The 56,797-nt window shown below is 57.3% G+C and carries 54 protein-coding genes and 1 pseudogene (1 of these 55 only partly in view); 20 read left to right on the top strand and 35 right to left on the bottom strand.

The genetic code is table 11. The features are described 5' to 3' along the window. Positions 1 to 418 precede the first annotated feature (418 nt). Complete coding sequence (locus tag CDH48_RS04425) at positions 419 to 691, top strand: hypothetical protein (RefSeq protein WP_100687512.1); 273 nt, start codon at positions 419 to 421, stop codon at positions 689 to 691. A 64-nt stretch (positions 692 to 755) separates the two neighbouring features. Here the strand turns inward: CDH48_RS04425 and CDH48_RS04430 are convergent, their stop codons facing one another. The 3 genes from CDH48_RS04430 to CDH48_RS04440 are packed head-to-tail and all read right to left on the bottom strand — an operon-like array spanning position 756 to position 5,308. Continuing rightward, a complete protein-coding gene (locus tag CDH48_RS04430; RefSeq protein ID WP_100687513.1) occupies positions 756 to 1,169 on the bottom strand; it encodes a response regulator in 414 nt (137 codons plus the stop codon). Between the two features lie 58 nt (positions 1,170 to 1,227). Further along, complete coding sequence (locus CDH48_RS04435) at positions 1,228 to 1,779, bottom strand: hypothetical protein (RefSeq protein ID WP_100687514.1); 552 nt, start codon at positions 1,777 to 1,779, stop codon at positions 1,228 to 1,230. Beyond that, on the bottom strand, positions 1,772 to 5,308 hold the full coding sequence (locus tag CDH48_RS04440) for a response regulator (protein ID WP_227520939.1): 3,537 nt from the start codon (positions 5,306 to 5,308) through the stop codon (positions 1,772 to 1,774). Before CDH48_RS04440 ends, CDH48_RS04435 begins: the two co-directional genes overlap by 8 nt. Before the next feature lie 128 nt (positions 5,309 to 5,436). Between CDH48_RS04440 and CDH48_RS04445 the strand changes: the two genes are divergently transcribed. Continuing rightward, complete coding sequence (locus tag CDH48_RS04445) at positions 5,437 to 6,465, top strand: hypothetical protein (RefSeq protein ID WP_100687516.1); 1,029 nt, start codon at positions 5,437 to 5,439, stop codon at positions 6,463 to 6,465. Positions 6,466 to 6,484: 19 nt separating this feature from the next. Here CDH48_RS04445 and CDH48_RS04450 read toward each other — a convergent pair whose 3' ends face one another. After that, on the bottom strand, positions 6,485 to 6,739 hold the full coding sequence (locus CDH48_RS04450; protein ID WP_100687517.1) for a hypothetical protein: 255 nt from the start codon (positions 6,737 to 6,739) through the stop codon (positions 6,485 to 6,487). A gap of 209 nt (positions 6,740 to 6,948) precedes the next feature. Between CDH48_RS04450 and CDH48_RS04455 the strand changes: the two genes are divergently transcribed. Further along, positions 6,949 to 7,293, top strand: coding sequence for a hypothetical protein (locus CDH48_RS04455; RefSeq protein ID WP_100687518.1), 345 nt, complete (start codon positions 6,949 to 6,951; stop codon positions 7,291 to 7,293). Between the two features lie 9 nt (positions 7,294 to 7,302). Here CDH48_RS04455 and CDH48_RS04460 read toward each other — a convergent pair whose 3' ends face one another. Beyond that, on the bottom strand, positions 7,303 to 8,589 hold the full coding sequence (locus tag CDH48_RS04460) for a serine hydrolase domain-containing protein (protein ID WP_100687519.1): 1,287 nt from the start codon (positions 8,587 to 8,589) through the stop codon (positions 7,303 to 7,305). Between the two features lie 201 nt (positions 8,590 to 8,790). Here CDH48_RS04460 and ybaK point away from each other — a divergent pair, with 201 nt between their 5' ends. Both ybaK and CDH48_RS04470 read left to right on the top strand, forming a co-directional pair. Next, positions 8,791 to 9,261 carry a Cys-tRNA(Pro) deacylase gene (gene ybaK / locus CDH48_RS04465; protein ID WP_100687520.1) on the top strand — a complete coding sequence of 157 codons (471 nt, stop codon included), beginning with the start codon at positions 8,791 to 8,793 and terminating at the stop codon, positions 9,259 to 9,261. A gap of 3 nt (positions 9,262 to 9,264) precedes the next feature. Further along, complete coding sequence (locus CDH48_RS04470; protein WP_100687521.1) at positions 9,265 to 10,470, top strand: cation:proton antiporter; 1,206 nt, start codon at positions 9,265 to 9,267, stop codon at positions 10,468 to 10,470. Between the two features lie 80 nt (positions 10,471 to 10,550). Here the strand turns inward: CDH48_RS04470 and CDH48_RS04475 are convergent, their stop codons facing one another. The 9 genes from CDH48_RS04475 to CDH48_RS04515 form a co-directional block, all read right to left on the bottom strand. Continuing rightward, complete coding sequence (locus CDH48_RS04475) at positions 10,551 to 12,794, bottom strand: NADP-dependent isocitrate dehydrogenase (protein WP_100687522.1); 2,244 nt, start codon at positions 12,792 to 12,794, stop codon at positions 10,551 to 10,553. A 440-nt stretch (positions 12,795 to 13,234) separates the two neighbouring features. Further along, entirely contained in the window at positions 13,235 to 15,226 is a 1,992-nt protein-coding gene (locus CDH48_RS04480) for an acetoacetate--CoA ligase (RefSeq protein WP_100687523.1), read from the bottom strand. A 16-nt stretch (positions 15,227 to 15,242) separates the two neighbouring features. Continuing rightward, entirely contained in the window at positions 15,243 to 16,022 is a 780-nt protein-coding gene (locus CDH48_RS04485) for a 3-hydroxybutyrate dehydrogenase (RefSeq protein WP_100687524.1), read from the bottom strand. 87 nt (positions 16,023 to 16,109) lie between these two features. Continuing rightward, complete coding sequence (locus CDH48_RS04490; protein WP_100687525.1) at positions 16,110 to 17,480, bottom strand: TRAP transporter large permease; 1,371 nt, start codon at positions 17,478 to 17,480, stop codon at positions 16,110 to 16,112. A 17-nt stretch (positions 17,481 to 17,497) separates the two neighbouring features. Continuing rightward, positions 17,498 to 18,115, bottom strand: coding sequence for a TRAP transporter small permease subunit (locus CDH48_RS04495; RefSeq protein WP_100687526.1), 618 nt, complete (start codon positions 18,113 to 18,115; stop codon positions 17,498 to 17,500). A gap of 80 nt (positions 18,116 to 18,195) precedes the next feature. Beyond that, a complete protein-coding gene (locus CDH48_RS04500) occupies positions 18,196 to 19,281 on the bottom strand; it encodes a TRAP transporter substrate-binding protein (RefSeq protein WP_100687527.1) in 1,086 nt (361 codons plus the stop codon). Positions 19,282 to 19,606: 325 nt separating this feature from the next. Next, positions 19,607 to 21,019 (bottom strand): sigma-54 interaction domain-containing protein, encoded by a 1,413-nt coding sequence (locus CDH48_RS04505; protein WP_100687667.1) that lies wholly within the window; start codon positions 21,017 to 21,019, stop codon positions 19,607 to 19,609. A gap of 136 nt (positions 21,020 to 21,155) precedes the next feature. After that, complete coding sequence (locus CDH48_RS04510) at positions 21,156 to 23,261, bottom strand: 3-hydroxybutyrate oligomer hydrolase family protein (RefSeq protein ID WP_100687528.1); 2,106 nt, start codon at positions 23,259 to 23,261, stop codon at positions 21,156 to 21,158. Positions 23,262 to 23,598: 337 nt separating this feature from the next. After that, positions 23,599 to 23,958, bottom strand: coding sequence for a DUF6164 family protein (locus CDH48_RS04515; protein ID WP_100687529.1), 360 nt, complete (start codon positions 23,956 to 23,958; stop codon positions 23,599 to 23,601). Positions 23,959 to 24,045: 87 nt separating this feature from the next. Here CDH48_RS04515 and CDH48_RS04520 point away from each other — a divergent pair, with 87 nt between their 5' ends. From CDH48_RS04520 to CDH48_RS04535, 4 genes are read left to right on the top strand one after another with little or no spacing between them, the layout of a single operon-like run. Continuing rightward, positions 24,046 to 25,458, top strand: a complete 1,413-nt coding sequence (locus CDH48_RS04520; RefSeq protein ID WP_100687530.1) for a DUF2868 domain-containing protein — start codon at positions 24,046 to 24,048, stop codon at positions 25,456 to 25,458. Then, positions 25,455 to 26,885, top strand: a complete 1,431-nt coding sequence (locus CDH48_RS04525) for a GTPase/DUF3482 domain-containing protein (protein ID WP_100687531.1) — start codon at positions 25,455 to 25,457, stop codon at positions 26,883 to 26,885. Before CDH48_RS04520 ends, CDH48_RS04525 begins: the two co-directional genes overlap by 4 nt. A 51-nt stretch (positions 26,886 to 26,936) precedes the next feature. Next, positions 26,937 to 27,332: an ectoine synthase gene (locus CDH48_RS04530; RefSeq protein ID WP_100687532.1), complete on the top strand. Its 396-nt coding sequence runs from the start codon at positions 26,937 to 26,939 to the stop codon at positions 27,330 to 27,332. Positions 27,333 to 27,359: 27 nt separating this feature from the next. Beyond that, the gene (locus CDH48_RS04535) at positions 27,360 to 28,541 is read left to right on the top strand and encodes an MFS transporter (protein WP_188437663.1); all 1,182 of its coding nucleotides are present in this window, start codon (positions 27,360 to 27,362) and stop codon (positions 28,539 to 28,541) included. A gap of 143 nt (positions 28,542 to 28,684) precedes the next feature. Here CDH48_RS04535 and CDH48_RS04540 read toward each other — a convergent pair whose 3' ends face one another. After that, positions 28,685 to 29,860 (bottom strand): type III PLP-dependent enzyme, encoded by a 1,176-nt coding sequence (locus tag CDH48_RS04540; protein ID WP_100687534.1) that lies wholly within the window; start codon positions 29,858 to 29,860, stop codon positions 28,685 to 28,687. A 177-nt stretch (positions 29,861 to 30,037) separates the two neighbouring features. On the opposite strand from CDH48_RS04540, the pseudogene CDH48_RS19695 reads away from it, so the two are divergent. Then, a pseudogene (locus tag CDH48_RS19695) lies at positions 30,038 to 30,118 on the top strand (fatty acid cis/trans isomerase); the annotation flags it as partial. A 20-nt stretch (positions 30,119 to 30,138) separates the two neighbouring features. Next, positions 30,139 to 30,213: a hypothetical protein gene (locus CDH48_RS19355; RefSeq protein WP_406564986.1), complete on the top strand. Its 75-nt coding sequence runs from the start codon at positions 30,139 to 30,141 to the stop codon at positions 30,211 to 30,213. Positions 30,214 to 30,229: 16 nt separating this feature from the next. Here CDH48_RS19355 and CDH48_RS04545 read toward each other — a convergent pair whose 3' ends face one another. After that, on the bottom strand, positions 30,230 to 31,048 hold the full coding sequence (locus tag CDH48_RS04545) for an ATP-grasp domain-containing protein (protein ID WP_100687535.1): 819 nt from the start codon (positions 31,046 to 31,048) through the stop codon (positions 30,230 to 30,232). Positions 31,049 to 31,207: 159 nt separating this feature from the next. Between CDH48_RS04545 and CDH48_RS04550 the strand changes: the two genes are divergently transcribed. Both CDH48_RS04550 and CDH48_RS04555 read left to right on the top strand, forming a co-directional pair. Further along, positions 31,208 to 31,576: a DUF6746 family protein gene (locus tag CDH48_RS04550; RefSeq protein ID WP_188437661.1), complete on the top strand. Its 369-nt coding sequence runs from the start codon at positions 31,208 to 31,210 to the stop codon at positions 31,574 to 31,576. An 80-nt stretch (positions 31,577 to 31,656) separates the two neighbouring features. Beyond that, on the top strand, positions 31,657 to 32,520 hold the full coding sequence (locus tag CDH48_RS04555; RefSeq protein ID WP_100687536.1) for a translation initiation factor eIF-2B: 864 nt from the start codon (positions 31,657 to 31,659) through the stop codon (positions 32,518 to 32,520). On the opposite strand, the gene hrpB is transcribed toward CDH48_RS04555, so the two are convergent. The 6 genes from hrpB to CDH48_RS04590 all read right to left on the bottom strand — a co-directional run bounded on the left by hrpB (position 32,474) and on the right by CDH48_RS04590 (position 39,373). Next, positions 32,474 to 34,972 carry an ATP-dependent helicase HrpB gene (gene hrpB, locus CDH48_RS04560; protein ID WP_100687537.1) on the bottom strand — a complete coding sequence of 833 codons (2,499 nt, stop codon included), beginning with the start codon at positions 34,970 to 34,972 and terminating at the stop codon, positions 32,474 to 32,476. The genes CDH48_RS04555 and hrpB overlap by 47 nt on opposite strands. A 153-nt stretch (positions 34,973 to 35,125) precedes the next feature. Beyond that, positions 35,126 to 35,797: an SCO family protein gene (locus CDH48_RS04570; RefSeq protein ID WP_100687538.1), complete on the bottom strand. Its 672-nt coding sequence runs from the start codon at positions 35,795 to 35,797 to the stop codon at positions 35,126 to 35,128. Between the two features lie 144 nt (positions 35,798 to 35,941). Continuing rightward, positions 35,942 to 36,862, bottom strand: a complete 921-nt coding sequence (gene cyoE / locus CDH48_RS04575) for a heme o synthase (RefSeq protein ID WP_100687539.1) — start codon at positions 36,860 to 36,862, stop codon at positions 35,942 to 35,944. Further along, the gene (locus CDH48_RS04580; RefSeq protein WP_100687669.1) at positions 36,859 to 37,941 is read right to left on the bottom strand and encodes a COX15/CtaA family protein; all 1,083 of its coding nucleotides are present in this window, start codon (positions 37,939 to 37,941) and stop codon (positions 36,859 to 36,861) included. Before CDH48_RS04580 ends, cyoE begins: the two co-directional genes overlap by 4 nt. A 63-nt stretch (positions 37,942 to 38,004) precedes the next feature. After that, a complete protein-coding gene (locus CDH48_RS04585; RefSeq protein ID WP_227520941.1) occupies positions 38,005 to 38,655 on the bottom strand; it encodes a hypothetical protein in 651 nt (216 codons plus the stop codon). Then, positions 38,636 to 39,373, bottom strand: a complete 738-nt coding sequence (locus tag CDH48_RS04590; protein ID WP_100687540.1) for an SURF1 family protein — start codon at positions 39,371 to 39,373, stop codon at positions 38,636 to 38,638. Before CDH48_RS04590 ends, CDH48_RS04585 begins: the two co-directional genes overlap by 20 nt. A gap of 53 nt (positions 39,374 to 39,426) precedes the next feature. Here CDH48_RS04590 and CDH48_RS04595 point away from each other — a divergent pair, with 53 nt between their 5' ends. After that, entirely contained in the window at positions 39,427 to 39,630 is a 204-nt protein-coding gene (locus tag CDH48_RS04595) for a twin transmembrane helix small protein (protein WP_100687541.1), read from the top strand. An 18-nt stretch (positions 39,631 to 39,648) separates the two neighbouring features. On the opposite strand, the gene CDH48_RS04600 is transcribed toward CDH48_RS04595, so the two are convergent. Genes CDH48_RS04600 through coxB form a run of 4 tightly spaced genes read right to left on the bottom strand, consistent with a single transcriptional unit; the run spans position 39,649 to position 43,921 of the window. Beyond that, positions 39,649 to 40,536 (bottom strand): cytochrome c oxidase subunit 3, encoded by an 888-nt coding sequence (locus CDH48_RS04600; protein WP_100687542.1) that lies wholly within the window; start codon positions 40,534 to 40,536, stop codon positions 39,649 to 39,651. A gap of 16 nt (positions 40,537 to 40,552) precedes the next feature. Next, complete coding sequence (locus CDH48_RS04605; protein WP_100687543.1) at positions 40,553 to 41,143, bottom strand: cytochrome c oxidase assembly protein; 591 nt, start codon at positions 41,141 to 41,143, stop codon at positions 40,553 to 40,555. A gap of 12 nt (positions 41,144 to 41,155) precedes the next feature. After that, complete coding sequence (gene ctaD, locus CDH48_RS04610) at positions 41,156 to 42,739, bottom strand: cytochrome c oxidase subunit I (RefSeq protein ID WP_100687544.1); 1,584 nt, start codon at positions 42,737 to 42,739, stop codon at positions 41,156 to 41,158. Positions 42,740 to 42,796: 57 nt separating this feature from the next. Beyond that, on the bottom strand, positions 42,797 to 43,921 hold the full coding sequence (gene coxB / locus CDH48_RS04615) for a cytochrome c oxidase subunit II (protein WP_100687545.1): 1,125 nt from the start codon (positions 43,919 to 43,921) through the stop codon (positions 42,797 to 42,799). A 205-nt stretch (positions 43,922 to 44,126) separates the two neighbouring features. Here coxB and CDH48_RS04620 point away from each other — a divergent pair, with 205 nt between their 5' ends. From CDH48_RS04620 to CDH48_RS04635, 4 genes are all read left to right on the top strand, one after another. After that, entirely contained in the window at positions 44,127 to 45,455 is a 1,329-nt protein-coding gene (locus CDH48_RS04620; RefSeq protein ID WP_100687671.1) for an MATE family efflux transporter, read from the top strand. Between the two features lie 198 nt (positions 45,456 to 45,653). Then, on the top strand, positions 45,654 to 46,304 hold the full coding sequence (locus tag CDH48_RS04625; protein WP_100687546.1) for a hypothetical protein: 651 nt from the start codon (positions 45,654 to 45,656) through the stop codon (positions 46,302 to 46,304). Between the two features lie 49 nt (positions 46,305 to 46,353). After that, positions 46,354 to 46,584, top strand: coding sequence for a DUF1653 domain-containing protein (locus CDH48_RS04630; protein WP_100687547.1), 231 nt, complete (start codon positions 46,354 to 46,356; stop codon positions 46,582 to 46,584). Positions 46,585 to 46,702: 118 nt separating this feature from the next. After that, positions 46,703 to 48,025 carry a Na+/H+ antiporter family protein gene (locus CDH48_RS04635; protein WP_100687548.1) on the top strand — a complete coding sequence of 441 codons (1,323 nt, stop codon included), beginning with the start codon at positions 46,703 to 46,705 and terminating at the stop codon, positions 48,023 to 48,025. Positions 48,026 to 48,220: 195 nt separating this feature from the next. Here CDH48_RS04635 and CDH48_RS04640 read toward each other — a convergent pair whose 3' ends face one another. Beyond that, positions 48,221 to 48,472 (bottom strand): YheV family putative zinc ribbon protein, encoded by a 252-nt coding sequence (locus CDH48_RS04640; protein WP_100687549.1) that lies wholly within the window; start codon positions 48,470 to 48,472, stop codon positions 48,221 to 48,223. 57 nt (positions 48,473 to 48,529) lie between these two features. Then, positions 48,530 to 50,575, bottom strand: coding sequence for an oligopeptidase A (prlC, locus tag CDH48_RS04645; RefSeq protein WP_100687550.1), 2,046 nt, complete (start codon positions 50,573 to 50,575; stop codon positions 48,530 to 48,532). Between the two features lie 211 nt (positions 50,576 to 50,786). Here prlC and CDH48_RS04650 point away from each other — a divergent pair, with 211 nt between their 5' ends. After that, positions 50,787 to 51,329 (top strand): gamma carbonic anhydrase family protein, encoded by a 543-nt coding sequence (locus tag CDH48_RS04650; RefSeq protein WP_100687551.1) that lies wholly within the window; start codon positions 50,787 to 50,789, stop codon positions 51,327 to 51,329. A gap of 176 nt (positions 51,330 to 51,505) precedes the next feature. Then, a complete protein-coding gene (locus CDH48_RS04655) occupies positions 51,506 to 51,955 on the top strand; it encodes an Hsp20/alpha crystallin family protein (RefSeq protein WP_100687552.1) in 450 nt (149 codons plus the stop codon). Positions 51,956 to 51,994: 39 nt separating this feature from the next. Here the strand turns inward: CDH48_RS04655 and CDH48_RS04660 are convergent, their stop codons facing one another. The 7 genes from CDH48_RS04660 to dprA form a co-directional block, all read right to left on the bottom strand. Beyond that, complete coding sequence (locus CDH48_RS04660) at positions 51,995 to 52,306, bottom strand: PA4642 family protein (RefSeq protein ID WP_100687553.1); 312 nt, start codon at positions 52,304 to 52,306, stop codon at positions 51,995 to 51,997. A gap of 32 nt (positions 52,307 to 52,338) precedes the next feature. Next, the gene (locus tag CDH48_RS04665; protein ID WP_100687554.1) at positions 52,339 to 53,172 is read right to left on the bottom strand and encodes a flagellar motor protein MotB; all 834 of its coding nucleotides are present in this window, start codon (positions 53,170 to 53,172) and stop codon (positions 52,339 to 52,341) included. Between the two features lie 4 nt (positions 53,173 to 53,176). Further along, positions 53,177 to 53,950, bottom strand: coding sequence for a MotA/TolQ/ExbB proton channel family protein (locus CDH48_RS04670; RefSeq protein WP_100687555.1), 774 nt, complete (start codon positions 53,948 to 53,950; stop codon positions 53,177 to 53,179). Positions 53,951 to 54,014: 64 nt separating this feature from the next. Further along, entirely contained in the window at positions 54,015 to 54,842 is an 828-nt protein-coding gene (aroE, locus tag CDH48_RS04675; RefSeq protein WP_100687556.1) for a shikimate dehydrogenase, read from the bottom strand. 12 nt (positions 54,843 to 54,854) lie between these two features. Next, positions 54,855 to 55,781 carry an oxygen-dependent coproporphyrinogen oxidase gene (hemF, locus tag CDH48_RS04680; protein WP_100687557.1) on the bottom strand — a complete coding sequence of 309 codons (927 nt, stop codon included), beginning with the start codon at positions 55,779 to 55,781 and terminating at the stop codon, positions 54,855 to 54,857. 8 nt (positions 55,782 to 55,789) lie between these two features. Further along, entirely contained in the window at positions 55,790 to 56,362 is a 573-nt protein-coding gene (locus CDH48_RS04685) for an L-threonylcarbamoyladenylate synthase (RefSeq protein ID WP_100687558.1), read from the bottom strand. A gap of 44 nt (positions 56,363 to 56,406) precedes the next feature. Beyond that, on the bottom strand, positions 56,407 to 56,797 hold the 3' end of the coding sequence (dprA, locus tag CDH48_RS04690; protein WP_188437659.1) for a DNA-processing protein DprA. It continues 656 nt past the right edge of the window; 391 of the gene's 1,047 nt are visible here — the last part of the coding sequence; the start codon falls outside the window, past its right edge; its stop codon occupies positions 56,407 to 56,409.

A 56,797-nucleotide genomic window follows, 5' to 3' on the forward strand; every position in this document is an offset into this window, starting at 1 on the left:
AGCCATAAAGGCTGCGTTGAAAGGAGAGATCCACAGGGCGGCTGGCTGACAGCTACCCTGGATTGCACAACGTAAAAACACGTGACACTGCAAATTATGATATTTCTCACCGCCGCGGTCTGTACGCGTTTGCCGAAGCCACCGGGCTATTGCAAACACCTGCCTAACAGATACACTGACAGTTCAAATTCACGTTAATTAGCCGAACAGGATCCTGATGATTCCACAGCTTATGATGAACGCCGCAGCAGACTGCCGTATCGGGCACTGCGTGCGTGCTTTGGTAAAGGCTATCTAACGGCTTTCGGTCAATTCCCGGGAGCCTTTGCAGCGACCGGGTCAGCGTTTCCGACAAACCCCGGTTGCTCCTGGCTCCGGGGTTTTGTTTTTGCTGTCGCAAAACAACAAGGAGATCACTATGAGAAAACAACATGCAACCCGTGCCGCCAACCAGCCTGTGAATAGCCGGCCAGGAGCCATCCGTCGCCCGGAAAAACTGCCGCTGCTGGATGCCATCTGCAAAAAACTGAACCAGCGGGTCAACCTGGATGACGAACAGAGGGTGCTTGGCCTTTACGAGCGGGGCTGGATCTTCAACGGTGTGCTGGCCAACCTGGGCAGCGCCGAAGCCCGCTATGTCCGGGCTCTGGCCACCCGCCATAATTCCTGGATCGCTCGCCAGGTGGCGTGACCCGCGAAACGGAGGCCGCTATTCGAATGGGCTGAAGTCAGCATGTGAAAGACGTCTGAACCGGTCAGTGGCGCCGGTTCAGACCGTTTGCCGGACTGGCCTCGTCATTGTGCACCACCATGTAGTTACTGACCACATCCTGAATCTTTTCCCGGGAATAGGGCTTAACCACATAGCCGTTCGCTCCTGCACTTATTGCCCGCTGGATACTGTCAATGGAGTCATCGGCCGTAACCAGCACTATATGCTGGGCAGGCCGGGCTGTTTTGAAAACCTTCATCAATTCATGGCCATCACCATCCGGTAAGCCAAGATCCAGCAACACAATATGGAATTTGCCGGTATCAAACGCCTTACGGGCAGACGCTGCATTTTCGCACTCGGTCACGGCTGTAGCTCCGGCATGGTAGAGCATGGTTACCAGACGCTCGCGCATGACAGGCTCGTCTTCCACAACCAGTACCGTCAATTCAGTCATCTATATCTCCTGTTTTCGCCGGGGCCTGCGGCCACCCCTGTTGCTTGCAGGGCCGCAATTACCATGTGTCGGTGCCGTTATGGCGGGGAAGATCCAGCGGCGCAGGGCCGGTTTGTGGGGTGCCGGCAGTGCTTGCAGACTGGCCTTCCGCCACTACCGCACTGTTCTGCCCGCTATCACTCCGGGTCAGAATGTTGCTGATGCTGACGGCCGAAGAGTAGAGAGAAATCGCAATAATCAGCAGAACCGGCTGCACAAAGGCGACAAACCCCGGCACCTCCGCGCCCCCCATAATGCTCAGCATAAGGATAATCGCCGGCCCCAATACCACAAACAGTGTCATTGCAATAAAGAATACAATACGCTCCTTGTAACGGCCAAGGTCCCGGTTGGTGACCAGCCCAAGCACAAATTTGCCGATCGCCAGCCCGGCAAGAATAGCAGCGGCTATACTCAGGTCCGCGCGCATCAGGGTTTCGTATAGACGACCATCCCACAGGCTCTGCATGCCAATAACCAGAAACGGAAACAGCACGAACAGGATATCGGCGTAGGTGCCGTACATCATACTCATCGACTGTTGTTCACGGTTTTCCTGGCGCTCACTCATAGCCTTGTCCTGTTTTACTCTGTGTTAGTCCACGTTCAATCATCTCATCCAGAATCGCCAATTCTTTGCGAACCTGGCTCCATTGCGGATGTTCCGCTTTTACCAGTGCTTCCACAACGCCCGCCTGAAGGGTCATCGCAGGATAACCCATTGCGCCCGCAGTCCCCTTTATCTGATGGGTTTCGGATTGCAGCACATCCCGGTCCCGGTCAGCCAGTGCCTGGCTCATTCTCTCCCGGCGCTTACCCAGTCCCGACCGGAATTTATCAACAAGCAGACTGATTCCTTCATCTTCCCCGGTTTCGTCCGCTGGCCCGGAACCCAGAAACCGCCGCAACAGGGATTGCAGGCGGCGCTCGTCGATGGGTTTGTCCAGCACCCCGTCGCAACCGGCCTCACGCAAGGCGTCTGTTTCCCGCTGATCGCCTGCCGTAAACGCAATAATCGAACGCCGGAAACCGGCCTGCCGGAGCAGCCGGGTTGCTTCAACGCCGTCCATGACCGGCATATGCCGATCCATAAGCACCAGTTGCACGGAATCTGAAAGGGCCTTGCGCACGGCTTCGTCACCGGAGGTAACCGTAACAACATCGAGACCCAGGCGGCTCAGGACCCGCTCCACCAACTGCCGGTTTTCCCGGTTATCCTCAGCAACCAGAACCTTGCCGCGGTACTGCCCGACCGGTTCTTCCGCAGGCCCCGGCTGTACCGTCAGATAGCGGGCCAGAACCTCGTATAAACGCTGCTTGTCGATGGGCTTGGCCAGATGCTCATTACAGCCTGCCAGCCGATAGTCAGCAATGTCTTCCGACATGACATTGGCGGTCAAGGCAACTACCGGTGTATTTACTCCTGCTTCACGCAGGGCTGCCGTCGCATCACGACCGTTCATGACCGGCATCTGGATATCCATCAGTATCAGATCAAAGGGCTCACGCACTGCCATTTCCAGCGCTTCTGCACCATTATTTACGTGCACCAGTTCCGCCCCCGTGCGTTCGACCAGCAGCGAGACCAGCCGGCGATTCACATCGTTGTCCTCGGCGCAGAGTATGCGACCGGAGAGGCGGGGCGCCACAACCATCGGGATGGCCCGCCGGCGCTGGCTGAGCTCGGATGCATCCCGCAAAAAGTGAACCTGGTCCAGGGAGCCGGTGCGGATGGATAACTCGAACTCGCTGCCCTCGCCATAGGTGCTGCTGGCGCGAATACTGCCGCCCAGCATTTCCGCCAGCCGGCGGGAAATGCTCAGGCCCAGGCCGGTGCCGCCATACTGCCGGGAAATAGCGGCGCTGCCCTGGGCAAAGGGGTCGAACAGCCGGCCAAGCTGTTCCGGCTTCATACCAATGCCGGTGTCCACCACCCTGGCAATCAGGGTTTCGGCCTCACGATCACAACGTATCGACAGGGAGATCGAGCCTTTTTCGGTAAATTTAAGCGCGTTTCCACATAAATTTATAATGATCTGCCGCAGCCGCGTGGGGTCTGTCTGAATCATCTCCGGCAGTGGATACTCACAGACTATCCTGAAATCCAGCCCCTTTTCCCGTGCCCGGGGGGCGAAAAACGCGCGGATTTCATCCAGCAGCTCGGGCAGGTTGACCGGGACAATATCCACATCCAGCTTGTTGGCATCAATTTTGGAGTGATCAAGAATATCATTCACCAGCTCCAGCAGATGACGACCGCTGCGAACCACCGTTTCAGCGCTGCTGCGCTTTTCCTGATCATCAAGATCCGGATCCATAAGCGTTTCGCCATAACCGATAATGGCCGCCAGCGGTGTCCGGATTTCATGGCTCATGTTGGCGAGGAACTGGCTCTTGGCCTCGGCCGAATTGCGCGCCAGCTCTTTTTCCAGCCGCTCCTGTTCCCGCTCCCGCTCAATGCGCTGGCGCCGGTGGCTTTCCGTGGAGTCAACGCAGGTTCCCTCCAGGTGTGTGGCATTGCCGTCTGCATCGTAGGCTGTATGGAGTGAAATAATCGCCCAGCGCTCTTCGCCTCCCCGGGTCAGATAGCGGGCCTCTATGCCTTTTACTGTGCCCCGTGCCTCGAGCTGCTGCACCACGAAGTCCCGCAGCCGCTCATCCGCAATGCAGGCCTCGAGCACATCCGGGTTGCTCTCCAGCAATTCCTGGCTGGTGTTGAACCCCATCAGGCGGGCCATGGCCGGGTTGGCGGTCACAAACCGGCGCTCGACGGACATCTGGAAAACTCCTTCGATGGCATTATCAAACAGTGACTGGTAACGCTGCAGGTTGGAGAGCGCCCGCCGGCTCCAGTTCAGCGCCTGTCCCTGAACCTGCTTGATCCTGTCGGCCAGGGCGAAGGAAAACAGGATAATCTGGGCAGTCAGCCCGATCTGGGGTGCGTACAGGGTAAAGGTATTGAGGGGCAGATAGCCCATAACCGTCAACCCGTACACGCAAAAACCTATAAGCGCCAAGGCCCAGGCGAAAAAGTAGGAACGCGCTGCCGGATTGTAATAACGCCAGGACAGATAACTGACGGCTATGAGGATCAGGCAGAGCAGGATCGACCCGATAACAATCCATTCCATGGCAATGTGATACGGCACGAACAAAGACAAGGCAAAGGTCAGAAGCACCGAATAGATGCACATTCTGAGAACATGGTCGAGGTCTGGCGAGCGCTCACGGGTTTCAAGCAGTGCGCGGGCCATCAGCAAACCCCAGAACCAGGTCATGATGATCTGAAAATGCAGGTATTCCTTGCTCAGCAACGCCGGGCGGCTATCCAGCAGCTGGATACCATGCACCTGTTCGGTGGCGATAAACACCGCTGCCGAAACCAGATAAAGCACGTAGTAGATGTTGCTGGGTTCGCGAACCGAGACCGCAACAAACAGATTGTAAGCCAGTATGGCGAGCAGGCTGCCCAGCAATGCGCCCCGGACCAGCTCTTCCACTGACACTTTCTCGATATAACTGTCTGGAGCCCACAGGCTCACAGGCAGGCGAAACGTATTGGTGTTTATGATGCGCAGATACACCGACGTAAGGCTGCCGGGCTCCAGGTTCAGCCTGAATGCGGGGTTGGGCACTGCCAGATCACGCTCGGCCCAGTTGTCCTTGTAGCCAGCCTTGCGCTGTTCGATCAACTCGCCATCACGCACCAGGTACAGCCTGACCTCATCAACCAGCGGCAGGGCCAGTTCCAGTATCCACTCCGTATTGGCCGGCCCGGCGTCCGTGCGTACATCAAAGCGGGTCCAATAGGCGGATTCAGTATATCCAAAGTTCAGAACACCGCTTTCCTGCCAGCTGAACCGTTCGGGCTCCATGGCCAGAATATCTGGCAGCCGATACGCCCGGTCGGCATCCTCCAGGTAGGAGATGCAGCCGCCAAAATCACGAACACTTTCGGTATTGGCTCCCAGGACTATCTGGCCATCACGGCACGGCTCCTGCGCACTCGACAGGCCAGGCACCAGAGCTGTGAATAAGCATATCGCGACAAGCAGCCATTGCACCGCTTTGCCGGGAGCCGGTTTAAACCGTTGCTGCAAAATGTGATCTCCGCGAGGGCAGATGCCTGTTTTATGATTTATTGTCAGCAGTCGGACCGGGGCGCAAAGCCCCGCGGGTATTCACTTTAGCCGTTTATGGCTGATTTCGCACCTCAGGGCCTTCTGAAATGAGACACTCCTGCCTGTTCGCTGCCATTTCATTCGCATTTCTGAGCCTTGGCGGGTGCGGGATGGAAGATACCGGGCCATCAGCGTTCAATCCTGCCACCAATGTGGATCTGGCCTTTTCCAGTTTCACGTTAACTGAAGAAATAGACACCACTCTGTTCTACGATCTCTTCGCAGCAGTTGAGCCTGCGGATAGCAGCGACGCTGAGGCTCAGGCAACAGCAGCAGGTATTCGCTCCCAATTATCAGCTTTTCTCGGGCTGAAATACTCGACAGATCCGGAGTTAACCCTGGAATCGGTACGAAACCCTCTGGACCTTATGCGCCGTGTGGTCGGAGAAAACTCCGTTCGGAACTTCAATGACGGTCGCCAGTACATCAGTTCCCGCATCGATAATGGCCTGGCTGGTGAATACAATAATAAAACCAATGGTGTGTATATCCGCTTTAGCGATAAAGGTGCGGCTGAAGAAGGCCTGCCAATATCCCAATATGAATGGATTTACCCAATCGTTAAGTGGGTCTATACACCAGGCTCCTCCAATAGAGTAATTCGAATTATAAACTGGGTTGCATCAGGGAGTTTTGCCGAAGGCACAACAAGACCAAGCGCAACCCTTGGAACCGAGTCCAGACCCCGCGACTTTCAGCCCTTCGGCTACAATGACGGCGCAAGACTCCACAGCGAGGGGAGCATAGTTATTGAAGGCGAGCGAGAAATGTCGTTTGTCAGAGAGTATGAGGGGCTTAACACCGATTCCATCAACATTGATGGCACAGCCATCGGAACCGAGCAAGGTGTCAAAGAGGGCCCCGAGTTCAGTTTTGCGGGAGCGACCGTGGATTGCCTCAAGATAGAGATGAACTACGCCACCCAGTTAATCGAGCTATTCACATCACGGGGTGAGCCGCCACAGATCATGGATCCCGCAAACCCCGATCAGACCATAAGCAATCCTGCGTACTGCCTGAATCTGGAAAGTCCCACCAAAAGCTACCAGACCAAGCAAACTGGCCTGAGAATGTAAGTCGTTGTTGGCAAGAGCATTAAAATCGGCTAGTTGTCAGATCCCAGTTGCGCAAAAAACCTTTTTTGCGATCAACCATACGTTCGTAGGCTGAAATCATGACGGCTACGTGGGGCGCGTTGGCCAGGCGCAGTACTTCTATCCGCCGCTCCAGGCGCTCAACCTCTGTAATGACCTGCTGGTGCACGTGGCTGCGCACGCTGTCGTGGTGATCAAGCCGAACCTGTCTTGCGGTTACAGGGTGTTCATGGCGAGGCGTTGGGGGCTTGTACATTGCGTAGCTCATCCGTTGAGTTGCGACTGTTCCTTAATATGAGCGCAGTTTGCACGACTGTCCGACAAAGCGCAACAAAATGAATAGAGTTTCACTTCTATTTAATCATCAGACACTGCCGCACCCGCAATCCTCACTTCCGGAGATTCCTGGCGAATCCGCTGCTATAGTTCTTCATGATGTTTCATTTGCCCCAACGGAACCGTTTTATGAGCCAGACATCTGTTGCCGATACGCTTCGGGAATACCTGTCCCTGCTTGAGTTGCTGGACGACGCTTACTGGGAAGCCTCCAGTATCCAGCATAAAGACATGCTGTACGACATCATCAGCATTTTCAGCCAGGAAGTGTCCGAAATAAACAAACTCAGCATTCAGGATCACCACTACCCATATGAGGTGATTACCGAGGGCATTCGGCGGGTTGTGCCGAAACTGGAGCGGCTGGACGAAAGCCGCGAGGAAGTGATCCAACGCACCCAGACGCTGACCGACTTCCGTGACATCCTGTCATCCGTGCACGGCATTCTTGAGGGCCAGCTGGGCACCCTGTGAATGGTCGCCTCAGACGACGACCACAGGGCGCTCATTTTCCGGGCGCAGGGGGAACTGCCGGGCAATGGTGTAAACGAATTTGCCCAGCGCCGGAATGTGGTGCCCGACAATAGGGAACCCGGTATTCAGAAGGCTTACCGAGATATCCCGGGCTGCATCCGCCCAGCATAGCTTGTTGATCAGCCCCACGTGCCCGAACGCATAGCGGCTTTTCTGGCCCCACAAGCCCACCGGGTTACCGCCCAGCATCATGCCGGCACTGAAGCGCATGGGGATCATCATGGTGCGATCAATCTGCAAGGACCCGAACTGCTGGATGGCGCGGCGAATGGTTATTTCACTGCAGATCCGCTTGCCGTTCCAGACACCGCCATTGAGCATCATCTGGAAAAAACGCCCCATTTCTTCCGCCGTTCCGCACAGATTGCCCGCCGGAATGACGGCTTCCTGAAAGCGCGGGTCGTTGGTGACATATTCGACCGTGGAGATATCACCACCCAGTGCACGATTCACAATCCAGGACACCGGGAAACGCGGGGTTGGCCCGGTGGCGTAGTTGGTGGCCAGTTCATGCAGGTTTTCCGGCTGAATGCCGTAGGTGAACCATGTCATCCCCATGGGCTGGCGCAGGTGCTTGTCGAGATAATTTTCGATGCTGTCGCCGGTGACCTTTTCCAGCACACGTTGCAATACGTAACCACCGGTTATGGCGTGATAAGCCACCCTGGAACCGTCTACCTCGATGGCCCTGGATTCACACAGCAAACGCCAGATCTCGTCCCTGTTCCACAGCACATCGATGGGGGTTTCCCTGGGAATGGCCGGGATACCGCCCCTGTGGGACAGAATCTGGTGCACAGTGATCGTGCGCTTGCCGTTTTTTGCAAACTCCGGGCAGTAATAGCACACGGGGTCCATCAGGTTCACCAGCCCCTGCTCAACCAGCATGTGCATTAACAAGGCTGTGACTGCCTTGGAGGCAGAGAAGTAACATACAGGTGTGTTCGTGGTCATGGCGACTTTCGGTGTGCCGGCGGGTTCATGAGGGCCGTTTCCGCTGGCGTGGCCGATCGCACGGTGCAGTATCTGTTCACCCCTGTGGCGCACGGATAGCTGTATACCCGGATGGACACCGGTGCGGTATAAGGCCTCGACGCTTTTCCAGATGGTGTCGACGGTGCGCGTATCAACACCAACCGCGCCCGGCCTTTCGCCGGCAGCATCGCGGTAGGTAACGGCAGATAAATCCTTGGGAACCTTGCAACTGTGCAGTGCACGACGGGCTATTGGGTTCATCGGGTACGCCTTGGTATTGGTGACTGTTATTATTCTATCTTCGGGATGCTCGCTGTGCGGTTCATTGGCTGAAAACCGCCAGAGTCCGCGTCAAAGCGTACACCGGAACCATCATTATGCACCAGAGTGTATTGCAGCCCGGCTCAGGCGTTGCTATCAACCCTCGGCCTGTATAACAATCAACGGTTTCAGGAGCCACCTATGACGCCCGGTATCAATGCCGCCAGTAAAGCCGGTATTTCCTACAGGATCCATGAATACGAACACGATCCCGCCAGCACAAGTTACGGCACTGAAGCGGCCGAAAAAATGGGCGTTGACCCGGCACGGGTGTTCAAAACCCTGGTTGTATCCGTGGACGGTAAATCCCTGGCGGTGGGTGTGCTGCCCGTTACGGCAATGCTGAGCCTGAAGCGGATTGCCCGGGCGGCTGGCGGCAAGAAAGCAAGCATGGCCGACCCGCAGGAAGTCCAGCGCCGCACCGGCTATGTGTTGGGAGGCGTCAGCCCTCTGGGCCAGAAGAGCCGTTTGAAAACCTTCATTGATTCATCTGCAGAAAACTTCGATACCCTCTTTGTGAGCGCTGGCCGTCGGGGGCTGGAGATTGAGCTTTCGCCCGGGGATCTGGCCAGGCTGAGTGACGGGCAGTTGGTGCCGCTTCAGCAGGAGTAGGCAATGTCCCACGCACAGGATCTCCTGATGATTGGCGGCATCATGTTGCTGGCTCTGGGTGCCCATACGCTGGGCCAGCGGATGCATGTTCCCAGAGTGACCCTCCTGTTGCTGGTGGGCGCACTGGCCGGCCCCGAAGTTCTTGATCTGATTCCAGCCAGGGTCAGTGACAATTTTGGCCTGGTTACCGAACTTACCCTGGCGATGGTGGGTTTCCTGCTTGGCGAACGCATGTCTTTGCGGGATCTCAGGCAGGGCCGGGAAGCCATTATCGTAAGCCTGGCGGTGACCCTGGTGACGGCCCTGCTGATATTCCTCGCTACCTGGTTCGTAACGCAGAATTTGCCTGCTTCACTGGTGCTTGCGGCCATCTCAACGGCAACCGACCCTGCTGCCACCCTCGATGTAATGAGAGAAACCGCATCCCGGGGGCCGCTGACCCGGGTCGTGGCACAGGTTGTTGCCATCGACGATGCCTGGGGCGCCATTCTGTTCAGCATCCTGCTGGTGTTTGCCGAACTTTTCTCGGGAGATGGCGCCCACTTGTTCAAAACCATCGGATACGGGTTTTACGAAGTGTTTGGCGCCATCATACTCGGCGGACTTCTGGGCCTGCCCATGGCGTGGATGACGGGCCGCCTGAAACCGGGCGAACCGATGCTGCTCGAATCGGCAGGGTTTGTTTTTCTGGCTGCCGGCATCGCCGGAGCAGTGGATGTGTCCTACCTGCTTACCTGCATGACGTTGGGTATTACTGTGGCAAACCGGGCACACCACCATGTACGGCCGTTCCGCTCCATCGAGGGGATCGTGGAACCCTTCCTTGCCATGTTTTTCTTTCTGGCCGGTTTTGGCCTCGACTGGGGGTTACTCTCGACACTTGGCCTTCTCGGAGCAGTCTATGTCCTTGCCCGCACCTCTGGCAGAATTCTTGGTGGCTACACCGGCGGCGTTCTTGCCGGCTCCAGCCATACGGTGCGCTGGCGTAACGGTGCCTGCCTGTTACCCCAGGCAGGGGTCGCCATGGGCCTGGCTCTGGTGGCAACCAACCGAATGCCGGAGATAGCCTTCATCCTGCCGCTGGTTATCGGCTCCACCGTGCTATTCGAGCTGATCGGACCTCCGGTCACAATGTATCAGCTCCACAAGGCTGGCGAGAGCGGCAAAGGCTACCTGGAAGAACCGGACGACGATTACAGCCAGCCATAAAAAAACCCCGGAAAGCTACCAACGGCTATCCGGGGTTCGGTTTCAGGCGACCGGACGGGCCGCCCGGCTTCCATTCAGGATTACTTCACCGATGCACGGGCCTCGTCCAGGATCCGGTTCAGGGTTTCGCTCGGTTGCATAACCGCCTTCACCTTCTCCGCCGGCGGATGATAGTAACCACCAATATCTGCAGGATGGCCCTGGATAACGCTCATTTCTTCCAGGATCTTGTCCTTGTTTTCTTCCAGCTGTGCCGACAGTTTGGTGAAGAACTCTTTCAGTTCCTTGTCACTGTCCTGGCTGGCCAGCTCTTGGGCCCAGTAGCGGGCCAGATGGAAATGGCTGCCACGGTTGTCCAGCTCACCGGTTACGCGGGACGGCGACTGATTGTTCTCCAAAAGGCGCTCGGTGGCCTTGTCCAGAGTCTGGCCCAGCAGGCGCGCACGATGGTTGTCGTGCTTTTCGCCCAGCTCGTCCAGCGACACGGCAATGGCCAGGAATTCTCCCAGCGAATCCCAGCGCAGGTGGTTTTCCTGCAGAAGCTGCTGTACGTGCTTGGGGGCAGAGCCGCCGGCACCGGTTTCGTAGAGACCACCACCGTTGAGCAGGGGAACGATTGACAGCATCTTGGCGCTGGTGCCCAGCTCCAGAATCGGGAACAGGTCGGTGAGGTAGTCACGCAACACGTTACCGGTTACCGAGATGGTATCCAGGCCGCGAATCAAACGTTCCATGGTCCAGCGAATGGCGCGCACAGGAGCTTCGATACGGATATGCAGGCCTTCGGTGTCGTGATCTTTGAGGTAGGTATTTACCTTCTTGATCAGCTGGGCATCGTGAGCACGCTCGTCGTCCAGCCAGAACACCGCAGGCATGCCGGTAGCGCGGGCGCGATTAACGGCGAGTTTTACCCAGTCGCGGATGGGCAGGTCTTTGGTCTGGCACGCGCGCCAGATGTCGCCTTGCTCCACGTTGTGCTCGGTCAGCACCGTGCCGTCTTCGGCAATTATCCGCACAATACCGTCTTCCGGGATTTCAAACGTTTTGTCGTGGGAGCCGTATTCTTCAGCCTTCTGTGCCATTAGCCCGACGTTGGGTACGGTACCCATGGTGGTGGGATCAAACGCGCCGTGGGTTTTGCAGAAGTTGATTACTTCCTGGTAGATGGTGGCGTAGGTGGACTCGGGCATTACTGCCTTGGTGTCCTTGAGCTTGCCATCCCGGGCCCACATCTTGCCGGAGTTACGGATCATCGCCGGCATGGAGGCGTCTACAATTACATCACTGGGAACATGCAGGTTGGTGATTCCTTTCACAGAATCAACCATGGCGATTTCGGGGCGGTGCTCGTAGGTTTTGTGCAGCGCTTCCTGAATTTCTTCCTGCTTGGATTCCGGCAACTGTTTGATTTTCTCGATGACAGAGGAAAGGCCGTTGTTCGGATTGACACCGATTTCCTTGAACAGATCGCCGTACTTATCAAACAGCTCCTTGTAGAAAATCTTCACCGCGTGGCCGAACACGATGGGGTGAGAGATTTTCATCATGGTGGCTTTTACGTGCAGGGAGAACATCACGCCGGTTTTTTCGCAGTCTTCGATAGCCTCTTCAAAGAATTTGCAGAGTGCTTTTTTGCTCATGAACATGCCGTCGAGCACTTCGCCTTCAAGCAGAGGCAGTTCAGACTTGAGAACGGTCTGCTTGCCTTTTTTGTTCTCGAATACGATGCGGGCGTTGGTAGCCTTGTCGAGGGTCAGGGACTGTTCGTTGGAGTAGAAGTCGCCACCGCGCATGTGCGCCACGTGGGTACGTGATGCCGGGCTCCACTCACCCATGGTGTGGGGGTATTTGCGGGCGAAGGCTTTAACAGCCGCAGGCGCGCGGCGATCGGAGTTACCTTCTCGCAATACCGGGTTCACGGCACTGCCAAGCACTTTGGCATAGCGGGCTGTGATCTCTTTTTCTTCGTCGGTTTCAGGGTTTTCCTTGTACTCGGGAACCTTGTAACCCTGCTCATTCAGTTCTTCAATGGCTGCGCGAAGCTGCGGGATGGAGGCAGAGATGTTCGGCAGCTTGATAATGTTGGCATCGGGGTCTTTGGTGTATTCGCCCAATTCTGCGAGGGCGTCCGGAACCCGCTGGTTTTCATCAAGGTAATCAGGAAACGTTGCCAGAATACGTGCCGCAAGCGAGATGTCGCTGGTTTCAAATTCAATGCCGGCTGGCTTGGCGTAGGTTTCCAGGATAGGGAGAAGGGACCGGGTTGCCAGAGCAGGTGCTTCGTCGGTCAGTGTATAGGTAATTTTGGCTTTGGATGATGTCATTTTCGTCCTCAGGCTAATGGGTGAGTTCAGGACGGTCATGGCGAGATCCGGCGTCTTGTGAACGTCTGACTTTTGCAATGACTGATTTTGGAACTTTTAATAGGCCTACTAAGATAGCATTTTTTTGTAATCTCTGGTTACGATCTTAGTATAAGAACGGACTAAAAACCCTTGATCTTCGGTAACTGGGCGTTCAAATGGTGGGATTTTACGAAACTTTCTAACATTTTGATGCGCGAGCCTGCTAGCTTGAGAGTAGCGCGCCGGGGTTGATGCCTCCCAAAACACGCTCCTTACGGCACATCCCTGTGACGCTTGGGCTCCGCCATCCCTGGCTCCGCACAGTTTTGGGAGGCATCAACCCCGGCGCTTCACGAGCATATTAATAGCCTTCCATAATTGAACGGCCCATCAATCCGCGCTTATAACTCACAAATACTCTAAATCTTTGGCAACAGACCCACCTCAGCAAGCCGCTCGCGGATCTGGTCCAGGGCTTCCGGGTTGCCCAGGGCATCGCGGTTGTCGGCTTTGCTGGAGCCGTTGATCAGGCGGGCGACGGCCAGTTCCACTTTTTTCCCGCTGCGGGTGTAGGGAATGTCCGGCACCTGAACTATGTGTTTGGGAACGTGGCGTGGGCTGGCGCCTTTGCGGATTCGGGTTTTGAGTTGTTTCAGTAAGTCGTCGGTGAGTTCCTGGCCTTCGGCAGGTACTACAAACAGCACAACTTCCACGTCGCCTTCGATCTGGCGCCCCACCACCAGGCTGTCTTTGATGGCTGCTTCGGTTTCTACCTGGCGGTAGATTTCGGCGGTGCCTATGCGTACGCCGCCGGGGTTGAGGGTGGCGTCGGAGCGGCCGTAGATGATGGCGCCGCCGTGTTCGGTGAATTCTATGAAGTCACCGTGGGCCCAGACGCCCGGGAAGGTGTCGAAGTAAGCCGCGCGGTAGCGTTCGCCGTCGGGGTCGTCCCAGAAGGCAACGGGCATGGAGGGCAAGGGCTGGCGGCAGACGAGTTCGCCACGGCCCTGGTCTACAGGTTTGCCATCGTCGCCGTAGGCGACGGCGTCGACACCCAGAAATCTGCACTGGATTTCGCCCCGGCGCACGGGCAGCAGCGGGGTGGAGCCTACAAAGCAGCCGCAGATGTCGGTGCCACCGGCTATGGAGCCCAATAGCACCTCAGGTGCGCCCTGGCTGTATACCCAGTCGTAGTCTTCCGGGAGCAGGGGCGAGCCGGTTGAGAAAATGACTCTCAGGTTGCTCAGATCCAGGGTTTCAGCCGGCGCCATTTCAGCTTTGCGACAACCTGCAATGAATCTTGCGCTGGTGCCGAAGTGGGTAACGCGCTCTTTGGCTACGGTCTCCCACAGGAAGCTGAGGCTGGGGTAGCCGGGTGAACCGTCTACGGTGATAACAGCTGCACCGGTCAGCAGGGCGGAAGCCTGCCAGTTCCACATCATCCAGCCACAGGTGGTGAAGTAGAGGAACCGGTCTTCCGGGCCCACGTCGCCGTGCAGCATGAGTTCTTTGGCATGGTTTACCAGCAGGCCGGCGGTGCCGTGCACGATGCACTTGGGTTTGCCGGTGGTGCCGGAGGAGTACAGGATATAGACAGGGTGGTCCGGATCGACCGGAGTATACGACGGGGCCTGGCCCGCGCCGGATGCGATGGCCTCGTCCCATGCCGTAACCAGATCACCCGGGACCGGCGGTTCGCCCGGGAGCTGCTCAACACTGACAACACACTTGAGGGTTGGCAGGCCGGCAATCAGTTCGGCAAAATCCTTCTGGCGGGCAAAGGTCTTGCCGCCGTAGCCATAGCCGTTCACTACAATCAGTGCGGAAGGCTCAATCTGGCCAAACCGGTCAAGAATGGCACCAATACCAAAATCCGGCGAAGCAGAACTCCAGATAGCACCTAGGCTGGTTGCTGCCAGCATGCCAACGAGGGCTTCGTAGCCATTGGTGACAACACCGGCCACCCGGTCACCTTTTGCAATGCCTTTGCTGCGCAGAAATGCTTCCATCGCGCCTGCATCGGCTTTCAGTTCACCGTAGGTGCGACGCAGAACCGGGCGGGTTTCGCAGTAGGCAACAATGGCTTCCCGATTGGCATGTTCGCCCTCTGCCAATCGCAGCAGGTTGGCGGCAAAGTTGAGCTTCATCCCCGGGAACCACTCGGTACCGGGCATATCCCGCTTGCCCAGCACCTTGCTGGCCGGCGTCTCAGACACCAGGCCACAATAATCCCAGACTTTCGCCCAGAAGGTTTCCAGATCATCAACCGACCACTGATGCAGGGCATGATAGTCAGCAAAGGGGCCGTAGCCCTGATCTTCCAGCCAGGCCTTGAAACGCCCCATTCGGGCATTGTTCATCAGATCTTCGGAGGGAGACCAGACTATCGGGGACTGCTCGGTAACGCTCATTCTTTGCTCCTGTTACTTACTGCATGTGCCAGCCATGGCTGACAACAATCGATTGACCCGTGAGAGCGGCAGAAGGGAACGCCGCCAGATGTACAGCCATTTCGGAAACATCTTCCAGTGTAGTGAACTTGCCGTCCACCGTGTTTTTCAGCATAACCTTGCTGATAACCTCCTCTTCGGAGAGGCCCAGCTCTTTGGCCTGCTCAGGAATCTGTTTGTCCACCAGCGGGGTTCTTACAAAGCCCGGGCAGATAATATTGCTGCGCACACCCTGCTCTGCGCCTTCTTTGGCCACTGCCCGACACAACCCCAGCATGCCATGCTTTGCGGCTACGTACGGGGATTTAAGGGGCGACGCTTCCAGTGAGTGTACAGAGCCCATATAGAGCATAGTCCCTCCACCGCTGGCGTACATCTGTTTCAGGGCGGCCCGGGTAACCAGAAACGCGCCATCAAGGTGCACGTTCATTACCCGGCGCCAGTCTGCATAAGCCAGTTTGTGCACCGGATCTATGTGCTGGATGCCGGCGTTGGCGACAGCGATGTGTAACCCGCCCCAGGCGCTGACAATGGCGGCAACGCCCTCATCAACCGCAGTTTCATCGGTTACGTCCATGGCCAGAGCCATGGCCGTGCCACCCGCTTTTTCAATGGCGCTTACGGTTTCCTGTGCACTTTCCAGCGTGAGATCCGCAACAGCAACACGGGCACCTTCACGGCCATAATGTTCTGCGATTGCCCGGCCTATGCCACGCCCCGCCCCGGTGATCAGGGCAACTCTGTCTTCGAGACGCATGATGTTTGTCTCCCCGTTGTTATTAGAAATTATAATTAAACAGCTATCAGAAATTGTGATTAGAGAACTCTGCAAAAGGTCGTCGCATCAGGGACCGCCGTACACCTCGTGGGGCAGCCAGGTTGCAAGCGGCTCAAACCAGAACACCAGCGCCAGCGCAAGCAGTTGCAGGGTAATAAACGGCAGCACGCCCAGATAGATGTGTCGAGTGGTAATGCCCGGTGGGCATACACCTTTGATGTAGAACAGTGAGAAACCCACCGGCGGTGTCAGGAATGACGTTTGCAGGCACATGGCAAACATGATGGCAAACCACACCGGCTCCACGCCCATTTTGAACAGCACCGGTGCCACCAAAGGCAAAACGATCAGGGTAATCTCCACCCAGTCCAGGAAAAACCCGAGCAGGAAGGTGATCAACAAAACCGTCAGCAGCACACCGGTGGTGCCAAAAGGCAGGCCGGTAATGGCACCTTCAATAACTTCGTCGCCACCCAGTCCGCGCAGTACCGAAGCAAACACTGTGGCACCGATAAAAATGCCAAATATGAAGGCCGAGGTGCGGCTGGTCTGGTAAAGAGACTCCTTCAGGGTTTCCATATCGAGGCGCCTGCTGAGAAAAGCCATCAGCAAGGCACCTCCGGCACCTACCGCGGAGGCCTCCGTGGTTGTGGCGATGCCGAAAAAGATGGAGCCAAGCACAGAAATGATCAGTGCCATCGGCGGCAGGATTGCCCAGAACACACCAAACCACGCCCGGGCACCCAGGGGCGGTCGGTTTTTCGGTGCCGGTGCCAGGTCCTTTTTGATGTAGGAGGCGATGATGATGTAGAGGATGTAGAGCATGGCGAGCATGACTCCGGGGATCAGCGCCCCCATGAAGAGCTTGCCTACGGATGCATCCGACGTCCCCAGGCGATCTGCCATCAATACCAGCATGATGCTCGGTGGAACCAGGATACCGAGAGTTCCGACGGAACATGCCGTTCCCACCGCCAGTGATTTGTTGTAGTTGGCCTGCATCATGGGCCCGAGGGACAGCATACCCAGTAAAACCACCGAAGCTCCGACAATCCCGGTAGAGGCTGCAAGCAGCACGCCGACCAGCACCACGGTAATCGCATAACCACCGCGTAACCCGCCAAGCACTCTGACCAGACTGTGCATCAGCTTTTCCGCGATGCCCGATCGATCCAGCATGATGCCCATGAATATAAACATGGGCAGCGCCACCATCAGTTCATTGGCGACGATGCCATAAATCCTGGCGTCCAGAACGCCGATAGTACCCTGCCAGGTAAACCACAAGGGGAAATCCAGGTACTCGACCATAACGTGGCCGACGATACCGAATACAAGACCTATACCCGCCAGGGACCAGGCAACCGGGAAGCCCAGCAGCAACAGCACCATGAAGCTGGCGAACATGGCGATAACAAGAATCGCTTCTATACCCATGATATTAGCCTCTCGGTTCAGGGATGAGGATGGCCGACGGAGCGTCGATCATCACTGGGAGGCTCAATAGCCCTGGGAAAACGGAACAGGAAGGTGGTGCAGCGTGTGGCTCGGGACACCAGGGCAATCATCACGAACACGAGACCAAGGGGCAGCATGCTTTTGAAAATAAACCGGTACGGAAGCCCGCTGGGCGCCTGGGAATGCTCCATGTAGATCCACGCCGTCCAGGCATAGGGCACCAGAGCGCTGATCATCAGTGCGATTATGGGCAGTGCCAGCAGCACAATTCCCAGAAGCTCGATAATGGCTTCGGCTTTAGGAGAGAACTTTTCTTTCAGTACGTCCACCCGCACGTGGTCATCCCGCACAACCGCGTACCCCAGCGTCAGCATGGTCGCTGTTCCGAACAGGTGCCAGGACAGCTCTTCAAGGGCAATAGAGCCTTGAGACAGGGCATAGCGGGAGAACACGTTGATCAGAATAACAATCAACACGACTATCCATAGCCAGGAGGCAAGGCGACCAACGGCAACAACCAATCGGTCAAGGTGCCAGGACAGCGCATTGGTCGGTAACGAATCAGCGCCAGGTGCCGGGGCCTGGTTATCCCCGGAGACATTGGTATCAGTCACAAAAAACCTCGGATTTTCCGGATGCAAGGCAGGATGCGGGTAACGACCAACCGTTACCCGCCGTGAACATCATCCGTTGATCAGTCGTACTTGTAGAAATCCCGTGGCAGATAGCCATTGGAGTGCCAGATGGAGTGGTGTTCCATGAACTCTCGCTGGCTGGTCAGTACGCGATTGAACATCTCGTCCTTGGCAGCGATCTCGTCCAGCACCTCGTTGGTGACTTTCTGCAGTTCCCGCAGTACAGGCTCGGGCAGCGTCTGTGCGTTTACGCCTTCTTTTTCGTAGTCACGAAGTGCCGTCGGCTGGGCCCACTCGCTCTGCGCAAAACCCTTGAGCGTGGCCGATTCGCAGCCCATCTCGATGAGCGCACGGCTCTGTGGCTCAAGTCCTTCCCACACATCCTTGTTAACCAGCAGGTGTGAGGTTGTCAGAGTCTGGTGCCAGCCGGGCATGATGTAATTCTTGATGATCTGATCCAGGCCCAGCATCTTGTCGATGGCGGGCTGAGAGAACTCGGTCGCATCGATGGTCTTGCGCTCCAGCGCCTGATAAATCTCGCCACCCGGCACCATGGTTACCGAGGCACCGAGTTTTTCCAGTACCTTGCCGCCAATGCCGGCAAAGCGGATCTTCAGGCCATCAAAATCTTCAACACCTTTGATGGGGTTGGCGAACCAGCCAGCACCTTCCGGGCCGATAATGCTGCACAGCATGGGATGGATGTTACGCTTGTCGTAGATCTCTTCCAGCAACGCACGCCCATCACCTTCGTAATACCAGGCCAGATACGCCGGTGGCTCCATGTTGAACGGGGCGCCGGAGTACAACGGCAGGGCGGGTATGGTGCCCTGATCGTAGCCTACCCAGGTATAACCCGCCGGATACTTGCCACTGCCTACGGCATCCATGATTTCAAACGGCGGAACAAGTTCATTGGGCTCGTAGTAACGCAGCTGGATATCGCCACCGGAAATCGTTTTGAGATTCTCTGTCAGATGTTTGACCGGTGTTGTGAGGCCTATTAGATGTGACGGAAATGCCAAAGGCACCTGCCAGCGGACTTTTTCTGCCGCCAGGGCATTGCTGCTTACCATAGCGCCTGTCATGAACGCTGCGGCAGTAATACCCAGAGTCAAACCCGATAGCTTTTGCTTGATAGACATGAAGATGATCCTTCTTGTTGTTGTGGTTGGCCCGGAGCTCTATGGCCCGGCAGGCCTGAACTGAAATTCCGCCAGACAACGCAGAAACAAAAATGGCATGGGTAAATCAGGGGTCCTACATTCGGCGCCAGCCTTGTTTTCTGCGTTGTTCTGACGTCCTGCATGCAAGAAACTGCAGAGATTGTGCCAGAAAAAATTTCTCCTTATATATCATTTAGTTAGTAAATATATGTAAATTATCGAATGCCGGAATGTCCGGGTTATCAGACAATTTAAGGCTATGGTCGTAGGTACTTGTACAGATACCAGGACACCTGTCCTGAAATCAGGACATTTTTGCCAGCTTCTCATAGAATACCGAGCGGGAAATACCCAGTAGCCGGGCAGCCTTGGTGCGGTTGCCCCGGCTTGCGACCAGTGCGTCTTCCAGCGCCTGGGCTTCTGCGGCAGCCAGTGTTTCTGCCAGCGGGCGGATGGGGCGCGAGGCCGCCTGGGAGGCCGGGCGCCCCCCGGCGCGGGGCAGCACCTTGAATATGGCATCGGCATCCAACACACCGCCTTCCTCACTCATGGTAAGGGCACGCTCCAGGACATTGCGTAATTCGCGGATATTCCCCGGCCAGTCGTAACTGGCCAGAGCTGCAACGCCGGCATCGGTAATCTCTGCCCGCATATCCAGCCCCTCGCTGATTTCCCAGAGCAGGGTTTCACACAGCAATCCGATATCGGCCAGGCGTTCCCGCAGGGGGGGTATGGGGATTTCCAGCACATTGAGCCGGTAATACAGATCCGACCGGAAGCTCCCGTCGGCAATCATGGTTTCAAGATTACGGCTGGTGGCTGCAATAACCCGGACATCTACCGCAACAACCTTGTTTGAACCAAGAGGTTCCACTTCTCCTTCCTGCAGGGCCCGTAGCAGCTTGGCCTGCAACGGCAGGGGCATGTCGCCCACTTCATCGAGAAACAGCGTGCCGCCGTTCGCCAGCTGAAACTTTCCTTCCCGCAGCTTTCGGTCGGCGCCGGTATAGGCGCCCGGGGCAACGCCAAAAAACTCCGCCTCCAACAAGTTGTCGGGAATGGCAGCCACGTTCACACCCACAAACGGTTTTTCGGCGCGGCTGGATACAGAGTGAATGGCCTGTGCCAGCACCTCTTTACCGGTGCCGGTTTCGCCCAGCAAGAGCACTGCCATCTCCCGCCCGGCGGCCAGCCGCGCCCGGCGTTTTACTTCCAGCGCACCCGGGCTAGCACCCACAAAATCCCCAAGACTGTACCGGGTGCTACGGGCTGTTTTCGCCAGCGCTTTGCGGGCTGCGGCCAGATCCTGATGCAGGCGCCGGTATTTACTGACCAGCGGTGTCAGCGGTTGCAGATCGTCATAGAGCACAAACGCCACGGCGCCCTCAATATCACCGGCCTCGTCGTAGTACGGAAGTCGGGTAACCACCAGTTGCTGTTGCTGATGCTCCATGATATCCAGCAGTATGGGTTTGCCGGTTTCCACCACCTCGGGCATGCGGGTTTCAGGTATCACCTGTCGCACCGGGCGGCCAATAGCGCTGGCCTGGTCTTTGAGGCCGAGAAGCTGAGAGTAACTGCTGTTTATCCAGGTAATGCGGGACTCTCTGTCAACGGCAATCGCGCCCGCACTGGCTTCCTCGAACATGGGGAAAAGGGCTTCAATCAACTCCCGGGTCAGCCCGCTTTTATTTTGGTCACCAAACAACTGTGTCATGTAGCGCTTACCGCCGGGTTCAATATCATTCATAGTGAAAGCCCTGACACCCGGCAAGCCGGGTGTTCTGTCGGAAGTATATGGCCCCCTCTACGGAGTGAGCAAACGGGCGCGCCACTGCAGCGCTTAAAAGCGGTCATTCGGGGATGCGCAGCTCGTCGCCAACCAGAAGAATCTTGTCTCCTTCCGCCGGTTCTGGTGCTATCACCGGCAGATTGGCCAAGGCAAGAGGCGTGCTTATGTCTGGCCGTGGCGTTGGTCGAACGACCTGGCTTGGCGGCAGTGGTGTGTTGTTGGTCAACCGCTCCCACACCAGATCCAGTGCCTGGAAATAGTAATGGTGCAAGGGCACGTAGCGGTCACCAATACCCGGAAAACCATTCAGAACGTCCAGGTGGTGGGCATTAAGCACTTCGTAGTAGCGGAGCTCACTGTTTGCACCTTCAACCCGCTGGTTGAGCCCATAGTAAGGGCGGGACGTGTGGTTGATGGGCAGAATGGCGTCCGCCCGACCGGTTACAAACACTGCTGGCTTGCCCTGAAGGTCGCCGGTTGCCCGAATTTCGCTGATACCCTGTGAAATCGCTTTAGCCAGAGCAGCTTCGGTTCCGGGCAGAGGTGCGTCGTCAACCACGTTACGGTCCATCGCCAGGCTATGCAGGCATAGCAACGCATCCAGACCATAATCCGCCTGATTGCTGCTTGGAGACGCACTGGCTGGCAATGCCGTTGGCTGGCCGTCAGCCGCGTCATAAACAATATCAACACCGGCAGTGGGCGGAATACCGTTACTGGTGGCAAAGGCAGCGGCTTCCTTCTCCGGTGCAAACGGTGTTACGGCGCCAGCTGTGTCGGTGGCGGCAAAGCTGAGCCCGCACACACGGTCTTCGACACCCGCGCGGCCATAGGCGTTGGCGTAGGTCATGGAAATACTCTGGGCAACCTTGGAGGCAAAATGCACCGGCGCAAGCAGGTTCTGCTCGGGCTGGATACCGAATTCCTCATTCAGGATTCGTAACGCGTCTTCTGCTCTTTCATCGTTATCCGCACCGGCCACCAGGCCTTTATTGGCCAGCGAGTTGCAGATATTGTCGCGTACATTTTGGGGATTCAGATTATTCAGAGGCGCCTGATCACGAATCGACGGCGCATTATTGGCACACCCCTGGTATACCGCCAGAGCCGTGGTGTATTCCAGCAGGCTGCGACTGTGCCGGGTTACTGGCGCCTTCGAACCCTGCTTTATGGCGAGTCGCGTATCCACAACCGGGTTTACATTGGGCTCGGACACCGCCACGCCATCAATAAGGCCCTTGGTATCCTGCTCCGCCGCGCGCACCGACGCGCCACCCCCATTGGAAACACTGGAGGCAATAACCAGTGTATTCTCAGGCGTTATCGGGTCAACGTTGTTGTCGTTAGCAAATTGCTCGTTGAGGGCCCAGAACCCGAACTCTATGGATTGCAGAACATGGCGCCCCCAGTCCGCTTCCGGGTTGACTTTAGAGTGGGCGTGTTTCCAGGCGAAACGGTTGGGCCAGAGGGCATTGAATTCGTCGCGCTCAGCATCGCTCAGCTCCGCACGGAACTGCACGGGCTCATCAGCAGCCGTGAGCGTGCCATCAATGCGCTGGGCCGTATTGGTGTCCAGATTGTGCGAACCCGTGCCACTACCCTTGTCGGTATAGACCACGGCGCAGCCTTTTTTCAGACCCCACTCGCCGGCGGTTCCTATCGCACCGTATATACCCCGGGAACCGGAAGAAGGCGCGGTGACCATGCAGGGGCTTTGCGGATCAAAACTGTCCGGAACCTGGGCCATCACCGTAACGGGAACGCTGCTGCCCGGTACGGTCATATAGGCAATGTACTCATGCCCGGGAATCATCCCTTCGGTATTCTTGCCCACGCCGGGGCCAAAGAACTCGCCGTAACCGCCACCCGGTGACGTATCCACCAGCGCGCGGTAATTGTTGTAGATGGCAAGCCGGCGCAGCTCGCGGGGCGAGGGGTTACGCTCATCGGAGAACGCGGGTGCGATGGCACTGCCCAAGCCGGACGCGCCCAGACCTGCCGTCAACAGGTCATCGGTAATGCCATCGTACCGGGTGTGCCGGATGTCGCCCTGGATAAATCCGGGAATCTGATTTTCGGCGGTCGGATTATCGTCATTGCTGTCGTTGCAGGCACTGAGGCCAAAGCCTGTGGCGCCGATCAGCGCACAGATCATGATACGTTTCATGGTCGTTCCTTGTTTGTTGTTGTTGAGAACGGGCCGGGACCACGACCCGAAACAACCGCTATGCGCATCCTGTGCCATAATTTTATCTGTTTGTTTTTATTGCTTATTTTAGTATTTTCTTTTGCCTGGCAAGCAACCTGTCCTGATTTTCGGACAGCGTTAAGCTTGCTACCATCCGGATTTGTGCCGAAACACCCTGCTGCAGGCGTTGACCGGACTGTTTGTCCTGAAATCCAGACACCGTCGTGATTGGCGGACAATCTACAAAAGTAACAGGCATCCAGCGCAAGCCATCACAATGCACCGGCTGAATCTGTCATGCTGGAAGATATAACGATCAAATGCGGATAAACGGCAGCAGGCTCAGGCCAACTATGACCAGAATCGCCAGGCAGGCTGCCAGCGTGCGGACAGGCTTGTGCCGGAACATCTGCCAGACGCCCCCGGCTTCACCACGCAAACGCCGGCCCTCGTAGGCTTCTCGCTGGCTTTGCAGCCGCTGGCGCTGATACTCCGCAAGCAAGCTCCTGGCTCTGGCAGCTTCGTCGGCATCGTGCACCCAGAAGCCCCCCATGCTGATACCCCATCGGCTCGGAGGCGTCTCGTAATAACGCACTTCATGAGCCTCAAACAGCGCGCGGATTTCCTCGGCTTCGTCGTCGGGAACGTGGCGCAGATTCATCAGATGGTGGGGCATGAAGGCTCGTTGTCTGGTATCGGACAGGGTAATGCCGATATCCTAACACCAAAGAGCCACACACCGAATTCACCACCGGAACCGTTCATGACCGATCATCCACTCCGCCTGCTGCTGGATTTCGATGCCTGCGCCCAGAGAGACAAAGGCCAGGCGCCGGCATTTCTGCACCGGCGGGATCGCAAGTTTGCACTGACCTGTGAACAGCAAGGCGTTGAACCCACAGCGAAACGCTGGCTGGCCCATATAAATCATCTGAGCGGCCCGGGCGCAGGCACACCTGCCTCGGCGGACACCCTGCGTTTCTGGCGCCGAATCAACAGCGGCTTTATGGTGGCAGGCTCCGTGTTCGGTTTACTCACCATGCTTGGGTTGCTGTTCTATGATGGCGGCCAGCGCATCAATATCACGGTTATTCTGGCGTTCGTGGCCTTCCAGTTGTTACTGGCGTTGCTGACCACGGTTCAGTCCCTGGCGGGTTGGCAACCATGGCGGGCGCTGCTCCGGCGCCTTCGCAACAATCCGGAATCTGGCGTCGCGTTAAAACTGCAACCGGTGCTCATGGCACGGGCCGCACACCTTGGCGGACTGTGTTTTGCGCTCACCGGCCTGGCAACCCTCCTGGTTATGGTGGTGCTGCAGGATCTTGCCTTTGGCTGGAGCACCACCCTGGAAACCGATGCCAGCCGCTATCACAGCCTGATTGCCGCAGTCGCAACGCCCTGGGCCTGGCTCTGGCCGGCTGCCGCACCAGATCTGGCGCTTGTAGAAGCCACCCGGTTTTTCCGTGCCGGCGCAGGCGAGGGCAGCATGAACCCGGCACGCTGGGGCCAGTGGTGGCCTTTCATCGCCATGCTCTGGAGCACCTGGGCGCTGCTGCCCAGGGTGGTTCTTGCCTTGCTGGCGGGCATACTGATCCGGCACAAAGCCCGGCAACTGCTGGCCAGCCACCCGGGCATGCGTGCCTTGATGTACCGGATGGAAACACCAGCCCTGGATACCGGCAACGAACACAGCGACGCCTCCGACCTGCCAGAAACGGAAACACAACTCCAGCTGCAGCCACTGCCGGAATCCCGCATCCTGCTGTGCTGGGCCGGTGCCGGCGAGCCTGAACTGCCGGATACCCTCAGCGCTGGCAAGACACTGATTGCCAGCGCCGGCGGCAGGATGTCTCTGGCCCGGGACCGGCAGACACTGGAGCAGGTAGCCGCAGAGCTGGAGCAGCAGCCTTGGCGCTCCGTTCTTCTGGTTACCCGCAGCTGGGAACCACCCACCGGGGAACTGGAGGACTTTCTTGCCAACGCAAAAGAACTCTGGCCGAAAGGCGCGCAAATTGCCCTGGTGCCGCTGGCAATCCGCCTCGACCACGAGCCCGATGCGCATCAGGTTCAGCAGTGGCTGAGATTTGCCAAACGTATCGGGCCGGAATTTGTGAGCGTCAGCCTGCTGCCGGCTCATAGAGCCCTGCCCGATATCGACGGGGGAGTTATGGCATGAGCACCGCACCCACCTTTGCCGTTGTCGGCCACCCGAACAAGGGCAAATCCAGCGTGGTGGCAACCCTGTCCCAGAACGATGCCATTGCCATTGCACTTGAGCCGGGCACCACACGCAAGCGCCAGGCCTACCCACTGAGCGTGGATGGCAAAATCCTCTACACACTGGTAGACACCCCGGGCTTCCAGCGCCCGCGCCGGGTGCTGGAATGGCTCGAAGCCCACAGTGTGTCGGCATCCGACCATGCCGAAACGGTTCGCGCCTTCGTGCTGCAACACCAGGGCGACGGTCGCTTTACTGACGAGTGTGAACTGCTGGCACCGCTGATTGAAGGTGCCGGAATCATCTATGTGGTGGACGGCTCCGTTCCCTACAGCAGCGAGCACGAGGCGGAAATGACCATTCTGCGCTGGACAGGACAACCCAGCCTGGCGCTGATCAACAGTATCGGGCCTGACGATTACAGTGCCACCTGGCAGGCCGCGCTGGGCCAGTTCTTTCAGGTTGTGCGCAAGTTCGATGCGGTTCGCGCCCCTTTTGAGCAACATCTCAGCCTTTTGCGTGCCTTTGGCCAGCTGGAACCGGACTGGGAGAAGCCGCTGGACGAGGCAACCCATTATTTGTCGGCCCAGCGTGAGCAACGCCGCCACCAGGCAGCGGGAATCATTGCCACGGCATTGCAAGACATGATGTCGTTTCAGGAAAAGCGCACCCTGACCCTGGACCAGGCCGCAGGCACCAGCGACAGCACCCTTGCAGATCAGCTCCGGCAACGCTGGTACCAGCACCAGCGCCAGCGGGAACAGACCTTACGGGTGGAAATCGAGCATCTGTACCAGCATAAACAGATCCGGCGACAGGAAGCCGAGCTGGAATGGCACAGCGATCATGACCTGTTCTCGGAAGACAGCCGCAAACACTGGGCCGTTAGCCGGCGTTATCTGGCCACCGCCGGTTTCGGGGCCGGTGCCGTTGGTGGTGCAGGGCTGGACGCCCTGACGCTGGGGTCATCCCTGGGTACCGGCGCGCTGGTGGGTGGGCTGATTGGTGCCGCCGGCAGTTATTTTTACGGCGGCAAGTTTGCCCTGCCCATGCTGAAAATCGGCTTGCTTCAGGACGGCCTGAAGACCGCCACTTTCGGCCCTGTGCAAGACAGCCAGTTCGGGTACGTGGTGCTGGGCCGGGCCGTGGACCACTGGTGGCACATCAGCCACCGCAACCACGCCGGCAGGGACCTGCTGGACCTGGAGCCTGCCGATCATCACTGGCTGGAAGGCCTCGACAAGAAAAGCCGCCAGGTTATCCAGAAAACTCTCGACAAATGCCGCAAACAGCAGCCTCTGGACGACAGTCAGCAGTATAAATTCCATGCTGCCATAGAGCAGTGCATGGCAGTTTACGACGACTGGCGGTTGAACCGGACCTGAGATGAGTGTTTATACTGTATGGCTATTCCATCACAAAAATGAGGAATGCTCATGAAAATTGTACGAGTTCAGGACATCATCGGTACCGAGCGTGAAGTCAGTGCCCAGCAGTGGACCAGTCGCCGCCTGCTGCTAAAAAAAGACGGCATGGGGTTCTCTTTTCACGAAACCATCATTCCCGCCGGCTCCGAGCACACCTTCTGGTACAAGCATCATCTGGAAGCCGTTTACTGCGTTGCAGGCAATGGCTCTATAACCGACATTGCAACGGGTGAAACCCACGAAATCACCGACGGCACTCTGTATGCGCTCGACAAGCACGACAAGCACATCCTGCGCGGCGGTACCGAAGATATGCGCCTGATCTGCGCGTTCAATCCACCCGTTACCGGGCTGGAAGTACACGACGAAGACGGCGCCTACCTGCCGGATACCAGCGAAGACTGACCGTTATTGCCGGCAACTGAACACTCCGTGCCATCCGCAGCAACAACCACACCGTCATCGACAGCAAGCCTGCTGCCGGTGGCGGTGTTGCTCTGGCTGGCGGGGGTCTACCTGCGCATCCCGATACTGGTTGCGCCGCCGCTGGCGCCGTTTATCGGCGACGAACTGGCACTCTCCCAGGCCCTCACCGGCGCCCTGACCACCCTGCCGATCCTGATGCTGGCCATAGGCGCCATGCCCGGCTCCCTGTCCATCTCCCGCATAGGCCCGCGCAATACCCTGGCACTGGCCATGCTCATCATGGTCATCGGCTCCGCAGGGCGCGGCCTGGCACCCGAGACCGTCACCCTGATGCTCACCAGCGCGGTTATGGGCCTCGGCATCGCCATGATGCAGCCTGCGTTACCGGCACTGCTGCCGCGCTGGCTGGAGTCCAAGCATCTGGCCTTCGGCTCGGCCATCTACATGAACGGCATGCTGATGGGCGAATTCATAGGCGCCGGTATCACCCTGCCAGTGATCATGCCGCTACTGGATAACAGCTGGCGCGCAACCATGCTGGCCTGGTCACTACCCGCACTTTTGGTCGCCGCAGCCCTGTTCCTGCCCAAACGGGACCTGGCGAGGCCTACTCGCAAAGTCGCCTGGCTACCCGACTGGAAAAACCCGCTCACGCTTAAATTGGGATTACTACTTGGCGTATCCGGCTCCCTGTTTTTCGGCGTAAACGCCTACCTGGCGGCGCTGCTGGAGCAAAGAGGTGAATTCGACAACCTCACCGAAGCCCTGTTCTGGTACAACTTCGCCCAGGTGGTGGCCTCGCTGCTGATGCTGAAAATGGCCCGTTACTGGGTAGGCAAAAAAGCGCCACTGATCATCATGCTGATACTCAGCCTGCTGGGAACAATCGGGTTGCTGGTGTTTACAGGATGGTGGGCAATCGCCAGCGCCACGTTCATGAGCTTCACCGCTGGCATACTGCTAATCATGATGGTGGCGTTACCACCACTGCTGGTACCTGCCAGCGAAACCGGCAGACTATCCGCTGGCAACTTTCTGGTGGGCTACACCATGGCCTTCACAGTGCCCATGCTGGGCGGTTTACTCTCAGACTGGACCGGCGACATAAAACACGCCATTGCCGTAATGATTGCCTACGGAATCCTGGTTTCTCCATTAGCAATCAAACTAAACCTGCAACGGCAATAAAGCGCCCCCACCAATGGCCGAAGGCCGGGGAGCGGGGTGTTTTTTCTGCCGGGAAAAAGATGTCTGAGCGAAGCGAGTTGTTTTTCCCAGAAGAAAAGACACCCCGCTTCGCGGCCCACCCCAACGAAGCAGGCCCTCAGACTTTAGATGTAGTAATCCTTTAGCGGAGGGAATCCGTTAAATTCCACTGCGCTGTAGGTTGTTGTGTAGGCACCAGTGGACAGCCAGTACATACGGTCACCGATAGCCAGATTCAGTGGCAACGGGTATTTGTGGTGCTCGTACATGATGTCGGCACTGTCGCATGTTGGCCCGGCAATCACACAGTCTTCGCCTTCGCCCTTCTTTTCTGTCCAGATGGGGAATTTGATCGCTTCATCCAGCGTTTCAATCAAGCCATTGAACTTGCCCACATCCGTAAACACCCAACGGTGTAAAGCAGTACGGGATTTACGGGCGATCAGAACTACCTCACTCACCAGAACACCGGCGTTGGAAATCAACGAACGGCCCGGTTCGATAATAATTTCCGGCAGATCGTCGCCAAAGTCTTCCTTCAGGAAACGGGTGATTTCTGAAGCGTAGACACCCAGCTCGTTAGTACGGTTGATGTAATTCGCCGGAAAACCACCGCCCATGTTGATCATTTTCAGTTCGATGCCGTCTTCTTCTTTCAGGCGCTCGAAAATGACCTTCACCTTGTTCAGGGCCGAGTCCCAGGCGCCGATTTCGCGCTGTTGGGAACCGACGTGGAAGGACACGCCGTAGGGCACCAGACCAAGGTCACGGGCCAGAATCAATAGATCCATGGCCATGTCGCTCTCGCAGCCAAACTTGCGGGAAAGCGGCCAGTCAGCCGTTTGCGTGCCATCGGTCAGAATACGCACATATATTTTTGCACCCGGAGCCGCCTTGGCAATAACACGCAAATCCGCCTCGGAGTCCGTGGCGAACATGCGAACACCCTTCTCATAAAAGGTGCGGATATCCCGCGCCTTTTTTATGGTGTTGCCGTAGCTGATCCGGTCGCCGGTCACCCCAAGCGCCATCACCTTTTCCAGCTCATACACCGACGCAATATCAAAGTTCGCCCCTTTGTCCCGCAGCATGGCCAGAATCTGCGGAGCCGGGTTGGCCTTTACCGCGTAATAGACACTGGCGTAGGGGAAACCTTCCACCAGCTCGTCGTACTGCCGATCAATCGTGGCGGTATCAATCACCACAAACGGCGTTTCCTTAGTATCGGCGAAAGCCTTGATCCGGCTGAAGGTCTCATCGGTGTAGTAATCGGCGATGTTAGCGTTGGCTGACTCGGTCATAGACGGTGTTTTTCTCCGGGGTAATAAAGCCATGTCAAATAACGGGCGTCGAGGGCAAACCAACCCCCGACAGGAATCGCGATAATCAGGCTTTTCCTGCCCTGCATATATCAGCAGATCTACCCATAATTTGAACAATGGCCTCCCTTTCCAATGGCGGACAGGCCGCTGGCGGTCACCGGCTGGCTAAATGATCCTTACCCGCTGTTTGAACGTACCTACTATGAACTTGTTGTGAACTTTGATGTGTTCGGCAGTTCTGGGAGATTCTCCACGACATTACCGCCTGGCAGCGGGAGCACCAGCCCCTGCAAGCAGGTGTCTTTGATATCAACCGTTACAAGAATCTTTAGTGATTGAGCGCCGGGCTCAGACCGCCACCGGGCGGGAAGGCTCGGGGGTGTGTGAGCCACCGGGATCCCGGGGCTCGCTTTGCTGTTGCAGGTATTCCAGGATGGCATCCTTCAGGTCACTGCCCTGGCCAAGTCCCTGATTGCCGAACAGGCGATTGAATTCCAGCACAAACGGATAACCTTCCACCAGGGCAATATCGAAACCGGCGTGATCCACTTCCAACTCCCGGGCAAGCCGCAGGGCAAGATCCGTCATCACCGCCGGCACCGGGCTGTTATCAATCTTGCCGCCTCTGGACACATTGTTATAAAAACCCTGATCTGCCTGTGTGCGCCAGTAGGCGGTGACAACCTTGTCGCCCACCACCACTATGCGCGCGTCGCGATCCAGCGGCAGGTATTCCTGAACGTAGAGAACCTCAGTGCGGTCGCAGTATTTGTGCCAGTCGTCCCGGTTTTCAATCAGCCACACACCTTCACCCATGCTCGCTTTAGGCAGTTTCGCCACAAACGGCAGCGCCATCACACTCCAGATGTGCTCGCGCTCCTCGATGCCATTGGCTTCGATGATGGTCCAGGGGATATGTTCCGGTGCAACCGCCTCAAACGCCCGGGTCATTTCCACCTTGTCGTGGCCAATGCGGTAACTGGCAACACTGGGGAAAACCCGGCATTTCAAACCATGCACCAGCGCATTGAGCTGCCAGTATTCCGGGAACAGCACCCAGTCTGCCTGGCGCAGTAATTCCTTATGCTGCAGATAATGCTCCGGCTTCAGTACGGTCGTGTCCGGGAAGCCAAGGGTGCGGAAAACGTTGAACGATACAAGATTCATGGGCGGGGTCGCGCAGCTTAAAACTGGGCAATTTTTAAGCAGTTTTAGCCTTAGCGCAAGTGTTTTTTGTGGACCAAATTGACGGAGATCATGGTTTCCGACAACATAACTGATAATAATTCGCATTACATTATGCATTAACTTCCACGGAGCCTTACCATGACAATCGTTCGCAACCTTACCGCTGTTGCTGCCTCCCTGCTGTTCGCTGTGCCTGCTTTCGCCAGCGAAGGCGATCATTTCAAAGGCAAGCCGGCAAACACGCTGGAGCAAGCCGTTGCCAATTTCTCGGAGTACAACAACAGACTGGAGGATATGCTGGCCGGTGAACTGGGCCTGGAAGCCATGAACGAAGTGCACCAGCTCACCTACACGCTGGAAAACGCCCTGAAGAAGCTGGACGATGAAATTGACGAACTTGAGGACACCCTCGAGAAAGTCCATAAGGCATCCGAGCACGCTGATCCGGACACCGTGCGCTCTGCCGGCAAGCAGTACCTCAGCGACAGCCGCAAAATAGTTCGGTAACGACTGCACAAACACACGTCTCGCAATCTCTGCTAACCTCTGTTCAGGCTGTTCCGGTACGGCCTGTTCAGAGGTGGTTTATGGACCCACAGGCACAGAAAATCCTTCAGCAGGTGCGAGATGATCACCAATCAGGCGCAGCACAGCTTGCCGTCCAGACTTTGGCGTCGCTGTGCCAGTGGCTCGATGCAAAAGAGGTTGGAGCGGGCGAGCTCAATGATGTCCTGACGGGTCTGCACGCTGCACGGCCCAGCATGGTGCCCTTGGGCAACGCCATTTCCCGTTGCCGGCAGGGGCTTGAGGCCAGCACCGACACAACACCTGTAAGCGCCCATGCCCGCCCGGTGATTCGCCAGGTGCTTCAGCAACTACAGAGCGCCCAGACACAGACCGCAAAACATGCCACAGAACTGGTTTCGCCGGGTGCTGTTCTCATGACACACAGCAACAGTTCCCAGGTATTTTCCCTGTTCCGGCGGCTCAGCGAACAACGTCAGTCATTTTCGGTAATCTGTACCCAAAGCAGCCCGGGAAACGAGGGCTTTGCACTGGCCCGCCAACTGGATGATCTGGGTATCGGGGTTACCCTGATTACGGATGCCCAGCTGGGGCTGTTCATGGCCCAGGCAGACATGGTGGTGTGTGGCTGCGACACGTGGCTCAGCGACGGGGCCTTCGTCAATAAAAGCGGTACCTATCTGATGGCTCTGGCGGCCCGGGCTCAGGCAAAGCCCTGCTGGGTGCTGGCGGACACATTCAAGGACAGTTCAGCCACCAGCCAAACCGTTGTACTTGAAGAAATGCCCCGGAGTGAGCTTGGGGCACCCGCAGGGCAACACATCACCGTCCGCAACGTCTACTTTGAAACCATTCCCACACATCTGCTTTCGGGCCGGGTCAGCGAAGCGGGCGTTTTTTCGTTCCCTGCCGGGCCTCTGCGGTAAACGGATCCTCAGGCCAGGGGTGTTTGGGGTAACGGCCACGGTTATCTTTACGCACTTGCGGGTATACGTTAGACCAGAAACTTGCCAGATCTGCCGTGACCGCCAGCGGCCTTCGGGCTGGCGAAAGCAGATGGATCAGCACCGGTAACCGGCCGCCAGCCACCACCGGCGTGTTGGTCCATCCAAATAACGCCTGTAACTTGGCCGCCAGCACCGGGCCGTTCTCGGCTGTGTAATCCAGGGTTACGGAGCTGCCGGTGGGAATGGTCAGAGCAACAGGGGCAAGTTCCGCTAACTGCTTCTGTTGCGGATAATCCAGCAGGCTGTTCAGGGCATTCTGCAGGTTCAGCCTGGCAAGATCAGACCAGCGCTCTATGCCGCCCAGAAAGGGCGCCAGCCAATCTTCCAGAGACGCCGCCAAGGCTTGCTCACTGACATCCGGCCACTGGCCGGGATAGTGTCTGGCCAGCAACGCGACCCTTGCCTGCCACTGCCGGGTAGCGGGGGTCCATGGCAGGCTGTCCAGCCCTTTACGCCTGATCGCAGCCAGAATACCCTGCTGAATCAGCTCCGGTGAGGGTTTTGCCAGCGGTTTCCCGGCAAGGAGCAACGCCCCCAAACGGCGGGTTTTTCGAGCCACGACCGTCCCGCGTTTATCATCCCATTCCGCCTCGTCCTGCTCGCTTATATGGGCCGCCAGATCGGTTTCCAGAGTCGGCAGATCCACCGGCGCTGCCAGATAGATCCTTGCTTCTCTTGCCTTGCCGTCCAGGTCGGCTGCCACCAGCCATTCGTGCCGTGCCAGACCGTCGTCGTCCCGCAACAGGGCGCCTTTGCCATTACTGAGCTGGTAGCGCGGTATGGTGCCGGGGCGTCTCTTACCAACTCGATCGGGGTAAGCGAGTGCCAACAAACGCCCGACTTCTGAGGCCGTTGGCGTAGTTTCCTGTTCGCTTTTTCCATGAGCGTCGGATGCTGACAAGCGCTTTGCCTGTTTCCGTAATGCCTGAAGCCGTTGCGGATCCGCGCGTTGGGCGCCACGCTCACCATAGAGTACGCGAACCCGCTCATGCATATCAGCACCGGCACCGGGCCCCAGCAAATCCCGGTCTTCCAGCAATGCCGCCAGTTCAGCCGCCAGCCGGCCCAAGCCAAGCGATCGCCCCACAATGACCATGTGCGCCAGCCGCGGGTGAATGCCCAGTGCCCGGACCGATTTTCCGTGTTCGGTAATGGCGCCATCATCGTCCAGCATATCCAGCCACTGCAGCAGCTCCACGGCCTGTTGCCAGTGAGCCGGGGGCGGCGGGTCGATCCATACCAGGTTATCCGGCGTTCGGGCACCCCACTGGGCCAGTTCAAGCACCAGTGGCGCCAGATCGGCTTCGCGAATCTCCGGAGGCGTAAACTCCGCCAGCCCATAGTGCTCCGACTCGCTCCACAACCGGTAACACACGCCCGGTTCCACCCGGCCTGCGCGGCCTTTGCGTTGCTCTGCGGAGGCCTTGGATACCCGGCCGGTAACCAGCCGTGTCATGCCGCTGTTGGGGTCAAACACGGCACGGCGCTGCTGGCCGCTATCCACCACTACGCGCACACCCTCAATAGTGAGGCTGGTTTCAGCAATGGCGGTGGCCAGTACCACTTTGCGGGTGCCCGCTGTGGCCGGTGCAATGGCCTGATCCTGTGCTGCGGCTTTGAGGTTGCCAAACAGGGGGGCAATGACAACATTCGGGGCCACATGCCCGGCCAGGGCCTGAGCCACCCGCTGAATCTCTCGGGCTCCCGGGAGAAACACCAGCACTGAACCCGGCTGCTGTTCCAGGGCTTCGGTAACCACAGCCACCACCTGATCCACCAGCCGTGGATTGCGTTGTCTGACTGGCGCCGGGCGATAGCATACCTCCACGGGAAAGGCTCGCCCTTCGCTATTCAGAACGGGCACATCTCCGAGCAGCCGGGCAATGGGTGCGGTATCCAGCGTGGCAGACATCACCAGTACCCGCAGATCTTCCCGCAGTGCCTCCTGTGTTTCCCGCACCAGGGCCAGCCCGAGATCGGCCTGAAGGGACCTTTCATGAAATTCATCAAAGAGGACGGCGGCGTAGTCTTCCAGCATGGGATCACTCTGGATCAGCCGGGTGAGAATGCCTTCGGTGACTACTTCTATGCGTGTGGTAGCAGAAATTCTGGTATCCAGTCGCGTGCGGTAACCCACGGTTTGCCCGGGCTTTTCACCCAGTTGCGAGGCCATAAACCTGGCCGCCGAGCGGGCCGCCAGCCGCCTTGGTTCAAGCATCAGGATTTTTTTGCCCTGCAGCCAGGGGGCATCCAGCAGCGCCAGGGGCACCCTTGTGGTCTTGCCGGCGCCCGGGGGTGCCTGCAGCAGGACCGTGCTGGCTTGCTCCAGAGCTTGTTTCAACTCTGGGAGGATATGGTCTATTGGGAGCACGTTTTTTGCTTTGGCCTTGGTTCGCAATCAATGTGCCAGGGATCAATCACTTGAGTGAAACCGCAAAGCGCCACCACGGCGGCGCAGAGCAGCAGGCCTGTGGCGCCGGGCACGATTACAGCAGCCAGTACGCCGGTAAGCGGGATCAGAAAATTAAGCTTCAGTACGGGCATTCTCACGATTGGCTTTTGCCCACTGGTAAATGCGCTCGAAGGCCTCTGCCAGTTGCTCTGGATTGTGCGGCGGCTGTATCAGTGCAGCCAACTGGCCGTCGGGGTTTACAAGGGCAAAATGGCCGCTGTGGTCCACCAGTAACTCACCGTCCACTTCCCGATGAACGAACACGGCACTGAGGCTCTTGGCCAACTCCCGCAGGGTTTCCAGGTCGCCGGTCAGGCCGTGGAAGTTTTCGCCGAAGAAGGCGGTATAGTCCTTGAGCTTACCAGGGGTGTCATGTTCGGGGTCGGCGGTGATCAGCAGGTAATCCGGTTGTGGCAGTTCTTTCGATAACAACTTGTCCGTACGCCGCAGATTAGCCATGGCCGCCGGGCAGATATCCGGGCAGTTGGTGTAGCCGACAAACGCAAACGTCCATCGGCCCCGCAGGCTTTCCCGGGTGACTGTTTCGCCGTTTTCGTTGGTAAGCGTGAATTCTGCCAGTGGCCGTGGCTGGTCATAAACATAGGTATTCATTTCAGCCAGATCCGGAGCCGGCATTGGCTCCCCGCTGCCCACCAGAAATACCTGTCGGCCTACCACCAGTCCAAACACCAGCACGACCAGCAGCAGAAGTACGAACAACGTCACCCGAACTGAACGATTCATCATTGCTCCTATCAGAAAACTCTGCGGTATCGCAGCGCCAGCAGGAGGGGGTGCCTTTTTTGCAGGGAAAAAGATGTCTGAGCGCAGCGAGTTGTTTTTCCCGGAAGAAAAGGCACCCCCTCCTGCTGGCGCGTCTGCACCGAGTCAGAAAAACACGTAATGATCCACAAGGAGTACCACAAACAGCGCCATCAGGTAAGTGATGGAGTATTTGAAGGTGTTGAGTGCCACTCGGCGGTCGTCGCCTTTCAGCAAGCGTATTGCGTACTGGAGAAAGCGCAGGCCCAAAGCCAGAGCACCAGCCAGGTATATCCAGCCGGACATGCCTGTGACAAAAGGTAGCAGGCTGACCGCCAGCAATATGAGGGTGTACAGCACAATGTGCAGTTCGGTGTATTTGTTGCCGTGGGTCACGGGCAGCATGGGGATGCCGGCTTTAGCGTATTCTTCTTTGCGATGAATGGCCAGCGCCCAGAAGTGCGGCGGGGTCCAGGCGAAGATGATCAGTACCAGTAACAGCGCATGGCCTTCTACCTGGCCGGTTACGGCTGTCCAGCCCAACAGGGGCGGCATGGCACCGGCGAGGCCGCCGATGGTGATATTCTGGGGCGTTGCCCGCTTCAGGAACAGCGTGTAAACACCAGCATAGCCCACCAGGGAAGCCAGCGTTAACCAGGCAGTGAGGTGGTTCACCTGCCACATGAGCACCACCATGCCAACGCTGGCCAGCAGTGTGGCAAAAGTAATCGCTTCTGCCGGTGTAATCTTGCCGGTAGCCACCGGGCGCTTGCGGGTGCGGGCCATCACAGTGTCGATCTTCTGATCCACCACATGATTGACGACGGCGGCGGCTCCTGCAAGGAAGGCGATGCCCAGATTGCCCCAGATCAGCACACCCGGGCCGGGAAGCCCGGTGGTGGCCAGTAGCATGCCAATAACGGATGTCAGAATCATCAGGGCGACGACCCTGGGCTTGGTCAACTCCAGGTAGTCGCGCCAGGATATTGCGCGTGCGGAATGGCGGGAAACTCGCTGGGCCGGCAGTACATCCACTCGCTCTCTCATGCCGTAACCTCCTGATGTACTGTTGTTGTGTGTGTTGCTTTTACACTCTTTGCCTGCGGCAGCAGGTGGTGCTGCCAGATCAGGTAAATCACCGACAGCAGCAGCCCGGCGCCCATGGCGTTGTGGGCGACTGCAACCGGCAGCGGAATATGGAACAGAATGTTGGCAAGCCCCAGGGTGATCTGCGCTGCCAGCGCCGCAGCAACCAGCCGGACTGGCCCGCGCAGCGCCGGGCTACGGCGCCGGAGTAGTGGCAGCAAAACGCAAAAATAGGCCAGCACAACCAAAGCGCCCACCCGGTGGGTAACGTGTATGGCTACCCGCCCATCCGCCGTGAGTTGCCCACCCAGATAATTCGGGCCAACGTGTTGTGTGATATCAAAACCATGCCGGAAATCCATGCCCTCGGGCCACCACTGACCCTGACAGGTCGGCAGGTCTGTACAGGCTACGGCGGCGTAATTGGCCGCAGTCCAGGCGCCCAGCGCGATCTGCATGACAATGAGCAACAGACCAGCGTACAGCCAGGGGCTGAGGTTCGTGACGGCAAGCGACCCGCCCGGTTTTGCTGATGCCTTCGGCAATCGGGTTGCCGGGTTGTTGCGCTCGCCTGCAAACTTCCGGAGCCGGAGCATCAGCACAGTCAGCAGGCTGAGCGTTGTAAAACCTCCGAGCAGATGCAGGGCAACCACCTGGGGCCAGAGTTTCAGGGTGACTGTCCACATGCCGAAAGCCCCCTGCAGCAGAATAAAGCCGGCAATAAACAGGGGCAACTTCACGGGTACACCGCTCCGGCGCTGTCTCACGGCACTGGCTGCCAGGCCAAACACCACCAGCCCCAGCGTTCCGGCGGCGTAGCGATGAATCATTTCAGGCCAGCCTTTGGCAACGTCTACCGGCGTATCCGGGAACCGGGCATTGGCGATGGCAATGTGCGTCTCACTCTGGGGCACGGTGATGAAGCCGTAACATCCCGGCCAGTCCGGGCAGCCGAGGCCTGCGTCCACTAACCGTGTCCAGGCACCCAGCATGATCACCACAGCGGCGAGCAGCACAGCAAATGTCGCCCAGTTAACCATGGCTCTGACGTTTGGCTGCTTCTCGGTGGACGCATAATTCAAGGTAATTCCTCCGGGCTGGACTCAGCCCACCTGGGACAGTTTGAGCAGGTGTTTCAGATCCTCAAGCATGTCCTTGCCGGAATTCTCCGGGCCGTAGTGCATCATAACGTTGCCAAACGGATCAATCAGCATGATGCGCGGCTCCTGTTCCGGATTGACTCCCGCAGGCCATGCCGGAGTTGCACCAGGCGCGGGAACCAGGCGCTCCATCAAACGGTATTCCGTAGGCCAGCGTGCCGCAAGGTCGCCGGAAATGCCGCCCAGCACGGCGGCTCTGGACACACGGTTGGCATTTTTCCCCAGCGCTATGTTGGCCTGCCGGGCCAGGTAGAGCAGCTCTTCACAGCGGCTGTCACACTCGCCGGCTGCAACCAGCAGCAACCATTGCGGGTCTGTCTTGCCAGCAGTAAAACGACTGGCCAGAGGCTCACCCGAGAGGGTTTCAAGCTTAAGGGCAGCCACGGGTACCGGTGGCTGGATCAGCGTGCCCTGATTCGTGTGCCCTGCAGGGTTCAGCCAGCCTGTATAGAACATTATGGTGGCAAGAATCATTGGCCCGAAGCCCAGAGCGAACAGCAAAAAGGCCGTACGCCGGCCTCTGCGAACCTGTTCCGGCGTGGGGTGGTCTGCATCGTCCTGTTGAGGTATCCGGTTAGCCATTGTCATTGTCATTATTGGCTCCTGTCTTTCGGTAACTCGCTATTACACTCAATATAGTCAGCACCACGGCAAGCGCAAACCATTGTGTCGCATAACCGTAATGCGTCTGCGGCCCCATAAGGTCCGGCTCCCAGTCAGCACGGTAGGCGCCTGGCTGCCCGCTGCCCTGAAGCCGGATAATCGCACCAGGCAATTGTGCAATTTCCTTCCTGGCAATTTCTGCGGGCAACGTCTGTACCCGCCGGGGCCAGCCTTCTGCCGGCACGGAATCTTCCGACAGCACCGGCGGCTCCGGAAAAGGGCTTAGCCGCCCGGCCAGGCTGAATACACCATCGGGAGGAGATACATCCGGTAACTGATCCCGGGTTCTCGGGGCTGCCACCCAGCCCCGGTTTACCAGAACCGGCGGGCCCTCAAGCGGATAGAATACAGTCAGTACTTCGTAACCGGCAACGCCGTCGCGGGTCCGGTTATCCAACAGCCAGCTCCGGTCGCCAAACAGCCCCGTTACCGTTACCGGCCTGCCGCTTTCAAGCCCGCTGGCCACCTGTTCCGGCCAGGCCAGATCCCGTGCCTCCTGTTGCCATTGCTCAAGCAGAACCTGTTTCTCTGCCGCCCGGTTCAACTGCCAGATACCCAGGCCCACCAGCAATGGCAAAAATGCACCCGCAAAAATCAGTAGTCGCCAATCTGCCTTCCATTTGCGCGGGCTTTTCTGTGCCTCAGTCATGGTCTGCTATAGTGAACCTGGCAGCAACCGGAACAAAACCCAGAGATGTCTCTATGCTCAAAGCACTGATCATTTTTCTCATGCTTACCGTTGTAGCCAGTCTGTTCAGCGGCCTGTTTTTTCTCATCAAAGACGGCGGCAGAACCAAACGGGTGGTGAACTCCCTCACAGTGCGGGTGTTGTTGAGCGTGCTTCTGCTGGCGGTTATCCTCCTGTCCCTCTGGCAAGGGAGCCTTACGCTACATCCGACTCCCTGAGGTTTTTTGATTGCTGCGTCAAATAACATACACGAACACAAACAGGCCCAGCCAGACCACATCCACAAAATGCCAATACCAGGAGGTGGCCTCGAAACCAAAATGGTTGTCCGCCGTGAAATGCCCTTTTTGTATGCGTATCAGCATGATAATCAGCATCAAAGTACCCAGCATCACGTGGAAGCCGTGAAAGCCCGTGAGCATGAAGAAGGTAGTACCGTAAATGCCGGACTGAAGCGTCAGGTTCAGCTCCGTATAGGCGTGGATATACTCTTCTGCCTGCAGAAACAGGAACGCCAGCGCCAGCACGATGGTAGCCGCCAGCCAGATTTTCAGCTTTTTCCGATTATCGGCTTTCAGGGCGTGATGAGCCACGGTGACGGTAAACGATGAGGTAACCAGCAGGATGGTATTCACCAGAGGCAGGCCCCAGGCTCCGATCACCGATTCGGGCGGCGGGAAGGCTTCCGGATCCGGGTTGTTAATCAAGGGCCAGGTGGCCTGAAAACCTTCCCAGAGCATGTTGGAGCTGCCACGATCGCCCTCACCCCCGAGCCAGGGAACGGCAAACACCCGGGCGTAGAACAGGGCACCAAAAAACGCTGCAAAGAACATGACTTCCGAGAAAATAAACCAGCTCATACCCCAGCGGAAGGAGCGGTCCATCTGCGGGCTGTACAGGCCGGAGCGACTTTCCCGGATAACGCTGCCAAACCAGCCGAACAGCATGTAAATCATCACCAGAATGCCGGCCCAGAATATCATCCAGGCACTGCCGGTACTCTCTCCCTGGTTGCTGCTGACCATGATTGATGCGGCCCCATAGAGGGTGACGCCAAGGCCCACCGTGGCAACTATAGGCCACTTGCTCTGTTCTGGAACGTAATAGGTCTGATAGTCCGCCATAGCAATCTCCGATGGCTTATCCGTTATCGTTTGTTGTTGTGCTGGCTGCCGCTGCCTGGGGCTCGCCCTGATCGTAAAGCGTGTAGGACAGGGTCAGTTTGGTGATGTGGCTGGGTATCTCCTGATCCACAATAAACACCAGGGGCATTTCCGTATTCTCCCCCGCTGCCAATGGCTGTTGGTTAAAACAGAAGCACTCGGTTTTATGGAAATACAAAGTGCCCTCCGATGGTGACAGGCTCGGAACCGCTTGCCCCACCATATCCCGGCTGGTGGGATTTTCAGCGTAGAAATTCACTGTGGTGGCCTCACCCGGGTGTACCTCGACGCTCCGGGACACGGGGCGGAATATCCAGGGCATGCCCGGCCCGTTCTGGGCCAGGAACTGCACCTTGATGGTTCGGTTCATATCTGCCACCGAACGCTCTGTGGACTCATAACGGCCACCGGTTTTGCCATTGATGCCGGTGATGTCGCAGAACACGTCGTACAGGGGCACCAGTGCAAACCCGAAGGCAAACATGCCCACCACACCCGACAGGCACCAACCTATAACCTTCGCGTTGCTGCGACGGGGGGCGGATTCACGTGCCTGTTGATCAGCCATTTTTACGGCCTCCTATTTCACTTCGGGTGGCGTCGTGAACGTGTGGTAAGGCGCCGGCGACGGGATCTCCCACTCCAGCCCTTCCGCACCTTCCCAGGGCTTGGCCGGCGCTTTTTCGCCGCCTCTTGCACACTTCACAACAATCAGAAGGAACAGCAACTGGGTAGTGCCGAACATGAAGGCCCCGATACTGGACACCATGTTGAAATCGGCAAATTGCAGTGCGTAATCCGGAATCCGGCGCGGCATGCCTGCAAGTCCCAGGAAGTGCATGGGGAAGAAGGCCAGATTCATGCCAATAAACGACAGCCAGAAATGGGTTTTGGCCAGGGTTTCATCGTACATGTGGCCGGTCCACTTGGGCAGCCAGAAATAAGCCGAGGCGAAGATCCCGAATATGGCACCGGGCACCAGTACGTAGTGGAAGTGGGCAACCACAAAATAGGTGTCATGGTACTGGAAGTCTGCCGGTGCAATCGCCAGCATCAGGCCCGAAAAACCGCCGATGGTGAACAGAATCACAAAGGCAATAGCGAACAACATGGGTGTCTCAAAGGTGAGCGAGCCCCGGAACATGGTGGCGACCCAGTTGAACACCTTAACCCCGGTCGGTATGGCAATCAGCATGGTGGCGTACATGAAAAACAGCTGGCCTGCCACCGGCACACCTACCGTAAACATATGGTGCGCCCACACCAGGAACGACAGCAAAGCAATGGCGCCCGTCGCATACACCATGGAGGAATAACCAAACAGCCGTTTACGTGAAAATGTCGGGATAATCTGGGAGATCGCTCCAAATGCAGGGAGGATCATTATATAAACCTCAGGATGCCCGAAAAACCAGAACACATGCTGGAACAGCACCGGGTCGCCACCACCAGCCGCGTTAAAGAAGCTGGTGCCGAAGTTGATGTCCATCAGCATCATGGTGACCACGCCCGCGAGCACCGGCATAACGGCAATTAACAGGAATGCAGTGATCAGCCAGGTCCAGACAAACATGGGCATTTTCATCAAAGTCATACCCGGCGCCCGCATGTTCAGCACCGTGGCTATGACGTTGATGGCACCCATGATCGACGACACACCCATAATGTGGATGGCGAAAATAAAGAAGGTGGTGCTCGGCGGCCCGTAGGTGGTGGACAGTGGCGCGTAGAAGGTCCAGCCGAAGTTGGGCGCGCCCCCCTGCATGAACAATGTGGAGACCAGAATCAGGAAGGCACAGGGCAGCAGCCAGAAGCTCCAGTTGTTCATTCTTGGCAGTGCCATGTCCGGCGCGCCGATCATCAACGGTATCATCCAGTTTGCCAGCCCCACAAACGCGGGCATAACCGCACCGAAGACCATGATCAGGCCATGCATGGTGGTCATCTGGTTGAAAAATTCCGGCTGCACAATCTGCAGCCCGGGCTGGAACAGCTCAGCCCGGATAACCATCGCCATGGTCCCTCCCAAAAGGAACATGGTGAAGCTGAATATCAGGTACATGGTCCCGATATCCTTGTGGTTGGTGGTCAGCAACCAGCGACTGATGCCGCTGGCCGGGCCGTGATGATGATCCTGTGCGTGGGTATCTGCAACCGCACTCATGAAAACCCCCGTTACCGCCAATTTTTGTGGCTGGTGATATCTGTTATCTGGCGTTGATTACTGTTGGTTCTTGTAATCGAAGATTTCTTTTGGCGTGACCATGTCACCCACCTTGTTACCCCAGGCATTCCGCTCATAGGTAATGATGGCCGCGAGATCTGCCTCGTTCAGCTGGCCACCAAAGGCCTGCATTGCCGTTCCGGACTTACCGTTCACCACAATATCAATGTGGGCGGCTATGTCTCCGGTAGCAATGGCGCTGCCTTTAAGGGCCGGGAATGCCGGTGGAGCGCCGCTGCCATCGGCCTGGTGGCAGGCTGCACAGTTGGTAGCGTAGGCTTTTTCGCCACGCTCCATCAGCTCTTCCATGCTCCAGTCTTTCTGGGTCAGCTCACGCTCTTTCTCGGCTGCGGCTTTCTTTTCGGCAACCCAGGTGTTGTATTCCTCTTCCGGCACCGCCTTTACCACAACCGGCATAAACCCGTGGTTCTTTCCACACAGCTCGGTACACTGGCCACGGTAGGTGCCTGGCTTGTCTACGCGGGTCCAGGCTTCGTTGATGAAGCCTGGGATGGCGTCTTTCTTGAAGCCGAAATCCGGCACCCACCAGGAGTGAATAACGTCGTTTGCCGTCAGCAGGAAGCGAATCTTCTTGCCGACCGGAATCACCATTGGGTTGTCCACTTCCAGCAGATAGTTTTCGCCCTTGGTCTGGCGGTTGCCGATCTGGTCTGCAGGTGTTGTGAGGTTGGAGAAATAGCCGAAATCCTCATTGATATACTCGTACTGCCACTTCCACTGGTAACCGGTTACCTTGATATCTATGTCTGACTCGGTGGTGTCGTACATATCAATCAGGGTCGCCGTGGCGGGAATCGCCATGATGACGAGAATGACGAGGGGAATCAGCGTCCAGAGCACTTCAACCAGTGTATTCTCATGAAAGTTGGCTGGTTTGGCGCCCTGTGACTTGCGGTGGGCAAAGATTGACCAGAACATGATTCCGAAAACCACGACACCAATCGCGACGCAGATCCAGAAAATGGTCATGTGAAGGTTGAATATATCGTTACTGGTACCGGTCACCCCCGGGGTCATGTTTACCGTCCAGTCCGCCATGGACAGAGCGGGGAACAACAAACCGCCTGAAAGGGCACCTACCCGCTTAGCGTGCACGCGCATGCTGTGTCTCCACAGAGTGTTATTCTTGTCGGATTTTGCATAATCCCTCTGGGCTTAACCGGTGCTCGCATTCACCGGAAAATGCCAGAGTGAAAGCCTGCTTACAGATACATCAATGACGAGTATAGACACAGATCAAAAAAAGACTAAAAAACTGGTTAAACCTAAAACGACTAACCAGGAGTTTTTAATAAACAGAATGAATATGACGCTCAGACTTTCAGTCACGGACCGACGCCTGTGGGCTCTGGCATGGCCACTGATGCTCACCAACCTCACCGTACCGTTACTGGGGCTGGTAGACACTGCGGTATTGGGGCACCTGGAAAGCCCGGAATATCTGGGCGCGGTTGCGGTTGGCGCCAACCTGTTCAGCATTCTGTACTGGACCTTCGGCTTCATGCGCATGGGCACAACAGGGCTGGCTGCCCAGGCCTGGGGCAGGCGCGACAGTCTCGGCCAGGTTGCCCTGCTGCTGCGCTCGGTGATGCTGGCGGTGGCTATCGGTTTACTGCTCATCCTGTGCCACCAGCCACTGATCCGGATCGGGCTGGCACTGATGAATCCCAGCCCTGGCGTTACGGAACTGGCCGCAGAGTACGCTGCCATAAGAATCTGGAGCGCTCCGGCGGTGCTGTGCCAGTACACTCTGGTGGGCTGGCTGATTGGCACCCAGTTCCCGCGCGGGCCCATGATCATGCTGATTGTGGCCAACGGCCTGAATATCCTGCTGGATGTGCTTTTCGTAACCGTGCTGGGCTGGAACAGCCGGGGTGTGGCTGTTGCCACGGTAATCGCCGAGTACGGAGCCGCCATTATCGGCTTTGCAATCGTGTTGCAGCGCATGCCCGATGGGCAGAGGCTGACCCGGGAGTTATTCGGTACCCTTGCGGACTATCTGGCCATATTGCAGGTAAACCGCTACATCATGGTGCGTACCATTGCGCTGTTGCTGGTACTGGCATTTTTCACCGCTCAGGGCGCTCGTCAGGGCGACACCATACTGGCGGCCAACGCAGTACTGATCACCTTCCTGCTGCTGATTTCCAATGCTCTGGACGGCTTTGCCAACGCCGCTGAAGCCCTGATTGGCGAGGCTGTGGGCAAAAACAGCAGGCGGCGTTTCCTTGCAGTGTTCCGATGCGCGCTGCGCTGGTCTCTGTGGGGTTCGCTGTTGCTGACAATTCTGTTTGTTGCCGGAGGCCGCGGACTGATCGCGTTGCTGACAGGTATTGAAGAAGTACGTACCACTGCCTGGCAATATCTGCCCTGGCTCTGGCTGCTGCCTTTTGCCTCGGTGTGGGGATTTCTGTTTGATGGCGTATTCATTGGCGCGACACGCACCCGGGATATGCAGAATACCATGCTGTTTTCGGCACTGGGGGTATTCGCTCCGGTGTGGTGGCTGACCACGGGCTGGGGTAACCACGGGCTCTGGTTTTCCCTGATCTGTCTGATGCTTGCCCGGGCAGCGAGCATGGGCTTGCTATGCTGGTCACACACTCGTAACGATCGTTGGTTCCAGGCCCGGTAGCCCGGGCAATCGTTAACAATATCTGACAGTTTGTAAATCGCAGCTTGTAAAATCTCGTCTACACTTGTCAGAAAAGACGGGCACCTCCTTGGTGGAAAGCGATGATAACTAGCTGCAGCCTGGCCGCCCTGATATTCATTGCCCGTTACAGGAGGCGCCTTGCGACCTCAAATTGTTCAGACACCGGCATGTCCTTAAATGACTCCACAGGCAGTACTGGAAATCATTGATCACGCGCGACGCAAGGAAGCCCGCTCGGGCACCTTTCTGAGGCAGCTGCATAAAAAGGCGGCAGCGCTGCCTTCGGCTGTCACCATTGAGGGCTATCAGCCTGCGCCCTGCCTGTTCCAGTTCGCTATCGAGTACATTGAGATGGCACCGCGGCTCATAGAGTGTGTGGATGCCTGTGCGCGGGAAGCCGGTAAAGCCCAACTGTTTGACCCGTTTGTAAAAGCCGCCATCGGTTACTTCACCGAGCCCTCGGCGTTACTGGTGCGCTACGATGGCCTCGACGGGCTTCTGATACGGGCCTACCTTTGCCACCGCCTTATGGAAGAAATGCATGAGAACAACCATTCCATCCGAACCGGCGGGCTTGTGGATATGGAGGCAACCCGAGCCAACCTGCTGGTTCACGAGCTGATTGGTGAACCCTTCGCAAACGAACTGGACGACTCCATCACCGTAACCGTACTGCAAATTGCCGGCACACCGGACTATTATGAGCTCAACCTCGACCCCTTCGTCGAACAGGTAAACAATGAGGCCTGGAACTGGATGCGACACTACTGGGAAAACCTTCTGATCCGCAATCATATCCGCTTTTCGCTGGGCTCCGGCCTGGCCTGACCTGTCCAGGACTATTCCGGGAGCAACCAAAGATCCTCAGAGACTCATTATGACCGAACGCAAAACCGATATCCGCCCGGGCCGCTACCGACACTACAAGGGCCAGGATTACGAAGTTATTGATATTGCACGGCACAGCGAAACCGGGGAAAAACTGGTGGTTTACCGTTGCCTGTACGGGGATTACAGCCTGTGGGTGCGCCCGCTTGGCATGTTCCGCGAAACTGTTGAGGTTGCCGGGGAGCAGGTCCCGCGCTTTGCTCGCATTGACGGGAGTTGAGCATTAGACAAGCCCTTTGACTCAGCCGGCCATTTACTGCACATTACCGCGTTTTCATGATCCCCGCCTTCACTGCAAGGCTGGAAAACCAACCACTACGCCATACTCGGAGTCCCCCATGAATGCCGTTGTTGCCGCGGTGCTGATCATGCTCGTATTGAGCCTGGCCCGCATCCACGTTGTTGTTGCCCTGATCGTAGGCGCCGTCTCCGGTGGCCTGATTGCCGGGCTGTCCCTTGATGCGACCATTGAAGCCTTTAATAACGGCCTTGGCGGTGGCGCTACCGTAGCCCTCTCGTATGCAACCCTGGGTGCCTTCGCCGTTGCCATCGGCAAATCCGGCCTGGCCCACGCCCTCGCCGACAAAACCCTCGCCATGGTCGGCCAGCAGGATAACAACACCGCGGCAAAAAGTGTGCGCTACATGATCATTGGTGTGCTGGTGCTGATTGCCCTTTCGTCCCAGAACATCCTGCCTATCCATATTGCGTTCATTCCGCTGGTGGTTCCGCCCATGCTGTATGTGATGGCCAAGCTGAAAATGGATCGCCGCCTGGTGGCCTCTGCGCTCACTTTCGGGCTGATAACCCCTTACATGTTCCTTCCGGTGGGTTTTGGCGGCATTTACCTGAACGAAATCCTGATGGCCAAAATCAGCGCCAACGGCGGTGAAACCGAAGGCCTGAGCGTTATGCAGGCCATGGCCCTGCCTGCTCTGGGCATGCTTTGTGGCCTGCTGATAGCCATCTTCTTCACTTACCGGGGTGACCGTGAATACGATCTGGACGTTATCACCCGCACCGAACGCGTAAATGTCTCCTACAGCGCGGGCACCCTGATCATGGCGCTGGTCGCTATTGTTGTCGCCTTTGTGGTTCAGCTCTGGCTGGGCTCCATGATCCTCGGGGCATTGGCTGGCTTTCTGCTGTTCAACCTGTCGGGGGTGGTGAAGTGGAAAGAAGCCGACGACCTGTTTACCGAGGGCATGAAAATGCTCGCCATGATCGGTTTCATCATGATCGCCGCCTCGGGTTTTGCGGAAGTGATGCGTGAAACCGGGGAAATCGCGACTCTGGTACAAAGCTCCGTGGATCTCATCGGCAACAACAAGCCCATGGCGGCTCTTCTGATGCTGGTTGTTGGCCTGATGATCACCATGGGCATAGGCTCATCTTTCTCCACCATCCCCATTATCGCTGCCCTGTACGTACCCCTGGCCCTGGAAATGGGCTTCAGCTCCCTGGCGATCGTTGCCCTGGTGGGCACCGCCGGCGCCCTGGGCGACGCCGGTTCCCCGGCTTCAGACTCCACTTTGGGCCCCACTGCCGGCCTGAACGTAGACGGCCAGCACAACCACATCTGGGACTCGGTAGTGCCCACGTTCCTGCACTACAACCTGCCGTTGCTTGGGTTTGGGTGGTTGGCGGCTATGGTTCTCTGATTTCAGAAACCATGGAGGTGGCCTTCTTTTGTAGCCTGCCAGTTTGGGGGCTACGAGGTCACGGTGGGTCTTTTCTGCCGGCAAAAAGATGTCTGAGCGCAGCGAGTTGTTTTTCCCAGAAGAAAAATATACCGCCACGGCCTCGAACCCCGCCAAGCCAGCAGGCTACAGTCTTTAGTCTTTAGTCTCTAATCCTTAGTCCTCACTCCCAGCCTTGAAGAAAACAACCTGCTTAACCGTATGATCATCCTGGTTGTCACGTCGATTAACCCGAGTCTCAAGCTCAGGGTTAGCTGGCTGCTCGGTATCCGACATGGCATCGGTAAAGCCGCACGCCACACACTCACGAATCTGCTCACCGGCATCGTCGGTGAACATCATGATCTTGTCCATCTCCGCGCAGCGGGGACAAACCGCTCCGGCAATAAAACGTTTCGGGGTAGCCATTACATAACTCCAGGTTAAAGCCTCCGGTGGCCATCACCACCACCGGAGATCGTGGGATCAGGCCGCTTCGTCCGTGATGCCGGTCTGCTTTAGCAACGCATCCACCTGCGGTTCGCGGCCACGGAATGCCTTGAACAGCTCCATCGGCTCCTGTGATCCGCCTTTTTCCAGAATGTTGTGAAGGAAAGCCCGCCCGGTTTCCGGATCGAAAATGCCGTTTTCCTCGAACAGCGAGAAGGCATCTGCCGCCAGCACCTCTGCCCACTTGTAGCTGTAATAGCCAGCCGCGTAGCCACCGGCGAAGATGTGCGAAAACGAGTTCGGGAAGCGGTTGAACTCCGGCACTTCGACAACGGCGATAGGTTCGCGCACCTGGCGATGCATCGCCAGCGGGTTGGTGGGGGCCTCTTCGGTGAATTCTGCATGCAGGCGGAAGTCGAACAGTGAAAACTCCAGCTGCCGCACCATGGCCATGCCGGACTGGAAGTTTTTCGCCGCCAGCAGTTTTTGCAGCAAGTCTTCCGGCAGGGGTTCCCCGGTTTCGTGGTGGCTGGCAATCAGTGCCAGGGAATCGGGGTTCCAGCACCAGTTTTCCAGAAACTGGCTGGGTAACTCTACCGCGTCCCAGGCCACGCCATTGATGCCAGACACATCCATAACGTCCACCTGAGTCAACATGTGGTGCAGGCCATGGCCAAATTCGTGAAACAGGGTAGTGACCTCGTCGTGGGTGAGGAGCGACGGCTTGCCATTCACCGGCGGCGTGAAGTTGCAGGTAAGGAAAGCAACCGGCAGCTGAAGCTGGCCGCGCAGGTTGCGCCAGCGCACCCGGCAGTCGGCCATCCAGGCACCCCCGCGTTTGCCCTGGCGGGCGAACAGATCAAGGTAGAACCAGGCAATTGGCTCGCCGTTGCGGCTTATGCAGTAGGCCGTGGCATCTTCGTGCCAGGTTTCCACTTCCGGCCTGGCTTCAATCTGTATATCGAACAGCTTCTCGGCAACCCTGAACAAGCCAGGTACCACCTTATCCACCGGGAACCAGGGGCGCAGGGTTTCGGGGGAGATGTCGTAGCGCTGCTGCCGCAGTTTTTCACTGTAGTAGCCCACATCCCAGGCTTTCAGATCCTCCAGGCCGTGTTCGTCTTTGGCGAAAGCCTTGAGCTCAGCAAACTCCTGCTCGGCAACCGGCCTGGCTTTCGCCGCCAGTTCGTTGAGGAACCCCAGAACCTCATCGCTATCCCGGGCCATTTTGGTAGCCAGCGAGCGCTCGGCGTAGTTGTTAAAGCCCAGCAGTTTCGCCATGGCGTGCCGGCGTTTGAGGATTTCGGCCATTACCTGGGTGTTGTCCCAGGTACCTGCGTCCGGGCCCATGTCCGAGGCACGGGTAACAAAGGCTTCGTATACCTCACGGCGCAACTCACGGTTGTCACAGTAGGTCATTACCGGGAAAAAGCTGGGGAAATCCAGGGTAATCACGTAGCCATCCAGCTCTTTCTGGCGAGCGGCTTGTTTTGCGCCTTCAAGAGCGGAATCCGGAATACCGGCCAGCTCTTCCACGTCGGTGATGTGTTTGAACCAGTGCTGGGTGGCATCCAGAACGTTGTCACTGAAGCGGTTGGAGAGTTCCGCCAGTTCGCGGGACAGCGCCGCATACTGTTTTTTCTGGTCTTCAGGCAGGTCGACACCACCAAGGTGGAAGTCGCGCAGGGTGTTTTCCACCGCTTTGCGCTGGGCTTCGCTCAGATCCTTGAAATCATCGCGAGCGGCGAGCTTTTTGTAGGCTTCGCAAAGGGCTGTGTTCTGGCTAAGCTCGGTACTGTATTCAGTGAGCTTTTCCAAGCAGTTTTTGTAGACTTTGCGCAGATCGTCGTTATTCATTACACCATTGAGGTGCGAAATAACGGACCAGGCGTTACTCAGTTTGTTTTCCAGTGACTGCATGGGTTGGGCCAGGGTGTCCCAGGTGGGGTCTTCGTTCTGGGCCAGGCTGGCGATTTTCATGCGGTTTTCGCTGAGAATCTGGTCAATGGCCGTCTCCATATGCTCGGTTCGCACGTGATCGAACTTTGGCAGCAAATCATCAGTCAGTAACGGGTTATTCATGGATCCCCTTCTCAGCTGTTCAAATGTGAGGTAGCTTCATTTATATCTATCATCGGAGAAAGGCGTCTGTGTGGAGGCTTTGCCAAAACACGCTCCTTGCGGCACATCCATGTGACGCTTGGGCTCCGCCATCCCTGGCTCCGCACAGTTTTGGCAAAGCCTCCACACAGACACCCCCAACTTCCGAGCAAACGCGACTAAGGTATATGTAATGACGAATGTACGTTCTCACAAGGGTATCACGCCAGATTTAGGAAAACGCACTCTGGTAGATGCCAGTGCAGTGGTGATTGGTGACGTTAAAACCGGTGACGATTGCTCCATCTGGCCAATGACCGTGGTGCGGGGCGACATGCACAGGATCCGTATCGGCGACCGCTGCAGCATTCAGGACGGCTCAGTACTGCACATTACCCATGCCAGTGATTATAACCCGGGTGGCTTCCCGCTCACTTTGGGCGACGATGTCACCGTGGGGCACAAGGCTTTGTTGCACGGCTGCACCATTGGCAGCCGCGTGCTGGTGGGTATGGGCTGCATTATTATGGATGGCGCCGTGGTGGAAGATGAGGTGATCGTTGCGGCGGGCTGTCTGGTGCCGCCGGGGAAAACACTGGAGTCCGGGCACCTTTATGTTGGCTCGCCGTGCAGGAAGGCGCGGGCACTGAGCGATAATGAGCGCTCGTTTTTTGCATACACAGCGGCCAATTACGTGAAGCTGAAGGATGAATATCTGGCTGAGCTGGAGCCATGATGCCGGTTAATCCCAGATCATATCCGACTGGGCTTGAAAAATGATCAACCGTTCCCATATAGAGTTGTAGCAGATGTTCACGGATACCCGGTCGGCTGACGCCGGCATTCGGAGCAGTTCCGGGAACGAGGCTGAATGAGTTCAGGTTCGTTTTTTTATAATGGAGGTGTTCTATTATGAGCAATCTTACTCGCTGGAATCCGATCAACGAGTTTGAAGACTTGATGAATCGCTATAACCGGGTTTTTGGGCTGACACGCAGTGGCGGAGAAGGCAAAGATTTATTCAGCCGCAGTGATTGGGCGCCCGCGGTCGATATCAAGGAAACCGATCAGGCCTTCACCATTGAGGCAGAATTGCCCGGAATGGAAAAGAAGGATGTGAAGGTAAGTGTGCATGAGGGCGTGTTGTCCATTGAGGGCGAGCGCAAGCACGAGGAAGAATCCAGCGATAAAAAGCTGCATCGCATTGAGCGTTTCTATGGCAGCTTTGTACGGCGCTTCACACTGCCCGACAATATCGACGAGAACAGCGTGAAAGCCAACTTCAAGGACGGTCTTCTCACGCTCACGCTTCAGAAGGCCGAGCCGAAGGAGCCGAAGGCCATTGAGGTTGACATCGAGTAACCTGCTTCGCCTTTCCGGGACCCAAGCGGTGGTCGGGAGTCAGCTCCCGGCCACCGTAGTTTTTTTCGCACCTACCTTTTCCAGCGCAATGGCGTAATCCTTACCTTTGCGGTGCTGTGAAACCAGATCCAGAATGGTTTCACCATCTTCCCCTGTGTCATTCAGGTTGCCGCCGGCTTCCACAAAGAAGCCCACAAAGCGTTCGAAATCCTCCGCTCGCATGGCCCGATAGGCTTTCAGCAGCGCCGTGTAATCCGACCCCTCGCCCCGGGGCTCTGCGACCAGAAAGCTCTTGACGCGCTCATCACTCCACTCTTCGCCAATAACCTTGGGTTTATCAGGGCCGCTCATAACCACACTCTCCTCAATTGTCGGTTTCTTGCTCAGGGCAGTATTTCCACCGGCAGGTCGCCGGTGGAGATGGATTTGTTACATTCGGGATCGCGGATGGCAATTTCCACCCGACGATTCAGGGCGCGGTTTTCCGCCGAATCGTTTGGTGCAAGCGGGTTGGTTTCTGCGCGACCGGCGGCAACCACACGCTCGGCAGGCACCTGCCGGCTCATGACCAGTTGGTGCACCACCGATACTGCGCGGGCCGCAGACAGGTCCCAGTTGGAGCGGTATCGGCTGCTGGAAATAGGCCGGTCATCGGTGTAACCGGACACCAGCACATCGCCCGTACAGTTCGCCAGCACGCCTACAACTCTTTCAATAATAGGGATCATCTCGGGTTTGATGGATGCCTCGCCAGAACGAAAGGTGGCTTCCTCTGAAAACCGGATAACCACTTTGTTCTGGTCATAATTGACGCTCAGGGCTCCGGACGCCACTTCGTTTTCCAGTTCACGGATCATCCGGCTTGCCAGGTCTATGACGCCTTCGGAAACGGCCGTTGTTGCGGTCTCGGGTGCCCGCTCGTCAATAAATTCCGGCTCTCGGGCCTGGGAGTCATTGGGCTCGGGCAGGGAGACTGTGTCTGATTCCACCAGGGTAATGGGTGAGCCGCCGACATTCGCGGACAGCACGTTGGCAGAGCCAAACGCCACAGACATGGAGTTGGCCATGGCCCGGTATTTTTCGATATCCATTTCCGCAAAAGACAGCAGCAGAATAAAAAAGGTGAGTAACAGGGTGGCAAGATCGGCAAAGGTAACGATCCACGCGGGTGTCTGGTTTTTCAGCCGGGGCCTGCGGTTCTTACGGATCTGTTGCAAAACGTCAGACCTCCCGCTCCGGCGCAAGCCCGGTGCGGTGTTCCGGCGTCACAAAAGAAGAAAGCAGCTCGGTCATAACCCTCGGATTTTCACCGCGCATGATGTTGCGGATAGACGTGATGATCAGAACCTGGTTACGGCTTTCATCTTCAGCCTTGAGCTGCAGTTTGTCCGCCAGCGGCAGCGCAATCAGCTGGGCGATAAACGCGCCGTAGAGCGTTGTCAGCAACGCAATGGCCATAGCCGGGCCGATGGAGGACGGGTCATCCAGCGTATTGAGCATCTGCACCAGGCCCACCAGAGTACCCAGCATACCGATGGCCGGCGCAGACTCGCCAATACCCCGAAACACCCGTTCCGCCACTTCGTAACGCTCCGCCATCTGCTGGGACTCCTGGGCCAGGGCCTCTTCAACCAGTTCAGGCGGATGGCCATCCACGCACAGGTTGATGGCTTTTTGCAGGAATTCATTTCCGGTCTGATGATTTTCCAGGCCAAGAACACCCTCTTTGCGCACCACCAGAGCCAGGGCACCGGCCTCACGAATCAGCTCCGTAGGCCGGTCAACTTTATCGGTAAAGGCCGCACTCATGGCCAGGCGGAAGGCGCTCATAACCGACGACATCCGGAACTTTACGAGCGTTACCGCAAAGGTGCCACCTACAACAATCGCCAGCCCGGGGAGATTAAGAAAAGTGAGAAGCGAGGCATTTGCCAGCATGGCCAGCATAACAATCAGAATACCGGCGACAAGCCCTACGAGGGTGAGAATATCCATGCATAGCCCTTGTAAATAGCCCTTACGGGTTGTTGTTTGTGCGCCTGGCCCGGCGCCGGCGCTCTCAGTCGCTACGTAACGTTTCTATAACCGGCACCGTTTCCGGACGCACGCCACGCCACACCCGGAAGGATTCTGCAGCCTGCTCAACCAGCATACCCACGCCATCGAAGACCCGGGTCGCTCCGTTATCCAGAGCCCACTGATTGAAGGTGGTTGTCTGTAAAGAATACATCATGTCATACACCACTGTGCCAGCCGCGATCACATTTGCGCAAAGGGGCGGCAAGTCGCCCTGCAGGCTGGCACTGGTGCCGTTGATAATCACATCAAACGGCTGGTCCGGCGCTTCAAACCCGCAGGCACCCAAAGTGGTTGCGCCCGCCTCATCGGCAAACAGTGTTGCCAGCGCCTCGGCTTTGGCCACCGTACGGTTGGCGATCGTCAGGCTCGCGGGCTGCTGCGCAAGCAAGGGGCCCAGAACACCACGTACCGCCCCCCCGGCACCCAGAACCAGTATGCGTGCGCCTTTGAGCTGAACGCTGTGATTCGTTATCAGGTCCTGCACCAGGCCCTGGCCATCGGTGTTATCGGCCACCAGCTGGCCTTGGCTGTTCTGATACAGGGTGTTGGCGGCCCCGGCTTTTTCGGCTCTGGCTGTTCGGCTTTGTGCCAGCGCCCAGGCCTGTTCCTTGAAAGGCACGGTTACGTTCAGACCCTTGCCGCCGCCTTCAAAGAAATGGCGAACCGTTTCCGCAAAGCCGTCAAGAGGCGCCTGAATTGCAATGTACTCCACGGGTTCGCCAGTCTGGCTGGCAAACAGGCTGTGGATGCGCGGGGATTTACTGTGGCTGACCGGGTGGCCCACTACCGCATATAGCTCGTTACTCATTGCTTGCCTCCCTTATTCGGTGTCGCCGGCCAACCAGTCGCGCCCGGTGAGAAAATAGTCGGTCAGGCGCGCTTCTTCACTGCCCGCTTCCGGTACCCGGCTGTAATCCCAGCGCACCAGTGGCGGCAGTGACATCAGGATGGATTCTGTGCGCCCGCCTGATTGCAGGCCAAACAGGGTGCCGCGGTCGTACACCAGGTTAAATTCAACGTAACGCCCGCGCCGATAGAGCTGGAAATCCCGCTCGCGCTCACCGTAGGGGTGATCCATGCGGCGCCGGACAATGGGCTCATACGCCTCAATATAGCTGTTACCCACGGATTTCATCAGCCCGAAATCCTGTTCGAAATCAGCGGTGTTGTGATCATCAAAAAACAGCCCGCCAACGCCCCGGGGTTCATCCCGGTGCTTCAGGTAAAAATAATCGTCACACCAGTCTTTGTAGCGTTTGTAAATGTTGTTGCCAAACGGCGCGCAGGCTGCTTTGGCGGTCCTGTGCCAATGCACGCAGTCCTCCTCAAAGCCGTAATAGGGCGTCAGATCGTAACCACCGCCAAACCAGTAAACAGGCTCTCCATTCTCCGGGGTCGCTATGAAGAATCGCACATTGGCGTGAGAGGTGGGCACATAAGGATTGTTCGGGTGAATCACCAGGGAAACACCCATAGCCTGCCAGGGTGCGCCGGCCAGGTGGGGGCGATGCGCGGTGGCTGACGGCGGCATGGTAGCGCCCATCACATGGGAGAAGTTGACGCCGCCCTTCTCGAAGACACGGCCCTCGCTGATTACCCGGCTGACACCACCACCACCTTCGGGGCGATCCCAGGCGTCACGAACAAACTTTGTTCCGCCTTCCAGCGCCTCCAGACGCTCGCATATGGCGTCCTGCAGGCCAAGCAAATACTGTTTAACCGCTTTGCTGTCCGGTTGCTCTGGCATGAATTCTCCTAACGAAGCTGTTTCCCGCTGACGATATCAATAATACGGCTGGGTTTCGGGTTACCACCTAGGTCGCCAGGAACAATGCAGTCAAGCTTGTCACCAAAATAGCGTTGAACCTCTGATACATCGCGTGCGGGCTCTTCCCCCGCCGGATTGCAGGACGTGGATACCAGAGGCATACCCGCAGTTTCACACAGGGCTTTCACCACCGGATGTTCGCTGACCCTCACTGCAATCGTATTATGGCTACCACGTACCCATGCCGGAATCTGTTCATTTACATCCGGCAGCAGGCAGGTAACCGGGCCGGGCCAGTGTTTCCGGGCCTCCACCTGAAGCGCCTCGGGCAGAGGGTCCAGAAGGAAACGAATCTGCTCCACCGATGCCGCTACCAGGATCATACCTTTTTCCACAGGCCGGTTTTTGAGTTCAAGAATACGAGTGACCGCCTGGAGGTTCCAGGGATCACACCCCAGGCCCCAGACTGCCTCAGTGGGATAGGCAATAACCCCGCCCTGCAGGATAGCATTGCAGGCAAGCTGTAACTGCATGTCGTTCAATGGTTTGCGCGCAGCCATATTGATGTTGTCGGGTCATGAACACAATGGATGATCACACCGGCTCAGGCAATTTTCTGGAAACCTCCGGGCGCGGAGCTCACCAGCCCCTCCAGCTCGAGAAGCAGAAGAGACTGGACGAGCTGGTCAGCCGGAAGACCGGTTGCCAGACACAGTGCGTCGGTTGACTGGGGATCATACCCTAATGCCTCAAACACCGCGATTTCCCGGCTGTCCAGAGCATCCACCCGGCTGGCTGCCGAGGGGCCTCCGGTTGACACAGGCAAGGACCAGGCCGCGCCCAGCTCTTCCAGAATATCGTCTACCTGATCAACCAGACGGGCGCCCTGCTTTATCAGATAGTGACAGCCACGAGCCACCGGGCTGTGGATGGAGCCCGGAATGGCGAACACCTCACGCCCCTGTTCCAGTGCCAGGCGCGCCGTGATCAGAGAG

This window comes from Marinobacter aromaticivorans (assembly GCF_002806975.1).
GTDB lineage: Bacteria > Pseudomonadota > Gammaproteobacteria > Pseudomonadales > Oleiphilaceae > Marinobacter > Marinobacter aromaticivorans.

Excerpts from the sequence above, each read along its gene's own strand:
- ctaD (WP_100687544.1), bottom strand. The coding sequence starts at position 42,739 with ATGAGTGCGGTTGCAGATACCCACGCACAGGATCATCATCACGGCCCG.
- CDH48_RS04580 (WP_100687669.1), bottom strand. The coding sequence starts at position 37,941 with ATGGTTAACTGGGCGACATTTGCTGTGCTGCTCGCCGCTGTGGTGATC.
- CDH48_RS04655 (WP_100687552.1), top strand. The coding sequence starts at position 51,506 with ATGAGCAATCTTACTCGCTGGAATCCGATCAACGAGTTTGAAGACTTG.
- CDH48_RS04545 (WP_100687535.1), bottom strand. The coding sequence starts at position 31,048 with ATGAATCTTGTATCGTTCAACGTTTTCCGCACCCTTGGCTTCCCGGAC.
- CDH48_RS04430 (WP_100687513.1), bottom strand. The coding sequence starts at position 1,169 with ATGACTGAATTGACGGTACTGGTTGTGGAAGACGAGCCTGTCATGCGC.
- CDH48_RS04540 (WP_100687534.1), bottom strand. The coding sequence starts at position 29,860 with ATGACCGAGTCAGCCAACGCTAACATCGCCGATTACTACACCGATGAG.
- CDH48_RS04455 (WP_100687518.1), top strand. The coding sequence starts at position 6,949 with ATGAGCCAGACATCTGTTGCCGATACGCTTCGGGAATACCTGTCCCTG.
- CDH48_RS04450 (WP_100687517.1), bottom strand. The coding sequence starts at position 6,739 with ATGTACAAGCCCCCAACGCCTCGCCATGAACACCCTGTAACCGCAAGA.
- CDH48_RS04640 (WP_100687549.1), bottom strand. The coding sequence starts at position 48,472 with ATGGCTACCCCGAAACGTTTTATTGCCGGAGCGGTTTGTCCCCGCTGC.
- CDH48_RS04660 (WP_100687553.1), bottom strand. The coding sequence starts at position 52,306 with ATGAGCGGCCCTGATAAACCCAAGGTTATTGGCGAAGAGTGGAGTGAT.
- CDH48_RS04620 (WP_100687671.1), top strand. The coding sequence starts at position 44,127 with ATGACGCTCAGACTTTCAGTCACGGACCGACGCCTGTGGGCTCTGGCA.
- CDH48_RS04530 (WP_100687532.1), top strand. The coding sequence starts at position 26,937 with ATGAAAATTGTACGAGTTCAGGACATCATCGGTACCGAGCGTGAAGTC.
- coxB (WP_100687545.1), bottom strand. The coding sequence starts at position 43,921 with ATGCGCGTGCACGCTAAGCGGGTAGGTGCCCTTTCAGGCGGTTTGTTG.
- CDH48_RS04590 (WP_100687540.1), bottom strand. The coding sequence starts at position 39,373 with ATGACTGAGGCACAGAAAAGCCCGCGCAAATGGAAGGCAGATTGGCGA.
- CDH48_RS04490 (WP_100687525.1), bottom strand. The coding sequence starts at position 17,480 with ATGGGTATAGAAGCGATTCTTGTTATCGCCATGTTCGCCAGCTTCATG.
- CDH48_RS04630 (WP_100687547.1), top strand. The coding sequence starts at position 46,354 with ATGACCGAACGCAAAACCGATATCCGCCCGGGCCGCTACCGACACTAC.
- CDH48_RS04570 (WP_100687538.1), bottom strand. The coding sequence starts at position 35,797 with ATGAATCGTTCAGTTCGGGTGACGTTGTTCGTACTTCTGCTGCTGGTC.
- CDH48_RS04550 (WP_188437661.1), top strand. The coding sequence starts at position 31,208 with ATGACAATCGTTCGCAACCTTACCGCTGTTGCTGCCTCCCTGCTGTTC.
- aroE (WP_100687556.1), bottom strand. The coding sequence starts at position 54,842 with ATGAGTAACGAGCTATATGCGGTAGTGGGCCACCCGGTCAGCCACAGT.
- CDH48_RS04445 (WP_100687516.1), top strand. The coding sequence starts at position 5,437 with ATGAGACACTCCTGCCTGTTCGCTGCCATTTCATTCGCATTTCTGAGC.
- CDH48_RS04460 (WP_100687519.1), bottom strand. The coding sequence starts at position 8,589 with ATGAACCCAATAGCCCGTCGTGCACTGCACAGTTGCAAGGTTCCCAAG.
- CDH48_RS04485 (WP_100687524.1), bottom strand. The coding sequence starts at position 16,022 with ATGCGTCTCGAAGACAGAGTTGCCCTGATCACCGGGGCGGGGCGTGGC.
- CDH48_RS04585 (WP_227520941.1), bottom strand. The coding sequence starts at position 38,655 with ATGACAATGACAATGGCTAACCGGATACCTCAACAGGACGATGCAGAC.
- CDH48_RS04520 (WP_100687530.1), top strand. The coding sequence starts at position 24,046 with ATGACCGATCATCCACTCCGCCTGCTGCTGGATTTCGATGCCTGCGCC.
- CDH48_RS04635 (WP_100687548.1), top strand. The coding sequence starts at position 46,703 with ATGAATGCCGTTGTTGCCGCGGTGCTGATCATGCTCGTATTGAGCCTG.
- CDH48_RS04435 (WP_100687514.1), bottom strand. The coding sequence starts at position 1,779 with ATGAGTGAGCGCCAGGAAAACCGTGAACAACAGTCGATGAGTATGATG.
- CDH48_RS04595 (WP_100687541.1), top strand. The coding sequence starts at position 39,427 with ATGCTCAAAGCACTGATCATTTTTCTCATGCTTACCGTTGTAGCCAGT.
- cyoE (WP_100687539.1), bottom strand. The coding sequence starts at position 36,862 with ATGAGAGAGCGAGTGGATGTACTGCCGGCCCAGCGAGTTTCCCGCCAT.
- CDH48_RS04480 (WP_100687523.1), bottom strand. The coding sequence starts at position 15,226 with ATGAGCGTTACCGAGCAGTCCCCGATAGTCTGGTCTCCCTCCGAAGAT.
- CDH48_RS04650 (WP_100687551.1), top strand. The coding sequence starts at position 50,787 with ATGACGAATGTACGTTCTCACAAGGGTATCACGCCAGATTTAGGAAAA.
- CDH48_RS04670 (WP_100687555.1), bottom strand. The coding sequence starts at position 53,950 with ATGGATATTCTCACCCTCGTAGGGCTTGTCGCCGGTATTCTGATTGTT.
- prlC (WP_100687550.1), bottom strand. The coding sequence starts at position 50,575 with ATGAATAACCCGTTACTGACTGATGATTTGCTGCCAAAGTTCGATCAC.
- hemF (WP_100687557.1), bottom strand. The coding sequence starts at position 55,781 with ATGCCAGAGCAACCGGACAGCAAAGCGGTTAAACAGTATTTGCTTGGC.
- CDH48_RS04510 (WP_100687528.1), bottom strand. The coding sequence starts at position 23,261 with ATGAAACGTATCATGATCTGTGCGCTGATCGGCGCCACAGGCTTTGGC.
- CDH48_RS04505 (WP_100687667.1), bottom strand. The coding sequence starts at position 21,019 with ATGACACAGTTGTTTGGTGACCAAAATAAAAGCGGGCTGACCCGGGAG.
- CDH48_RS04525 (WP_100687531.1), top strand. The coding sequence starts at position 25,455 with ATGAGCACCGCACCCACCTTTGCCGTTGTCGGCCACCCGAACAAGGGC.
- CDH48_RS04470 (WP_100687521.1), top strand. The coding sequence starts at position 9,265 with ATGTCCCACGCACAGGATCTCCTGATGATTGGCGGCATCATGTTGCTG.
- CDH48_RS04600 (WP_100687542.1), bottom strand. The coding sequence starts at position 40,536 with ATGGCGGACTATCAGACCTATTACGTTCCAGAACAGAGCAAGTGGCCT.
- CDH48_RS04555 (WP_100687536.1), top strand. The coding sequence starts at position 31,657 with ATGGACCCACAGGCACAGAAAATCCTTCAGCAGGTGCGAGATGATCAC.
- CDH48_RS04500 (WP_100687527.1), bottom strand. The coding sequence starts at position 19,281 with ATGTCTATCAAGCAAAAGCTATCGGGTTTGACTCTGGGTATTACTGCC.
- ybaK (WP_100687520.1), top strand. The coding sequence starts at position 8,791 with ATGACGCCCGGTATCAATGCCGCCAGTAAAGCCGGTATTTCCTACAGG.
- CDH48_RS04685 (WP_100687558.1), bottom strand. The coding sequence starts at position 56,362 with ATGGCTGCGCGCAAACCATTGAACGACATGCAGTTACAGCTTGCCTGC.
- CDH48_RS04605 (WP_100687543.1), bottom strand. The coding sequence starts at position 41,143 with ATGGCTGATCAACAGGCACGTGAATCCGCCCCCCGTCGCAGCAACGCG.
- CDH48_RS04475 (WP_100687522.1), bottom strand. The coding sequence starts at position 12,794 with ATGACATCATCCAAAGCCAAAATTACCTATACACTGACCGACGAAGCA.
- CDH48_RS04515 (WP_100687529.1), bottom strand. The coding sequence starts at position 23,958 with ATGCCCCACCATCTGATGAATCTGCGCCACGTTCCCGACGACGAAGCC.
- CDH48_RS04425 (WP_100687512.1), top strand. The coding sequence starts at position 419 with ATGAGAAAACAACATGCAACCCGTGCCGCCAACCAGCCTGTGAATAGC.
- CDH48_RS04625 (WP_100687546.1), top strand. The coding sequence starts at position 45,654 with ATGACTCCACAGGCAGTACTGGAAATCATTGATCACGCGCGACGCAAG.